Origin of the sequence: Streptomyces sp. NPDC058457 (genome assembly GCF_042720695.1) — a bacterium.
Classification (GTDB): domain Bacteria; phylum Actinomycetota; class Actinomycetes; order Streptomycetales; family Streptomycetaceae; genus Streptomyces.
In genome coordinates this window covers 77,332-135,002 of the sequence record NZ_JBHXLU010000014.1, presented here as the reverse complement: position 1 = coordinate 135,002, position 57,671 = coordinate 77,332, and the positions used below count along the sequence as shown (strand labels likewise).

At 71.1% G+C, this 57,671-nt stretch carries 43 protein-coding genes (2 of these 43 only partly in view); 17 read left to right on the top strand and 26 right to left on the bottom strand.

Annotation, left to right across the window (positions count from 1 at the left end; translation table 11 throughout):
• The 7 genes from ACFWPS_RS14705 to ACFWPS_RS14675 form a co-directional block, all read right to left on the bottom strand.
• Nucleotides 1-130, bottom strand: partial view of a (2Fe-2S)-binding protein gene (locus tag ACFWPS_RS14705; RefSeq protein ID WP_383704791.1) — the 5' portion only. The gene continues 461 nt to the left of window position 1, outside the view; only the first 130 of its 591 coding nucleotides appear in the window; it begins with the start codon at nucleotides 128-130; the stop codon falls past the left edge of the window.
• The gene (locus ACFWPS_RS14700) at nucleotides 127-618 is read right to left on the bottom strand and encodes a VOC family protein (protein WP_383704789.1); all 492 of its coding nucleotides are present in this window, start codon (nucleotides 616-618) and stop codon (nucleotides 127-129) included. Before ACFWPS_RS14700 ends, ACFWPS_RS14705 begins: the two co-directional genes overlap by 4 nt.
• The gene (locus tag ACFWPS_RS14695) at nucleotides 615-2,219 is read right to left on the bottom strand and encodes an acetolactate synthase large subunit (protein ID WP_383704787.1); all 1,605 of its coding nucleotides are present in this window, start codon (nucleotides 2,217-2,219) and stop codon (nucleotides 615-617) included. The genes ACFWPS_RS14700 and ACFWPS_RS14695 overlap by 4 nt, the downstream gene beginning before the upstream one ends.
• Before the next feature lie 97 nt (nucleotides 2,220-2,316).
• On the bottom strand, nucleotides 2,317-3,285 hold the full coding sequence (locus tag ACFWPS_RS14690) for a quinone oxidoreductase family protein (protein WP_383704785.1): 969 nt from the start codon (nucleotides 3,283-3,285) through the stop codon (nucleotides 2,317-2,319).
• Nucleotides 3,286-3,322: 37 nt separating this feature from the next.
• Entirely contained in the window at nucleotides 3,323-4,207 is an 885-nt protein-coding gene (locus ACFWPS_RS14685) for an LLM class flavin-dependent oxidoreductase (RefSeq protein ID WP_383704783.1), read from the bottom strand.
• A gap of 28 nt (nucleotides 4,208-4,235) precedes the next feature.
• Nucleotides 4,236-5,087 carry a hypothetical protein gene (locus ACFWPS_RS14680; protein ID WP_383704781.1) on the bottom strand — a complete coding sequence of 284 codons (852 nt, stop codon included), beginning with the start codon at nucleotides 5,085-5,087 and terminating at the stop codon, nucleotides 4,236-4,238.
• 128 nt (nucleotides 5,088-5,215) lie between these two features.
• The gene (locus tag ACFWPS_RS14675; protein ID WP_383704779.1) at nucleotides 5,216-5,683 is read right to left on the bottom strand and encodes a VOC family protein; all 468 of its coding nucleotides are present in this window, start codon (nucleotides 5,681-5,683) and stop codon (nucleotides 5,216-5,218) included.
• 314 nt (nucleotides 5,684-5,997) lie between these two features.
• Between ACFWPS_RS14675 and ACFWPS_RS14670 the strand changes: the two genes are divergently transcribed.
• Nucleotides 5,998-18,081 carry an amino acid adenylation domain-containing protein gene (locus ACFWPS_RS14670; protein WP_383704777.1) on the top strand — a complete coding sequence of 4,028 codons (12,084 nt, stop codon included), beginning with the start codon at nucleotides 5,998-6,000 and terminating at the stop codon, nucleotides 18,079-18,081.
• Entirely contained in the window at nucleotides 18,078-19,361 is a 1,284-nt protein-coding gene (locus ACFWPS_RS14665) for an MFS transporter (protein WP_383704775.1), read from the top strand. Before ACFWPS_RS14670 ends, ACFWPS_RS14665 begins: the two co-directional genes overlap by 4 nt.
• 41 nt (nucleotides 19,362-19,402) lie before the next feature.
• Here ACFWPS_RS14665 and pknB read toward each other — a convergent pair whose 3' ends face one another.
• The 3 genes from pknB to ACFWPS_RS14650 form a co-directional block, all read right to left on the bottom strand.
• Nucleotides 19,403-21,073 (bottom strand): Stk1 family PASTA domain-containing Ser/Thr kinase, encoded by a 1,671-nt coding sequence (gene pknB / locus ACFWPS_RS14660; RefSeq protein ID WP_383704773.1) that lies wholly within the window; start codon nucleotides 21,071-21,073, stop codon nucleotides 19,403-19,405.
• Between the two features lie 235 nt (nucleotides 21,074-21,308).
• Nucleotides 21,309-22,262 (bottom strand): DUF2993 domain-containing protein, encoded by a 954-nt coding sequence (locus ACFWPS_RS14655; protein ID WP_383704771.1) that lies wholly within the window; start codon nucleotides 22,260-22,262, stop codon nucleotides 21,309-21,311.
• A gap of 11 nt (nucleotides 22,263-22,273) precedes the next feature.
• Nucleotides 22,274-23,017 carry a TetR/AcrR family transcriptional regulator gene (locus ACFWPS_RS14650; RefSeq protein ID WP_383704769.1) on the bottom strand — a complete coding sequence of 248 codons (744 nt, stop codon included), beginning with the start codon at nucleotides 23,015-23,017 and terminating at the stop codon, nucleotides 22,274-22,276.
• Nucleotides 23,018-23,139: 122 nt separating this feature from the next.
• On the opposite strand from ACFWPS_RS14650, the gene ACFWPS_RS14645 reads away from it, so the two are divergent.
• The gene (locus ACFWPS_RS14645) at nucleotides 23,140-24,771 is read left to right on the top strand and encodes an MFS transporter (RefSeq protein ID WP_383704767.1); all 1,632 of its coding nucleotides are present in this window, start codon (nucleotides 23,140-23,142) and stop codon (nucleotides 24,769-24,771) included.
• A 233-nt stretch (nucleotides 24,772-25,004) separates the two neighbouring features.
• Here the strand turns inward: ACFWPS_RS14645 and ACFWPS_RS14640 are convergent, their stop codons facing one another.
• Entirely contained in the window at nucleotides 25,005-25,697 is a 693-nt protein-coding gene (locus ACFWPS_RS14640; RefSeq protein WP_383704765.1) for a TetR/AcrR family transcriptional regulator, read from the bottom strand.
• 191 nt (nucleotides 25,698-25,888) lie between these two features.
• Between ACFWPS_RS14640 and ACFWPS_RS14635 the strand changes: the two genes are divergently transcribed.
• Genes ACFWPS_RS14635 through ACFWPS_RS14625 form a run of 3 tightly spaced genes read left to right on the top strand, consistent with a single transcriptional unit; the run spans nucleotide 25,889 to nucleotide 29,378 of the window.
• Entirely contained in the window at nucleotides 25,889-27,493 is a 1,605-nt protein-coding gene (locus tag ACFWPS_RS14635) for a bifunctional 3-(3-hydroxy-phenyl)propionate/3-hydroxycinnamic acid hydroxylase (protein ID WP_383704763.1), read from the top strand.
• A gap of 8 nt (nucleotides 27,494-27,501) precedes the next feature.
• Nucleotides 27,502-28,374 carry an alpha/beta fold hydrolase gene (locus ACFWPS_RS14630; protein WP_383704761.1) on the top strand — a complete coding sequence of 291 codons (873 nt, stop codon included), beginning with the start codon at nucleotides 27,502-27,504 and terminating at the stop codon, nucleotides 28,372-28,374.
• A complete protein-coding gene (locus tag ACFWPS_RS14625) occupies nucleotides 28,371-29,378 on the top strand; it encodes a VOC family protein (protein ID WP_383704759.1) in 1,008 nt (335 codons plus the stop codon). The genes ACFWPS_RS14630 and ACFWPS_RS14625 overlap by 4 nt, the downstream gene beginning before the upstream one ends.
• A 74-nt stretch (nucleotides 29,379-29,452) precedes the next feature.
• Here the strand turns inward: ACFWPS_RS14625 and ACFWPS_RS14620 are convergent, their stop codons facing one another.
• The 3 genes from ACFWPS_RS14620 to ACFWPS_RS14610 form a co-directional block, all read right to left on the bottom strand.
• Nucleotides 29,453-31,462 (bottom strand): PASTA domain-containing protein, encoded by a 2,010-nt coding sequence (locus ACFWPS_RS14620; protein ID WP_383704851.1) that lies wholly within the window; start codon nucleotides 31,460-31,462, stop codon nucleotides 29,453-29,455.
• Between the two features lie 166 nt (nucleotides 31,463-31,628).
• Nucleotides 31,629-33,212: an IclR family transcriptional regulator C-terminal domain-containing protein gene (locus ACFWPS_RS14615; RefSeq protein ID WP_383704757.1), complete on the bottom strand. Its 1,584-nt coding sequence runs from the start codon at nucleotides 33,210-33,212 to the stop codon at nucleotides 31,629-31,631.
• A gap of 169 nt (nucleotides 33,213-33,381) precedes the next feature.
• Nucleotides 33,382-34,800, bottom strand: a complete 1,419-nt coding sequence (locus tag ACFWPS_RS14610; RefSeq protein WP_383704755.1) for a M6 family metalloprotease domain-containing protein — start codon at nucleotides 34,798-34,800, stop codon at nucleotides 33,382-33,384.
• 280 nt (nucleotides 34,801-35,080) lie between these two features.
• Between ACFWPS_RS14610 and ACFWPS_RS14605 the strand changes: the two genes are divergently transcribed.
• Nucleotides 35,081-35,731 (top strand): TetR/AcrR family transcriptional regulator, encoded by a 651-nt coding sequence (locus tag ACFWPS_RS14605; protein ID WP_383704753.1) that lies wholly within the window; start codon nucleotides 35,081-35,083, stop codon nucleotides 35,729-35,731.
• A gap of 145 nt (nucleotides 35,732-35,876) precedes the next feature.
• A complete protein-coding gene (locus ACFWPS_RS14600; protein WP_383704751.1) occupies nucleotides 35,877-37,415 on the top strand; it encodes an MFS transporter in 1,539 nt (512 codons plus the stop codon).
• Nucleotides 37,416-37,472: 57 nt separating this feature from the next.
• Here the strand turns inward: ACFWPS_RS14600 and ACFWPS_RS14595 are convergent, their stop codons facing one another.
• Nucleotides 37,473-37,985, bottom strand: a complete 513-nt coding sequence (locus tag ACFWPS_RS14595; RefSeq protein ID WP_383704749.1) for a MarR family winged helix-turn-helix transcriptional regulator — start codon at nucleotides 37,983-37,985, stop codon at nucleotides 37,473-37,475.
• A gap of 148 nt (nucleotides 37,986-38,133) precedes the next feature.
• Here ACFWPS_RS14595 and ACFWPS_RS14590 point away from each other — a divergent pair, with 148 nt between their 5' ends.
• Nucleotides 38,134-38,925 (top strand): dioxygenase, encoded by a 792-nt coding sequence (locus ACFWPS_RS14590; protein ID WP_383704849.1) that lies wholly within the window; start codon nucleotides 38,134-38,136, stop codon nucleotides 38,923-38,925.
• Nucleotides 38,926-38,935: 10 nt separating this feature from the next.
• On the opposite strand, the gene ACFWPS_RS14585 is transcribed toward ACFWPS_RS14590, so the two are convergent.
• Nucleotides 38,936-39,454 (bottom strand): GNAT family N-acetyltransferase, encoded by a 519-nt coding sequence (locus tag ACFWPS_RS14585; RefSeq protein ID WP_383704747.1) that lies wholly within the window; start codon nucleotides 39,452-39,454, stop codon nucleotides 38,936-38,938.
• Between the two features lie 238 nt (nucleotides 39,455-39,692).
• Here ACFWPS_RS14585 and ACFWPS_RS14580 point away from each other — a divergent pair, with 238 nt between their 5' ends.
• Together ACFWPS_RS14580 and ACFWPS_RS14575 are read left to right on the top strand one after the other, a co-directional pair.
• A complete protein-coding gene (locus tag ACFWPS_RS14580) occupies nucleotides 39,693-40,709 on the top strand; it encodes an RNA polymerase sigma factor RpoD/SigA (protein ID WP_383704745.1) in 1,017 nt (338 codons plus the stop codon).
• A 609-nt stretch (nucleotides 40,710-41,318) separates the two neighbouring features.
• Entirely contained in the window at nucleotides 41,319-41,912 is a 594-nt protein-coding gene (locus ACFWPS_RS14575) for a TetR/AcrR family transcriptional regulator (protein ID WP_383704847.1), read from the top strand.
• Between the two features lie 194 nt (nucleotides 41,913-42,106).
• Here ACFWPS_RS14575 and ACFWPS_RS14570 read toward each other — a convergent pair whose 3' ends face one another.
• Nucleotides 42,107-43,081 (bottom strand): helix-turn-helix transcriptional regulator, encoded by a 975-nt coding sequence (locus ACFWPS_RS14570; RefSeq protein ID WP_383704743.1) that lies wholly within the window; start codon nucleotides 43,079-43,081, stop codon nucleotides 42,107-42,109.
• A gap of 62 nt (nucleotides 43,082-43,143) precedes the next feature.
• On the opposite strand from ACFWPS_RS14570, the gene ACFWPS_RS14565 reads away from it, so the two are divergent.
• The 5 genes from ACFWPS_RS14565 to ACFWPS_RS14545 all read left to right on the top strand — a co-directional run bounded on the left by ACFWPS_RS14565 (nucleotide 43,144) and on the right by ACFWPS_RS14545 (nucleotide 49,499).
• Nucleotides 43,144-44,763, top strand: a complete 1,620-nt coding sequence (locus ACFWPS_RS14565; RefSeq protein WP_383704740.1) for an MFS transporter — start codon at nucleotides 43,144-43,146, stop codon at nucleotides 44,761-44,763.
• A gap of 249 nt (nucleotides 44,764-45,012) precedes the next feature.
• Entirely contained in the window at nucleotides 45,013-45,774 is a 762-nt protein-coding gene (locus ACFWPS_RS14560) for a DeoR/GlpR family DNA-binding transcription regulator (RefSeq protein WP_383704737.1), read from the top strand.
• A 29-nt stretch (nucleotides 45,775-45,803) separates the two neighbouring features.
• Nucleotides 45,804-46,751 (top strand): 1-phosphofructokinase, encoded by a 948-nt coding sequence (gene pfkB / locus ACFWPS_RS14555; RefSeq protein ID WP_383704845.1) that lies wholly within the window; start codon nucleotides 45,804-45,806, stop codon nucleotides 46,749-46,751.
• A 250-nt stretch (nucleotides 46,752-47,001) separates the two neighbouring features.
• Nucleotides 47,002-49,119 carry a fructose-specific PTS transporter subunit EIIC gene (locus ACFWPS_RS14550; protein WP_383704734.1) on the top strand — a complete coding sequence of 706 codons (2,118 nt, stop codon included), beginning with the start codon at nucleotides 47,002-47,004 and terminating at the stop codon, nucleotides 49,117-49,119.
• Between the two features lie 110 nt (nucleotides 49,120-49,229).
• A complete protein-coding gene (locus ACFWPS_RS14545; protein WP_383704731.1) occupies nucleotides 49,230-49,499 on the top strand; it encodes a hypothetical protein in 270 nt (89 codons plus the stop codon).
• Nucleotides 49,500-49,525: 26 nt separating this feature from the next.
• Here ACFWPS_RS14545 and ACFWPS_RS14540 read toward each other — a convergent pair whose 3' ends face one another.
• From ACFWPS_RS14540 to ACFWPS_RS14525, 4 genes are all read right to left on the bottom strand, one after another.
• Nucleotides 49,526-50,272, bottom strand: a complete 747-nt coding sequence (locus tag ACFWPS_RS14540) for a DUF6227 family protein (RefSeq protein WP_383704728.1) — start codon at nucleotides 50,270-50,272, stop codon at nucleotides 49,526-49,528.
• Nucleotides 50,273-50,429: 157 nt separating this feature from the next.
• Nucleotides 50,430-51,656 (bottom strand): Ig-like domain-containing protein, encoded by a 1,227-nt coding sequence (locus ACFWPS_RS14535; RefSeq protein ID WP_383704725.1) that lies wholly within the window; start codon nucleotides 51,654-51,656, stop codon nucleotides 50,430-50,432.
• Nucleotides 51,657-51,839: 183 nt separating this feature from the next.
• On the bottom strand, nucleotides 51,840-52,865 hold the full coding sequence (locus tag ACFWPS_RS14530; protein WP_383704722.1) for a P1 family peptidase: 1,026 nt from the start codon (nucleotides 52,863-52,865) through the stop codon (nucleotides 51,840-51,842).
• A gap of 40 nt (nucleotides 52,866-52,905) precedes the next feature.
• A complete protein-coding gene (locus tag ACFWPS_RS14525; RefSeq protein WP_383704719.1) occupies nucleotides 52,906-54,144 on the bottom strand; it encodes a low temperature requirement protein A in 1,239 nt (412 codons plus the stop codon).
• A gap of 113 nt (nucleotides 54,145-54,257) precedes the next feature.
• On the opposite strand from ACFWPS_RS14525, the gene ACFWPS_RS14520 reads away from it, so the two are divergent.
• Nucleotides 54,258-54,434: a hypothetical protein gene (locus tag ACFWPS_RS14520; RefSeq protein WP_217550953.1), complete on the top strand. Its 177-nt coding sequence runs from the start codon at nucleotides 54,258-54,260 to the stop codon at nucleotides 54,432-54,434.
• A gap of 28 nt (nucleotides 54,435-54,462) precedes the next feature.
• Here the strand turns inward: ACFWPS_RS14520 and mscL are convergent, their stop codons facing one another.
• The 5 genes from mscL to ACFWPS_RS14495 form a co-directional block, all read right to left on the bottom strand.
• Nucleotides 54,463-54,939, bottom strand: a complete 477-nt coding sequence (mscL, locus tag ACFWPS_RS14515) for a large conductance mechanosensitive channel protein MscL (RefSeq protein ID WP_383704716.1) — start codon at nucleotides 54,937-54,939, stop codon at nucleotides 54,463-54,465.
• 138 nt (nucleotides 54,940-55,077) lie between these two features.
• Nucleotides 55,078-55,653, bottom strand: coding sequence for an RcpC/CpaB family pilus assembly protein (locus ACFWPS_RS14510; protein WP_383704713.1), 576 nt, complete (start codon nucleotides 55,651-55,653; stop codon nucleotides 55,078-55,080).
• Nucleotides 55,654-55,812: 159 nt separating this feature from the next.
• A complete protein-coding gene (locus ACFWPS_RS14505; RefSeq protein ID WP_383704710.1) occupies nucleotides 55,813-56,646 on the bottom strand; it encodes an S-methyl-5'-thioadenosine phosphorylase in 834 nt (277 codons plus the stop codon).
• A 100-nt stretch (nucleotides 56,647-56,746) separates the two neighbouring features.
• The gene (locus tag ACFWPS_RS14500; RefSeq protein ID WP_383704708.1) at nucleotides 56,747-57,088 is read right to left on the bottom strand and encodes an FmdB family zinc ribbon protein; all 342 of its coding nucleotides are present in this window, start codon (nucleotides 57,086-57,088) and stop codon (nucleotides 56,747-56,749) included.
• Nucleotides 57,089-57,155: 67 nt separating this feature from the next.
• Nucleotides 57,156-57,671 carry the final stretch of an MFS transporter gene (locus ACFWPS_RS14495; RefSeq protein ID WP_383704706.1) on the bottom strand. The gene runs 777 nt beyond the window's last position, so 516 of the gene's 1,293 nt are visible here — the last part of the coding sequence; the start codon falls outside the window, past its right edge — the gene reads right to left on this strand; the stop codon is at nucleotides 57,156-57,158.

Sequence of the window (57,671 nt, the reverse complement as noted above, 5' to 3'; positions counted from 1 at the left end):
GCAGCGTGTCGAGCAGCGACATGCGGTTGTCGACCTCAAGCGTGTGGTCCCGGCCATTGACGCGAAGGGTGACCGGCGTGGCCGGCACCGTCGGCGTGGCGCCGGTCGGCAGGGTGTCGGTGCCGGTCATGAAGGTGACGATCCCTCCGACCGGTCCGCCGAAGGCGTCGTGCCGCCGGGGGGTGACGAGCGGACCATCAGGGTGGTTCCGGCATCGTCGTGAGTGTCGAAGTACGTGAATCCCGTGCCGTCCGCCCGGCGGCCGCTCATCAGCACCTTCAGCCCCAGCTCCGTCCCGGCCCGCTCACTGCGGTCGATGTCCCCGGCCAGGAAGCCGAGCTGGAAGACACCTTCGCCGTGCGTGTCGAGGAACCTGCGCTGCGGGCAGTCGAGTTCAGGGGGCTGGCACAGCTGCAGCTCGATGCCTCCCAGCTGCGCCGACCTGTATTTCATCGCGAACAACGCCTCGCGGTTCGGCACGGTCAGTCTGGTCAGCACGGCCGGGTTCGCGAAGTCACGCCACGGCCCGACGCCCAGCCGGCTGTAGTACTCGACGGCCTTGTCGATGTCATGGACGACGATGCACAGATGGTGCATCGTCCGGAACGGTGAACTCACGCCTGTGACCCCTTCGTCGGTACGCCGGCAGCGGCCGGATGTGAGAAGGACCTCGCCGGAGGGACGACGGCCTCGATGAGGTGGGGCCCCGGTTCGGCGATCGCCTTGCGCAGCTGGTCGGCGAGTTCCTCCGCGGTCGTGGCACGCGTGGCGGGGACGTCCAGACCGTTCGCGAGCGCGACGAAGTCGAGGCCGGCCAGATCGAAAAGGGCCTTGCTGCCCCCGTTGCCGGGCGCGGTACCGAGACGGTCGTACTCCATGCCCAGAATCGCGTAGGAGGCGTTGTTGAAGACGATGGTGGTGATGTCGAGGCCCTCACGGGCCTGCGTCCACAGCGCCTGAAGCGTGTACATCGCGCTGCCGTCCGCCTGCAGATTGATCACCGGCCGGTCCGGGCAGGCGATCGCCGCCCCTACGGCCAGCGGTATCCCCTGGCCGATTGCTCCGCCGGTGACAGTGAGCCAGTCGTGCGGCGGGCAGCCGGCCGTGGCCGAGGGCAGCCACCAACCGGAGGTGATGGCCTCGTCGGAGACGATGGCACCCTCCGGCAGCAGCGCGCCGACCACCGCCGCCGCCTTCTGCGCGGTCAGTTCACCGCTCGGCATCCCAGGGCGCGCCAGGGGCGCAGGCGTCGGCCGTACGTCCGGTGCGACCAGGTCGGCCAGGTGCTGCAGCGCAGCGGCTGTTCCGCCGAGGTCCACGACGGTGCAGCCCTCGGGCACCAGGCTGCTGGGCCTGCCCGGGTAGGCGAAGAACGTGACGGGCGGCTGCGCACCGGCGAGGACGAGGTGCCGCGCGCCGGCGAGTTGGGCCGCGCCCTTCTCGCCGAGGAAGGCGATGCGTTCCGTGCCCGGGATGCCGGCTCCGCGCTCCTGCCGGGCCGGGGAGTTCTCGGCCAGCACCCGCGCACCGGTCGCCAGAGCGATCCGGCTCACCGCTTCCAGCCCCGGCCGCCGCATCACGGCGCCGCCGATGAACAGGACGGCGTGCTCGCCTCCGTGGCGCAGCAGGTCGGCGACCTCCGCCACGTCTGCGTCCGGCACGGGGGCCGGCGCGGGCGGCACGGGTGCGGCTGCCGCAGCACCTTCGGACCAGCAGATGTCGGCGGGCAGGACGAGGGTGGCGACGCCCCCGTCGGCGTGTGCCGACGTGCCCGCCGCCGCAACGGCCGCGGCGGCGTCCGGTCCGGCGTCGCGCACGTCCTCGGTGCGGCGGACCCACTGCGACACCGCTCCGGCGATGGCGTCGATGTCGGATTCCAGGGGAGCGTCGAGGGCCTTGTGGTAAGTGGCGTGGTCCCCCACGAGATTGACGACCGGAGTGCCGGCCCGCCGGGCGTTGTGCAGATTCGCGAGCCCGTTGCCCAGCCCCGGTCCGAGATGCAGCAGGGTGGAGGCCGGCGTGCCGGCCATGCGCCCGTAGCCGTCGGCCGCGCCGGTCGCACCGCCCTCGAACAGGCAGAGGACGCCGCGCATACCGGGGACGGAGTCCAGCTCGGCGACCAAGTGCATCTCGGATGTGCCGGGGTTGGTGAAGCAGACCTCCACGCCGCCCTGGGCGAGCGTGGCGAGAATCGCGTGCGCGCCGTTTACCCCGCCCATTGAGAACCACCGTCCATGAGGAAAGACCACCAGGTGTGAGGAACTGCGGTACGGATCGTCGGCCCGCTCCGGCCGGTCTGCTCCGGAGCGGCTCGGCTCAGGGGATGAGGAGCAGCTTCCCGGTGGAGCGACGGCCTTCCAGGTCCTCGTGCGCCCGGCGGGCGTCAGCGAGCGGATAGCGGTGCCCGATGTGAACGCGCAGCTCGCCCGATGCCACCCAGCGCAGCACGTCGCCCGCCCGCCAGAGGAACTCCTCGCGGGTCCTGAGGTAGGCGGGGATCAGCGTGGGCCGGGTCAGAAACAGCCCGCCGCCGTCCAGCAGCCGAATCGGATCGAACGGCGCAACGGGGCCGCTCGCTCCGCCGTACAGCACCATCAGACCGCGGGTCCGCAGACTCGCGAGACTCCTGTCGAAGGTCGCCCGGCCGACACCGTCGTAGACGACCGGCACTCCCTCGCCCCCGGTGAGGTCCCGTACCTTCTGGTCGAAACCCTCGTAGGCGATCACCTCGTCGGCCCCGGCCTGCCTGGCGAGCTTCTCCTTCTCAGGACTGGAGACCGTGCCGATCACCCGGCCCCCGAGCAGTTTGACCAGCTGGGTCAGCAGCAGCCCGGTCCCGCCGGCCGCGGCGTGCACGAGGACCGTGTCGCCGCGCTGCACCTCGTAGGTGGAGTGGGTCAGATAGTGCGCGGTCATGCCCTGCAGCATCGTCGCCGCGGCCGTTTCCGGATCCATGCCGTCCGGCACCGCGACGGCGCGCTCCGCCGGTATGACGGCCCGCGTGCTGTAGGAGCCGAGCACGCCACTGGCCCAGGCCACGCGCTGTCCGACCGTGAACCCGGTGACGCCTGCACCGAGCCGGGTCACGGTGCCCGCACCTTCCCGGCCCGGTACGAAGGGCAGGCCGGCCTGGTAGCGGCCTTCCCGCTGGTAGACGTCGATGAAGTTCACGCCGGCGGCCGCCACGTCGACCAGCAGCTCCCCGGACCCGGGAACGGGATCGGGGAGTTCGCGGTACCGCAGAACCTCAGGACCGCCTGTCTGGTCCACGGTTATCGAATGCATGAACTCTCCTTGTGTCCTTCGGGGACCGGCCGCGCGTTCATCGCGCTCCTTGCAGGGCGGTGGCGGCGAATTCCTCCAGCACCTCTTCGCGGCCCTGGTAGGGGAATTCCGGCCGCGGCCAGGGAACGACGAGGTCGGTGAAGCCGATCTCCTCGAACAGGCCGGCCGCGTCCCGGTAGGTCTCGGCGGACTCCAGGACTCCGCCCGCCGAAACGCCCGCGATCAGCAGCCTCCTCAGGGAGCGGGGATCGCGTCCTGCCGCCGCACACGCGTCGTCCAGGACCGCCAGATGGTCCTTGAGGAGCGGCACCGCCCGGTCGTACCGCTCTCCGTCGTTGTCGGGCGCACCCGTGGTCACCCAGATGTCCGCGTGCTGCGCGGCGAGTCCCATGCCTTTGGGGCCCGCGCCGGCGACCGCCAGCGTGATACGTGGCGACTGGACGAAACCGGGCTCCAGGCACACCCCGTCAGCCGTGTACCAGTCTCCGTGATACGTGGTCACCCTGTTCCGCAGCAGCTGGTCGGTCAGCTCCACGAACTCGGCGAAGCGGGCCGCGCGTTCGCCCGGCAGCAGGAGCCGGTCGCCGCGGATGCGGGTGTCGAACCCGTCCGCGCCCGAGCCCACCCCGCAGATGACCCGGCCGCCGGAGATGTCGTCCAGCGCCATCAGCTCCTTGCTGAAGTCCACCGGGTGACGGAAGTTGGGGCTGGCGATCAGGGTGCCCAGACGGATCCGCGAGGTGACGGTGGCGGCGGCGGTCAGGGTCGGTACGGCAGGGAACCACGGTTTGTCGCTCAGCCAGCGCCACATGAGGTGGTCGTACGTCCAGGCGTGTCGGTAGCCCAGTGCCTCCGCCTTCGCCCACACCTCGCGCGCCCGGCTCCAGCGGTGTTCCGGCAGGATCAGAACTCCGTGGCGCATTCGCGGATCCCTTTCTCGCGCTTATCGGTCACGCACGCAGACGGCTCTCGTAGGCGTGGCCCGCCGCGGCCTCGCCGACCTGGTGGAGAAGATGCCCGATCCGGCTCTCGCACCGGAGGACCTCTTCGCGGAGCAACTCCTCGGGCCGGGCCTCGGAATCGTCTCCGAGGGGGTGGAGTCCGTTCGCGGCGAGGTCCGTCGCCACCGCTCTGAGCCGGCGCAACAGCTGGGCCGTGACGGCCTCGTCGCTCACCGGGGCCCTCAGCGTCAGGAAGAAGTTGTCGTAGATGACCGCCGTGCGCTCCGACGGCCGGACCGGCACCTCGGTCATGGACTGCTGGAGCAGGGACCGTCCGCTGGGCACCAGCCGGGCCGCGATGCCCTCGTGCACCGCCCGGTTGACCTCGACGGCACGTGACAGCTCCGCCGCCTCCCGCCCCTGGGCCCCGAGCAGGTCGCGGCCCCGGAACAGACCGCGGACCGGGGCGAAGTCGGGGGCCCAGGTGCCGCTGAAGGCCCGGTGCTGAAGGAACATACGGGGTCTGATCAGGCTGTCGTAGAGATCGCGCGGGCACGAACCGCAGTACAGCAGCATGGCGCAGTAGCCGTATACATAGGCCTCCAGCTTCGCCAGGGACGCGCTGCTCGGGACGTCCCCTTCCGGGCCGGCCGAGAGCAGACGCTCCATCAGGTGCCAGATCAGGAAGGTCACTTGGTGGCCGGTGATCCACCGGAACCAGAAGAGCTGGTCGAACGAGGACGTGCGCGCGGACTCCAGAGCGCCGGAGACACGGTCAGCGGGGAGAAGGCCGCCGGCCAACTCCCCCAGCTCGCGGAGGACGAGAGCGGTGTCGCAGCGTTCGACCGATGCTTCCGGCATGCCCAGGAAGGCTCTCGCATGACCGGTCGGCGGCATGGTGAGCGGCTCCAGCGCATAGGGGAAATCGCCGTAATCCCATGCGTCGGCCCGGGGGCCGATGCGTATGCGAGTACCGCCGCTCGCAGGCTTCATCGATCGCCTTCCGGTACATAGCTGAATTCATATTCGAGCCCGTTTACGTCGTAGAGATAGAGGCTCATCACTCCGTCGCTGTCCACGACGATATCGGTCGGCCCGTCCGGCCGGGCGAAGGTGTATCGACCCGAGTCGTACAGATCGATCCAGTGGCGGCGAATTTCGGCGATCTCTTCCGGTGTACTCACCGCAATGCACGCGTGCTGGAACTGGTAAGAATTCTCGTCGGGGATCCGGCCGTTGTGGTCCGCGCGGTCGAAAATGTGGAACCGGATGTCACCGGCGGCGACTTCGATCAGACGTCGAATGCCCGGCAGTCTGCTCAGGGTCAGCTCGGAGAACTGGTCGAGTTCCCATTTCTGGGTGGCGTGAAAGAAATCCAGGTACCAGCTCAGACAGTTTTCGATGTCCGACGTCTGGACTCCCAGGTGATGAAGCCTCACTTTGATCGGCTGATTCATCGGAGGTTCTCCCTCTCCCTGAGCTGGGTGGCCGGGCCGCTCCGAGTCGAATGCTATGCCACGTCGGAGGGCCCCTCGGTGTGACTGGCAACAAATTGCCGCAGCGCTCTCCGTCGCACGTGACAGGGCTACGGTGGTCTGCACGGCCGGGCGTGGGTCGTTCGGGACTCCGCCGTTAAATCGAAACCCTCCTGAGGCTGGATTGCCGTCGCATTCGGCATCCCTTAATACCGGCACGTTCCGCCGGCCATGGCTCTCTTCGACGTTTTGGTGCGTCCCGCATCGATGGCAACGATTTCTAGGAGCGAGTGACGATGATCGTGGGTCCGGTGCAGGAGTCCTTCCGGACGCAGGCGACGCACAACCCCGACGCCATCGCGGTGCGGTCCGCCGGGCGCAGCCTCACTTACCGGGAGCTGGACGAGCGGGCGAACCGGCTGGCCCATCGGCTGATCGACGAGGGCGCCGGTCCGGAGCGTCCGGTGCTGGTCCTGATGGACCGTACGGTCGACCTGGTCGTGGCGCTGCTGGCCGTCCTGAAGTCGGGCTCCTTCTACCTGCCGCTGCACACCGCCTTCCCGCAGGAACGGATGCAGTGGATCGCCGAGGAGAGCAAGGCGTCCGTCCTGCTCACCGACGCCGTGATGAAGGACCGCGGACTGCCGCAGGTGTCCGTCACCGTCGTGCTCGGCGAGCCAGGCGAGCCCGGCGAGGACGCGGGGTTCCCGTGCACCGACCCGGAGGCCCCGGGGCGGCCCGATCAGCTCGCCTACGTCATGTACACATCGGGGTCGACCGGAACACCCAAGGGCGTGGCCGTTTCCCACCAGAACATCGTCGACCTCGTCAACGACTCCATGTTCACCGTCCCCGGCGCCCACGACCGGGTCCTGCTCGTCACCTCGTACGCCTTCGACCCCTCCACCTACACGTTCTGGTACCCGCTGCTGCACGGCGGCACCGTCGTCATCGCCCCCGAGGCCGACCTCACGGTGGAGCGGATGGCCCGGCTCATGCGGGAAGAGCGCATCACCGCGGTCGATGTCACCGCCGGCCTGTTCCGGGTGATGGCCGAAGAGAACCCGGAGTGCTTCCACGGCGTCCGCGAGGTCGTCTCCGGCGGCGATGTCGCGTCACCGGCCGCGATCCGCCGGGTTCTGGAGCACTGCCCGGGCACCGTGGTGCGCAGTACCTACGGTCCGACGGAGACCACGCTGTTCGCGACAACGGTCCTGTGGACGCGGGCCGAGGACGTGCCTTCCCCGGTACCGATCGGCCGTCCCCTCGACGGCATGGGCGCGTACATCCTGGACGCCGCACTGAATCCGGTCGGCACCGGTGACGAGGGCGAGCTCTACCTGGCCGGAGCCGGCCTGGCGCGCGGCTACCTCAACCGTCCGGACCTCTCCGCCGAACGCTTCGTCGCGGACCCTTACGGCCCGCCGGGGTCCCGCATGTACCGGACCGGCGATGTGGTGCGCCGCAACGGCGACGGGCTGATCGAGTTCATCGGGCGGGAGGACGACCAGGTCAAGATCCGCGGCTTCCGCATCGAACCCGGCGAGATCGAGTCCGCGCTGGCCGGGTTTCCGGGCCTCAGCCAGGTCGTGGTAGTCGCACGTGACGACCAGCCCGGAGACAAGCGGCTCGTCGCCTACGTCGTTCCGGAGCGGTCGGTCCCCGTCGACACCGACGCGCTCCGCTCCCACCTCGAACGCTCGCTGCCCGAATACATGGTGCCGTCCGCGTTCGTCGCCCTTGAGCAGTTCCCGCTCACCCCCAACAACAAGATCGACCGGCGCGCCCTGCCGGCCCCGGCCCCGGCCCCGGGCGGCCGCGGCGGGCGGTCGCCGCGCGACCAGCGGGAAGAGACACTGTGCGGGCTGCTCGAGGACGTCCTCGGAACGGCCGGGATCGGCATCGACGACAATTTCTTCGAACTCGGCGGCGACTCGCTGCACGCGACCCGGCTGATCAGCAGAATCCGAACGTCGTTCGGGGTGGATCTGGGCGTGCCGGCGGTCTTCGACCACCCCACGGTGGCGGGTCTGGCCGAGTTGGTGGACGAAGCGCCGGTGGCGCGGCTCGCTCTGCGCCCGGCGGCCCGTCCCGAGCCGCTCCCCCTGTCGCCCGCGCAGTACCGGCTGTGGTTCCACAGCCGGCTGGAGGGCCAGTCGTCGACCTACACCGTGTCGGTCGCGGTCACGCTGCGCGGTGAACTGGACGCGGAGGCCATCGAAGCCGCGCTGGGTGACGTGTTCGCCCGGCACGAGGCACTGCGCACCGTGTTCCCCGAACACGACGGTGAGCCCTGCCAGGTCGTCCTCTCTCCGGACCAGGCACGTCCGGTGCTGCCGGTGGAACAGGCCGAGGACCTCCCCGCCACCCTCCGGGCGGCCGGGCGGGAGCCGTTCGACCTGACCACGGACCCGCCACTGCGGGCGCGGCTGTTCTCGACCGGTCCCGAGGAACACGTCCTGCTGCTGACCATGAACCACATCGGCAGCGACGGCTGGTCGATGCTGCCGCTGACGCGTGACCTGCACGAGGCCTATGCGGCACGGCTGGCCGGGAGGGCACCCGGCTGGGCCCCGCTCCCGGTGCAGTACGCGGACTACACGCTCTGGCAGCGCGCTCTGCTGGGCTCCGAGCAGGACCCCGCAAGCCTCGCTTCCCGGCAGCTGGGATTCTGGCGGACCGCACTGGCCGGATCCCCCGAGGAACTGCAGCTCCCGGCCGACTTCCCACGCCCTCGGGTGGCCGGCTATCAGGGCGGCACCGTGCCCATGGTGATCGGTCCGGCCCTGCACGAAGCAATGGCCAAGCTCGCCCGGAGCACCGACACGACGGTGTTCATGGTGCTCCAGGCGGCCGTGGCCGTGCTGCTGACCAGGCTGGGTGCCGGCACCGACATCCCGATCGGCACGCCGGTGGCCGGGCGCACGGACGCGGACCTCGACGACCTGGTCGGCTTCTTCGTCAACACCCTTGTACTGCGGACGGACACCTCGGCCGACCCCACCTTCCAGCAGTTGCTCGAACGGGTCCGGGCGACCGACCTGGCGGCCTACGAACATCAGGACGTGCCCTTCGAGCGGGTCGTCGAGGCCGTCAACCCCGGTCGCTCGCCCGCCCGGCACCCGTTGTTCCAGGTCATGCTGGTGCTGGAGAACGCCGGCGGGTACCGCTTCGCGCTTCCCGGACTCACGGTCGAACAGGAGGAACTGCGCACCGACTCCGCCAAGTTCGACCTGCTGTTCAGCTTCACCGAACAGTACGGCCCGGACGGCGCGGCGGCCGGCGTCACCGGCCGGCTGCAGTTCGCCACCGAACTCTTCCACCCGGGTACAGCGGACGCTCTGACCCAGCGGCTGCTGAAACTGCTGGCGGGCGCCGTCGCCGTTCCGGACCGGCTGGTGTCCGAGCTGGACCTGCTCCTGGACGGCGAACGCCACGACGTCCTGACCCGGTGGAACGCCACGCGGGTGGACGTGCCCGGCACGCCGCTGCCCGAGCAGATCCAGCGGCAGGCCGCTCGCGTTCCCGGGGCACTGGCGGTCAGCGCCCCGGACGGCGAACTGACGTACGCGGAACTGAACGAGCGGGCGAACCGGCTGGCGCACCTGCTGCTGTCCCGCGGCATCGGCCCCGGCGACTACGTAGGTGTCGTACTGCCGCGCGGCACACAGCTGATCGTCACGTTTCTCGCGATCCTCAAGGCGGGAGCGGCGTATCTGCCCATCGATCCCGAATACCCGCAGGACCGGATCAGCTTCGTCCTGGCCGACACCCGCCCGGCGGCCGTTCTCACCACCGGGTCGGTCACGCGCTCGCTCGCCGGAAACGTGCTGCTCCTCGATGATCCCGCCACCCTTGCCGAACTGGCACTGCTCCCCGGGCACGACCCCGGCGACGCCGATCGCCGCGCGCCGCTGACCCTCGAGACCCCGAACTACGTGATCTACACCTCGGGATCCACCGGGCGTCCCAAGGGAGTTGTGCTTCCCGCCCGCACCCTGACCAACATGCTGGCGTGGAGCTCGTCCCACGTTCCCTACCAGCCCGGCTCACGGGTCTCGCAGTTCAGCGCGGTCAGCTTCGACGTGTCCGAGCACGAGATCCTCACCGCCCTGCTCAACGGCAAGGCGCTCTGCGTGCCGGACGAGGACACGCGCCGTGACCCGGGCAGGCTCGCCGAGTGGCTCGACCGGGAGCGGATCACCGAGTTCCGCGCCCCGCACCTGGTGGTCGCCGCGGTCTACGAGGCCGCCGTCGAACGGGGCCTGCGACTGGACTCCCTCCGGCACGTCCTGCAGGGCGGCGAGGCGCTGCAACTCACCGAAGCAGTCCGCACGTTCCACAAGGACCGCCCGGGGCTGCTGCTCCACAACGTCTACGGCCCCTCGGAAACCCACGCGGTCACCTGTGCGACCCTGCCCCTCGACGTGGCGGACTGGCCCGCGTCCGCGTCACTGGGCGGGCCGATCTGGAACACCCGGACCTATGTCCTGGACAGCCGGCTGCAACCCGTCCCGGTCGGCGTGACCGGCGAGCTGTACCTGGCCGGAGCCGGCCAGGCCCAGGGTTACCTCAACCGCGCCGGCCTGACCGCTCAGCGCTTCGTCGCCCACCCCTTCGGCGCACCCGGCGAGCGCATGTACCGCACCGGCGACCTCGCCCGCTGGCGGCCCGACGGACGCCTGGAGTATCTCGGGCGCGCGGACGACCAGGTCAAGATCCGCGGCATCCGGGTCGAACTCGGCGAACTCGGCTCCGTGATCACCCGCCATCCCGGTGTCGCACAGGCCGCGGCGGTGCTGCGCGAGGACCGGCCGGGGGACAAACGCCTGGTCGCGTACGTGGTACCAGCACCCGGTGGCACCGCCCCGCCTGCCGACGAACTGCGCCGCCACGTGGCGGCCACCATGCCCGAGGCAGCGGTCCCCTCGGCTTTCGTCACCCTGGACAGGCTTCCGCTGACCTCCAACGGCAAACTCGACCGCCGTGCGCTGCCGGCACCCGTCTACGCGGGCTCCTCGGACAGGGAGCCGCGTACGGCCAAGGAGCACGTGCTGTGCGGGCTGTTCGCGGAGATCCTGGGCGCGCGGGCCGTCGGCGTCGACGACAGCTTCTTCGACCTGGGCGGCCACTCGATGCTCGTCACCCGCCTGGTGAGCCGGGTCCGCTCCACGCTGGGCCTGGAGTTGGCGGTCCGCGCGGTGTTCGAGGCGCCGACGCCGGGCGAGCTGGCGCGGCGGCTCGACGACGCCGGCCAGGCGCGCCCGGCCCTGGCGGCGATGCGGCGACCGGACCTGGTGCCGATGTCGTACGCCCAGCAACGGCTCTGGTTCCTCGGCCAGTTCGGGGGCCCCAGTCACACCTACAACCTGCCGGTGAGCTACCGCATCACCGGCCCGGTAGACGCGGAGGCCCTGGAGCGCGCGCTGGGCGACCTGGTCGAGCGCCACGAAACCCTGCGCACGGTGCTCAGGGAGGTCGACGGCCGGCCGGTGCAGGTGGTCCTGCCGCCCGAACCGGTCACCCTGCACCGGCTCGGCTGCGCGGAGCAGGACCTCGCCGACGTCCTTCAGCGCACCGGCAGCCACGTGTTCGACCTGACAGCCGAACCGCCCCTGCGCGTCAGCCTGATCTCCCTGGGCCCTGACGACAGCGTGCTCAGCGTGCTTCTGCACCACATCGCCGGCGACGCCGCCTCCATGGGACCGCTGGGGCGTGACCTGAGCGCCGCCTACCGGGCCCGCATCGCCGGCGAACCGCCGAAGTGGGCGCCGTTGCGCGTGCAGTACGCGGACTACACGCTTTGGCAGCAGCAGGTGCTGGGAGCGGAGGACGACCCGCAATCCGCTCTGAGCCTGCAGACGGCCTTCTGGAAGGACAGCCTGGAGGGCATTCCGGTCGAGCTCGGCCACCCGGCCGACCGCCCGAGGCCGGCGGTCTCCTCTCAGCGCGGCGAGGCGTTCGACGTCGAGTTGGACGCCGGGTTGCACGCCGGGTTGGCCGAACTCGCCAGGAGCACCGGCACGACCCTGTCGATGGTCGTGCATGCGGCCCTGGCCGCCGTACTCACCCGGCTGGGCGCGGGTACAGACATCCCGATCGGCACACCGGTGGCAGGCCGCACCGACGAGGCACTCGACGACCTCGTCGGATTCTTCGTCAACACCCTGGTGATACGCACCGACACGTCGGGGGATCCGACCTTCCTCGACCTGCTGTCCCGAGTCAGGGACACCAGCCTCGCCGCCTACGGGCACCAGGACATCCCGTTCGAACGCGTCGTCGAGGCCCTCAACCCGCCCCGCTCGGCGGGCCGGCATCCCCTGTTCCAGATCATGCTGGAGGTCAGCACCGGTACCGCCACGGAACTGGAGCTGCCCCGCACCCGCATCGAGCGGCTGACCGCGCCCATGGACGTGGCGAAGTTCGACCTGTCCCTGAACCTGCGCGCAGACCTCGCCGACGAAGGACGACCCGGTCCGCTCCGGGCACATGTCGGCTTCACCGTGGACCTGTTCGACGCTCCGACGGTCAGGCGGCTGTTCGACCGGCTCGTCCGGGTACTCGAGTCCGCGGCGGCGGCACCCGCACAGCGGATCAGCGCGATCGATGTCCTCAGCAACCAGGAACGCGCGCAGCTGGTCCTTCAGGGAACCGGACCCCAGCCGGTCACCGACGCCTTCCCCGAGAGCTCGCTCCAGGAGGCACTCCGGCGACAGGCCGGCCGCACGCCCTCGGCGGTGGCCGTACGGTGCGCCGGACGCAGCCTGACGTACCGGGAGCTGGACCTGCGGGCCAACCGGCTGGCCCACCGGCTGATCGCCGCGGGCGCCGGTCCGGAACGCCCGGTGTCCGTGCTGATGAGCCGCACGGTCGACCTCGTGGTGGGCCTCACCGCCATCCTCAAGGCCGGCTCCTTCTACGTCCCTCTGCACAACGCCTCTCCGCTGGACCGGATGCAGTGGGTCGTGGAGGAGTGCGGCGCCCGGATCCTGCTCACCGACCGTGTGATGCGGGACCGCGGCCTGCCCGAGACGTCCGTGGTGGTCCTGGCCGACGAGGAGGACACCGGCGGATTCCCCTCGACCGATCCGTCCGTCGCCGGGCACCGCGGGCAACTCGCCTACGTGATGTACACCTCGGGCTCGACCGGAAGGCCGAAGGGGGTGGCGGTGACCCACCAGAACGTCTTCGAGCTCATCAGCGACTCGATCTTCAGCCCCGGTGACCACGACCGGGTCCTGCTGCTCACGCCGTACGAGTTCGATCCCTCCACCTATTCGTTCTGGTATCCGTTGCTGCACGGCGGAACGAGCGTCATCGCCCCGGAGTCCGATCTCACGGTGGAGCGGCTGGCCCGGCTCATCCAGGCGGAGCGGATCACCGGTGTCGACATCACCGCCGGCCTGTTCCGGGTGATGGCCGAGGAGTACCCGGAGTGCTTTGCCGGCGTCCGTGTTGTGATCACCGGCGGAGACGTGGTGTCGCCGGTGGCGGTCCGCAAGGTCCTCGACTGCTGCCCGGACCTGGTGGTGCGCAGCAACTACGGTCCGACGGAGACCACACTGTTCGCGACCTCGGCTCCCTGGCGGAAAGCGGCGGACGTTCCCGCCCCGGTGCCCATCGGCCGCCCGCTGGACGGCATGTTCGCGTACGTCCTCGACGACGCGCTCACCCTGGTGCCCGGCGGAGTGACCGGGGAGCTCTACCTCGCCGGCACCGGTCTGGCCCGCGGCTACCTGAACCGGCCCGACCTCACCTCCGAACGCTTCGTCGCCGACCCGTACGGGCCGCCCGGTTCACGGATGTACCGCACCGGCGACCTGGCGCGCTGGACGGCGGGCGGCCTGATCGACTTCGTCGGACGGGCGGACAGCCAGGTCAAGATCCGCGGGTTCCGCATCGAACCGGCCGAGATCGAGGCCGTGTTCGCCGCCTGCCCCGGCGTTCGCCAGGTCGCGGTCGTCGTCCGCGAGGACCGGCCCGACGACAAACGGCTCGTCGCCTACGTCGTCACGGACGGCACGACCGATTTCGCCGCCCTGGACCAGCACGTCCGGCTGGTTCTGCCGCCGTACATGATCCCAAGTGCGGTGGTCGGCCTGGAGAGTCTGCCGCTCACCGCGAACAACAAGCTCGACCACCGTGCGCTGCCGGTCCCGGACCTGGCACCCGTGGCGGGACGCGCACCGCGCAACGCGGCGGAAGCCACGCTGTGCGACCTGTTCGTCGATGTCCTGGGGACGGAAGGCGTCGGCATCGACGACGACTTCTTCGACCTCGGCGGCCACTCCCTGCTGGCCACCCGGCTGATCAGCCGCATTCGCACCGCGTTCGGCAGCGAACTGTCGGTCCGCGCGGTGTTCGAGGCGCCGACGCCGGGCGAGCTGGCGCGGCGGCTCGACGACGCCGGCCAGGCGCGTCCGGCGCTGACGGCGATGCGGCGACCGGACCTGGTACCGATGTCGTACGCCCAGCAACGGCTCTGGTTCCTCAGCCAGTTGGAGGGCCCCAGTCACACCTACAACCTGCCGGTGAGCCATCGCATCACCGGCCCGGTCGACGCGGAGGCCCTGGAGCGCGCGCTGGGCGACCTGGTCGAACGCCACGAAAGCCTGCGCACGGTATTCCGTGACGTCGACGCCAGCCCGGTTCAGGTGGTTCTGCCGCCCGAACCGGTCACCCTGCACCGGCTCGGCTGCACGGAGCAGGAACTCGCCGACGTGCTGCGGCGCAGCGCCGGCCATGTGTTCGACCTGTCGGCCGAACTGCCGATACGGGTCACCCTGATCTCCCTGGGCGCGGACGAACACGTGCTGCTCGTGCTCTTCCACCACATCGCCGGCGACGGCGAGTCCATGGGCCCGTTCAACGCGGATCTCGGCGTGGCGTACCGGGCCCGACTGGCCGGCGAATCGCCCCGATGGGCCCCGCTGCCGGTCCAGTACGCGGACTATGCCCTCTGGCAGCGGCACCTTCTCGGCACGGAGGACGACCCCGATTCCAGGCTGAGCACCCAGCTCGCCTTCTGGCGGGAAACTCTCGCGGACCTGCCGGCCGAACTCGACTACCCGACCGACCGGCCGCGGCCGACGGTGGCCTCCCAGCGCGGCGAGCTGTTCGAGACGGAGCTGGGTGCCGAACTGCACGCGGGCCTGGCCGAGCTCGCCCGGAGCACCGGCGCGACCCTGTCGATGGTCGTCCACGCGGCGCTGGCCACGGTGCTGACGCGGCTGGGCGCGGGCACGGACATACCGGTCGGCACGCCGGTGGCAGGGCGCACCGACGAGGCGCTCGACGGCCTGGTCGGCTTCTTCATCAACACCCTTGTGCTCCGCACGGACACCTCGGGCGATCCGACCTTCCACGAGCTCCTCTCTCGCGTACGGGACACCCACCTGGCCGCCTATGGGCACCAGGACATCCCGTTCGAACGCGTCGTCGAGGCTCTCAACCCGCCGCGCTCGGCGGGCAGGAATCCGCTGTTCCAGATCATGCTTCAGGTCACCAGCAGTCGCAGGGAGACTCTGGAGTTGGTCGATGCCAGGGCCGAAAGAGTCACCGCCCTCCTGGATGCGGCGAAGTTCGACCTCAACCTGAGCTTCCAGACCACCATGGAAGGTGATGGCCGACCGGGCCCGATACGGGCGAGCATCGCCTTCGCGGTGGACCTGTTCGACGGGCCGACGATCCGGCGGTTGTTCGGCCGCCTGGTGCGGGTACTGGAGTCCGCAGTGGCCGACCCCGCCCAGCCGACAGGCTCCATCGACGTGCTGGAGCCGACCGAGCGGCAGCGCCTCCTCGAGGACTGGAGCAGCCGTCCTGTCGTCTTCCCCGCAGACCGCGGCGTGGTGGAACTCGTGGCGGAACGGGCCGCGCAACGGCCCGACGCGGCAGCGCTGATCTTTGGCTCACAGGTGCTGACGTACCGCGAACTCGACACCCGCGCCAACCGGCTCGCCCACCACCTCAACGCTCTTGGCGTGACGCGCGACGTTCCCGTCGGCGTGTGCATGGACCGCGGCACGGACTTGGTCACAGCGCTGCTCGCAGTGTTGAAGGCGGGCGGCGCCTACGTTCCGCTGGACCCCGAACACCCTGCCGAGCGCCTGGAGTTCGTACTGCGGGACACCGCCGCGCCGGTGGTGATCACTCAGGAGCGGCTGCGCGGCAGGCTGCAGGGCGAGGGTCGGGTACTCGTTGCGCTCGACACCGACGGCGCGACGATCGCGGCCGCGCCCGGGCATCCTCCGGCGCCCGTCGGCAGCCCGGACGATCTCGCGTACATCCTCTACACCTCCGGCTCGACCGGCACTCCCAAAGGCGTTGCGGTCACCGTCGCCTCGCTGGTCAATCTGCTCTTCGCGATGCGGGAGACCTGCCCGCTCGCCGAGGGCGACCCGGTCCTGTTCACCACGTCGGCCACCTTCGACATCGCGGTTGTCGAACTGTGGTTGCCGCTGATCTCGGGTGGTCGTGTCGTTGTGGCCGGCAGGGACGAGGTGCACACGCCGACCGCCCTGGCCGCTCTGATCGAGGAACACGGCGTTGTGCTCGTCCAGGCGACACCGTCGGCCTGGCGGCCCCTCGTCGAAGCGCTCGACAGCAGGGCACAGCCACCGCGCGGGCTGCGGATTCTCGCCGGGGGCGAGGTACTGCCACCCGAACTGGCCGCGAAAATGCTGCGCGTGGCAGACCGGGTCGTCAACGGATACGGCCCTACGGAGACCACCGTCTACGCTACGGTCGCCGAGATTCGGGACCCGGATGCCGGTGTGCCGATCGGCAGGCCCATCGCCAACGCCGAGGTGTACGTGGTAGACGCGGCCGGTCGTCCGGTTCCCGTCGGAGTACCCGGTGAACTGCTCATCGGCGGCAAGGGAGTCGCCCGCGGCTATCTGGGGCGCCCGGAACTGACGGCCGAGCGCTTCACCGCCCATCCCTTCTCCGCTGATCCTCAGGCGCGGGTGTACCGTACCGGCGACCTGGTGCGCTGGCTGCCCGACGAAAACCTGGAGTTTCTGGGGCGCCTCGATCAGCAGGTCAAGGTGCGCGGTTTCCGCATCGAACTCGGCGAGATCGAGTCGGTGCTCGCCGCCCACGAGGACGTGGCGTCCTGTGTGGTGAACGTCCGCGAGGACATCCCCGGCGACAGGACACTCGTGGCGTACTGCGTGCCGGCCACGGATCGGACACCCGACGCCGGCGCGCTGCGCGATTGGTGCGGGCGCACCCTGCCCGGCTACATGGTGCCGTCTGCCTTCATCGTCCTGGACACGCTGCCGCTGACGTCGAACGGAAAGCTGGACCGCGCGGCACTGCCTGCCCCGGTGTACGAGAGCGGAACCGACGGGCGCGCCCCACGCACCGCGAAGGAAGCCGAGCTGTGCGACCTGTTCGCCGAAGTGCTCGCCCTGGACGCCGTCGGGATCGATGACAACTTCTTCGAACTCGGCGGTCACTCCCTGCTGGCGACATGGCTGGTCAGCCGGATCCGCGCCGCACTCGGAATCGAGTTGTCGGTGCGCACCATGTTCGAGGCCCCGACCGTGGCTCTGCTGGCCGGGCAGATGGAGCGCGGCCCGGAAAGGGATTCCCTCGCGGTACTGCTTCCGCTGCGGGCGAAGGGCACCCGCCGTCCGCTCTTCTGTGTGCACCCTGCGATCGGGCTCAGCTGGTGTTACGGAGGCCTGCTGGCCCATCTGGACCGCGACCAGCCGGTCCATGGGCTGCAGGCGCGTGCGTTCAGCGATCCGGCTGCTGTCCCGCGGGACTTGGAGGAGCTGGTCACCGACTACCTCGCGGAGATCCGGGCGGTCCAGCCGCAGGGGCCGTACTCGCTGCTCGGCTGGTCTTTCGGCGGCACCGTGGCGCATGCCATGGCCGTGCGGTTCCAGCAGGAGGGCGAGCAGGTCGACTTCCTCGGGATTCTCGACGGCTACCCCTCGACCGCCGGCCCGCGCCGCGAGCAGGTGGCCCATGACGACCCGGGGGTGTGGTCCGCGATCACCGCGTCGATCGGGCACGATCCCACCGCACCCGACAGCCCGTTGGCCGGGCTCGGCGCGGACGGCCTTGCCACGCTGGCGAAGGTCTTCGTCGCTTCTTCCGGCCTCCGCAGCCGATTCTCTTCAGGTGTCTTCGACGGCGACATGGTGTTTTTCGCAGCCGCCGCCGGTCGGGCAGACCATTCTCCGGAGGAGATCTGGGCACCCCATGTCTCGGGAGGAATCGACGTTCACCACATTGACTCCACTCATGGCCGGATGACCGAGCCCGGCCCGCTCGCCTCAATCGGACGCACGGTCGCCGAGCGTTTGGCCGAGTTGCCTCAGGAGTCCTGCCGATCCCACGAACTGCGTGACAGGCCACTGGATTGAGAACATCCCTGACTCAGAGGACTCCGCTGTCGGGAGCGTTCCGGCGCGTGTGGGTTGCATCGGGCGTGTCGACGTTCGGTGACGGCGTTTATCTGTCAGCGCTGCCGTTGCTGTCCGCGAGCATAAGCCGCGACCCTGTTGTCCTTTCCCTGGTCACCGCGGCCGGCCTGTTTCCGTGGTTGCTCTTCGGTCTGATCGGCGGTGCGCTCGTAGACCGCTGGGACCGCCGACGCACCATGTGGATCGCCGACGCGGCTCGCGCGACGCTGCTGATCGCAGCGGTGGCCGGTGCCGAAGCCGGTCTCGTCGGCGTTCCGCTGCTGATCGGTGTCGCGTTTCTGCTCTGCATCGGTCAGATCCTGTTCGACACCGCGTCGTCCGCCTTCCTTCCCGAACTCCTCGACCGCGACCCCACCCGACTGCAACGTGCCAACGCGCTGTTGAACGGCACCCGAACTGCCGCCGACGGCTTTCTCGGCCCGTCGGCCGGAGCCGCCCTGTTCACCCTGGGCCGCACCATTCCGTTGCTCACGGATGCGCTGTCGTTTCTCTTCAGCTCCCTGATGATCCGCTCGCTGTCGGCGACCCCGCCGAGGCCACGGGTTGCCAAGCGTTCGCTGCTGGCCGACGCGCGCGCCGGTGCGTCCTATCTGCTGCGCGAACCTCTGCTGCTGGGCCTGTCGTTGCGCCCCGCGCTCGGCAACTTCGCCTTCAGCGCCGGCAATTCGGTATTCATTCTGTTCGCCGAGGAGAAACTGCATCTGAATCCGGTGGGATACGGATTCCTGCTCAGTGTTCAGGCTGTCGGAGGCCTGGTGGGCACCACGGCGGCCGGGTGGATCGGCAACCGGCTCGGCATCGGAGGAGCGATGATGCTGGCGTCCGTCCTGCTGACCGGTGCGCAACTCGCAATCGGATCCGCCGACGGCCCGGTGCCCGCGGGAGCCGCGATGATCGTCCGTGCCGCCGCGTTGGGCGCCATCATGGTGCTGGGGCCGTCGGTCCGCCAGGCCATCGTCCCGGACGAACTCATGGGACGGGTCGCCGCCGCCGCTCGGCTGATGGCGCTGGGCGCCGCCCCGTTGGGCGCGCTGCTCGGCGGTTACCTGGCGACGGCGGCCGGCCTGCGGGCGCCCTACCTGATGGGTGCGGCGTTCCTGGCCGTCACCACCTTGGTCAGCGCGACCATGACCACGAATCGCAAGATCTCGGCGGCTCTGGACAAAGCCACTCGTTCCAGGTCGGTGACCGCGGACGAAGGCATGGTGCCGACGGATTGAACGGGGCAGGCAGGGCTTTGGCATCGCGGTGACTCGGGGGGTCACGGGAGCAGGAACGTGGGTGGTGGTGGCAGGGTGGGGGTGCTGTTCGGGGTTGTGCGGTGTCGTGGGGTGACGCGCTCGGGTGCCTTGGCCACCGTGAGCGTGATCTCCGTTGACCTGGCCGCCTGTTGCCCGGCCTGCGGGTTCTGGTCCAGGACGGTTCCGGGAGTCCGTGTCGAGTCGACGCGTCGGGTGCGTACTTCGAAGCCCTTGTCCTCCAGGGTCCGGGCCGCGTCGGCCTGGTCCTTGTCCGTGACGTCCGGTACCTCGATCTTCGGTGCGCCCGTGGAGACGACGACCGTGACCGGCCGGCCCTTCGCGAGCTGTCCGCCGGCCGGGGTCTGGTGGCAGACGAGGCCCTCGGCCTGGTCGGCGCAGGGCTCCCGCTTGTCGACAGTGACGGTCAGGCCGACGTTGCCGGCCTCCTGGCGGGCGGTTTCGACGGTCTGGCCGACCAGATCCGGGACGTTCGCCCCGGCCGCCCTGGTGGCGACCGCCGTCCCGTTCCCGAGGACAAACCATCCGAGGGCCGCTGCTGCGACGGTGACCGCGAGGGCGGCGGCGATGAGCAGGGCCATGGGCAGGGCCATCGGCAGTCGGCCTCCAGCGCTGTCGCCTTCGCCATCGCCTTCGCCTTCGCCATTGCCGTCTTCGTCGCCGTCGCCGCTTCCGTGTTCGCTTCGGTGGTGTGTGGGCAGGGTGTCTGGCAGCGGGTGGGGGATGGTCGGTGTGGTGCGGAGGGCCAGGCAGGTCTCCATCTCGGCGAGCATGTCCTCGGCGGACTGGTGGCGTCGGCCGGGGTCCTTCTCCAGGGCGCGCAGGACCAGGGCGTCCAGTCGCGGGCCGATCATCGGGTTGTGCAGGCTCGGGGCCTGCGGAGTGTCCTGGACGTGCCGGCAGATCACGCCTATCGGCGTCTCGTCGTCGAAGGGCGGCCGGTGCGTGAGCAGTTCGTACAGCAGGCAGCCGACCGAGTAGAGGTCGGAACGGCCGTCGGCCTCCCGCCCCAGGGCCTGTTCGGGCGACAGGTACCGGGCCGTGCCGGTCACCGCGGAGGTCTGGGTCAGGCCGGCGTCCGCCATGCTGCGGGCGATGCCGAAGTCCATGACCTTGATCCGGCCGGTGCCGGTCAGCATCACGTTGGCCGGTTTGATGTCCCGGTGCACGATGCCGTGGCGGTGCGAGTACGCGAGGGCCTTGAGGACGTCGGCCGTGAACTCCAGCGCCCGGCCGGGCTCCAGGAGCGGCTCCGAGTCCAGTACCTCGCGCAGGGTTGCCCCCTCGACGTACTCCATCACCAGGTACGGACGGTCCATGTCGTCGCCGGTGTCGTACACCGCGACGATGGCCGGGTGGTTCAGTGACGCGGTGGACCGGGCCTCGCGGCGGAACCTCGCCTGGAAGACCTGGTCCCGGGCCAGCTCCGCCCGCAGCGTCTTCACGGCGACGGGACGGTCCAGCCGGGTGTCGTGGGCGAGGTGTACCTCCGCCATGCCGCCGCGGCCCAGCAGCCGCCGCAACACGTACCGGTCCGCCGGTGCGGCCGATGCGGCCGGTGCCGCCGTCTCGGCGAAACGGTCGGATGCCCTGCTGTCGGATTCGGCGGGCCGCAGGAGCGCGGCGGGGGAGGAGAACAGGGTCGGATGGTCGTCTGGTCCGTAGTGGTTCACGGTGTCTCTCCGCGGGGTCGGAGGTCCGGGCAGCATCGGAGCGCCGGATTTGTTTGTCCGCTGGTGTCGGGTTCCGCCCCCCTGGCCCCCCCGCACGCGCAGATGGCCGATGGCCGACTTCCACACGTGGCCGAGATGCGTGAGATGTCGCATCTCGGGTGATGAGTTCAGGGAATAGTTACACGTAGGCGGGTAATAATCATCCCCTGCGGGTGATGTGGGAGTGAGAGGCTTCTCACGGCGTCGCTCGGGCCGTCATGAACCTCTTCGTCGTGGCCAGGGCGGTCAGGTACGACGAGTTGTCCTGCGTCGTCGTGCCCTGCGCGGCGCTGTCGGCGTGGAACGTGACGGACGTGCCCGAGAAGCGGGCGGTGAGGCCGCTCTCCGTGGCGGTCACCGAGCGCAGGTGCAGTCCGTCGGGGATGTTCCGGAGCTGGATGGGCTGCTCGAAGGCCTTGTCGAGCACCACCTCCGCCGCCCCGGACATCAGACCGCCCGTGACCTTGAAGTCCTTGAACGCGATGCGGTTGCCGGCGACCGCCGAGACGGTGGTCGCCGCGGTCACGCTGTTGCCGAGGGGGAGGGCGACGGTCGCCTTGAGCTGGTCGGGGCGGCTGCCCCGGGAGACCTCCAGGCCGAGGGTGTCGGACACGTCCGCGTACGTCAGCAGGGCGGTCGCTTCCGCCGACCGGGCCCGCGCCTCCTGGTCGTCGTCCGACTTCGTCAGCCCCGCCAGGTGCAGGGAGAGTTCGCTCACCGGCAGGGGGCCGGTCGAGTCGGCGGCGGGTATGTCGTGGGCGGTGATGTCCACGTCCCGCAGGCTGCCGGAGGCGATCTGGGTCAGGACCGGGAAACCGTGCACGTGGACCCTGGGCGGCAGAGGGGTGTGCATGCCCTGCTGGAACGCCTTCGCCGTGCGCGCCTCCACCTGTACGGCCATGAACCGGTCGACGGCCACCGGGACTAGGACCAGCAGAAGCAGGACGGTGGCGGCGGCGACGACCGGCCGCCGGCTCCTTCCGGGTGCGGGCGGCTGTGGCTCGTAGATGCCGTGCGGGTCGTAAGCGGCGTACGGGTCATAGGCGTTGTGGGTGTTGTGGGTGTCGAAAGTCGCGTACGGCTGGTACGGCTCGTGCGTGGCTTCGTCGTCGCCGTATTCGTGTGGGGGCTGCGGCTGGGACTGGTGCATGGGGGGCTCCTTTACCGGGTGGAGTGGGTCGGCCCGAGGTCGTCGCGCAGGCGGCGGACCGTGGTGGCGGCGAGGTTCCTGTCGACGCCGGCGACGATCAGGGCGGTGGTGGCGGCGGTGGTGCCGTCGTCCGTCCAGGCGCCCGCGTTGACGGTGTCCAGGAGGGACAGCAGATAGGCCTCCAGCGCCCGGCTCAGCGGGCGGGGCGGGAGGGTGGTGTGGAAGAGGCCCTGCCGCTGGCCCTGGGCGAGGATCCCGGCGACCGCGGTGCGGGCCGGTGCGAGCACCTCGTCCACGCGGTGGGTGCCCAGGTCCTGGCGGGCGAGGTTCACGAGCACGCGGTAGCGGTCGGCCGCCGGCCACAGCGTGAGGACGAAGCGGGCCAGGGCGGTCGCCGCGTCCGGGGCCGGGATGTGGGCGACCTCGCTCGCGAGCCGGACCGCCTCGGCGGCCTCCGCGGCGAGCCCCCTGACGAGAGCGGCCCGGCCCGCGAAGTGGACGTAGACGGTTCGCCGTGCGACCCCGGCGGCTTCGGCGATGTCGGCGAGGGCGCAGTCGGGATTGCGGCCGAGTTCGCGCCGGGCCGCTTCCAGGATGCGAGCGCGGGTGCGGTCGCGGGTGCGGTCCCTGGTGTGGTCGTGGGTGCGGTCGCGATCGCGGTCACTGGTGCGCTCGCCGGCGTGAGCACGGGGGCGGGTGCCGGTGGTGTGCGGATCGTGGCCGGGGGGCGGGAGTCGGGCGGGTCGGCTGGTCACGTCGGTACCTCGGAGCCGGGGGCGGGAACCCGATAGTTGCACATCGATGAGTAATAAACTAGCGTGCACATCGATGGGCAATTAAGTGGCCCCTCGAACCCGCGTCCCCCTGGGAGACTCCCGTGCCGTTTCTTGCCAACACCCCCGTCGAGAAGATGAGCGAGCCGTACCCACGGCGCTGGTGGGCCCTGATCGTGCTGTGCCTGAGCCTGCTGATCGTCGTCATGGCGAACACGTCGCTGATCGTGGCGGCGCCGGACATGACGACGGACCTGGGCCTGTCCAGCAGCGACCTGCAGTGGGTGATCGACGGCTACACCGTCCCCTACGCCGCGCTGATGCTCGTGCTCGGCTCGATCGGCGACAAGTACAGCCGCCGTGGCGCCCTGGTCCTGGGCCTGCTGGTCTTCGCCGGCGGCTCGGTCATGGGCAGCCAGGTCCACCACACCGACCTGGTCATCACCGCCCGCGCGATCATGGGCGTGGGCGCGGCCGTGGTGATGCCGGCCACGCTGTCACTCCTCGTCGCGATCTTCCCGAGGAACGAGCGCGCCAAGGCCATCACCGCCTGGACCGCCACGTCCGGCCTGGCCATCGCGGTCGGCCCGCTGGTCGCCGGCTGGCTCCTTGAGGACCACGCCTGGGGCTCCACCTTCCTCATCAACGTCCCGATCGCCGTCGTCGCCGTCTTCGGCGCCCTCACGCTCGTGCCGCCGTCCAGGGCGGAGAAGCTCGGCCGGATCGACTACGTCGGCGGACTGCTGTCGATCGTCTCCGTGGGCAGCCTGGTCTACGCGACCATCGAGGGCCCGCACTTCGGCTGGGGCAGGGGCCCGGTCACCGCGGCCGTCGTCGCCGGCGTGGGCCTGCTGGCGTTCGTGGCCTGGGAGCTGCGGCACCCGCACCCCATGCTGAACGTCCGGAAGTTCGCCCACCGCCCGTTCTCCGGGTCGATGCTCGCGGTGCTGTTCTTCTTCTTCGGCACGTTCGGCGCGATCTACTACGCCACCCAGTTCCTGCAGTTCGTTCTCGACTACAGCGCCCTGGAGACCGGCGTACGGCTGCTGCCGCTGGCCGGGGCCGTCTTCGCCGGCGCCGCGATCACCGGGCGGCTGACCCCGAAGCTGGGCATGAAGCCGATGGTGGTGACCGGCATGGCGATCGGTACCGCGGCCGTCTTCCTGCTCACCCGGATCGACAAGGGCTCGGCCTACACCGACTTCCTGCCGACGATGATGATGCTCGGCTTCGCGATCGGCCTCAGCGTCTCCCCGGCGACCGACACCATCATGAGCTCCTTCCCCGAGTCTGAGCTGGGCGTCGGCGGCGGCGCCAACGACACCGCCCTGGAACTCGGCGGCTCCCTGGGCATCGCGATCCTCGGTTCGCTGCTCGGCACCGCCTACCGCGACAAGCTGACCGGCCTGGTCGGCAGCCACCTTCCGGCCGCCGCGCTGGACACCGCCAAGGACTCGGTGGGCGGCGGAATCGCCGTCGCCGAGCAGGTCGCGAAGAACCCGACCGCCGGAGGGCCGCAGCAGGCCCAGGCGCTGCTCGACGCCGTGCACGAGTCCTTCGCCCACGGCGTCGCCCGGACCAGCCTGATCGGCGGGATCATCATGGCCGCCGGGACGATGATCGTCCTCGCGGTGCTGCCCGGCCTCCGCGGCGAGACCAGGTCCGAGGAGGAAGCCGAGCAGCCGCAGCAGGAAGAAGAGGAAGAAGAGAAGGACGAGCAGGCGAGCATCGCCTGAGCGGCACTCGCGACAACGGCTGCAACTACAGCCGCGACCGCAGCCACAGCCGTGGCCACAACCACCGCCGCGCCCGCGATCACAACCGCGTACGGGAAGCCGGACTCCGCTCCAGCGCTTCGGCTTCCCGCGCCCCGAGACGGACCGTGCCTGAGCGGCGCACGGTCCTGGACGGTGCCGGGAGGGACGCCCGGCACCGTCCCTCTTTCGCTTTAAGGGGGAACCGGACGGGATCAGCCGGAGCCGGAGCCGGAGCCGGAGGCAGAGGCAGAGGCGGCGACAGGTGCGTTGAGGCGCCCCGCGGCCCGCGCCGCCAGGTGCGTGGCCGCGTCGTGGACGAACCGTGCGTGCAGTTCGAACATCGCCACCAGATCGAAGCCGGGGCCGGTGATCTCCCGGTGAACGAACAGACCGTCGCCTCCGGCGACGGCGTAGGTCGCCAGGGTGTCCACGGCGTCCTCGTCCAGGTCCGGGACCAGGGCGGAGATCACTTCGGCGAGCCGCCGCCGGGCGATGTCCCGGACCTGGAGGAACACCGTGCGGCCCCGGGGCTCGGTGGGGCGTCGCTCCAGGGCCAGCATCAGACCCAGGCGCAGGAAGTCCGGCGTGTCCACCAGTGACCCGGCCACGTTCGCCGCCATCCGCGTGACGCGCTCCAGCGGTGTGCCGGTCTCCTCCCCGGGCAGCTCCATGGTGGCCAGCCAGGTCTCGAAGCTGCGCTCGATGACCGCGGCGATCAGGTCGTCCTTGTCCTGGAAGTGCCAGTAGATCGAGCTGGCGGGCAGCCCGCACTTGGCGCTGACGGCCGCGATGGAGGTGCCGTCGTAGCCGCGCTCGCCGGCGATCTCCACGGTGGCGTCGAGGATGCGCTGCCGCGACTCCAGGCCGTTCGCACGCTTCTTGCGCTGCGTCGGCTGCCTGGTCATCGGATGGGCCCCCTTGCTTTCCGTCCCGAGTGCTTGACCCCTGTTGACGCCCGCCTTACCGTAGCACCTGCTCCAATTGGAGTAAGCGCTACAGCAAGGGCCGCCAAGAGCCGGCAAGAGCCGCAAGGGCGGACGCTGCAGCAAGAGCCGTAAGAGCCGCAGGCAAACAGGGACGACAGTGAGGTGGCCTGGTGAGCGAAGTCAGTGCCAGGGGTGGAGCCGACGACAGCGCCTACGACGTGGCGGTGATCGGCTACGGGCCCACGGGGGCGACCGCGGCGAACCTGCTGGGCGGCATGGGCCTCAGGGTCGTCGTGCTGGAGCGGGACGCGGAGATCTACTCCCGTGCGCGGGCGATCTCCACGGACGAGGAGGTCATCCGGATCTGGCAGCGCATCGGCCTGGCCGAGCGGCTGAAGCTGGACATGCTCGCCGAGCGGCCGCTCGACTTCGTCGACGCACAGGGCCGTACCTTCCTCAGCGCCTGCCCCGCCCCGCGCGGCCACGGCCATCCACCGCAGATGTTCATCTACCAGCCCGCGCTGGAGCAGGTCCTGCGCGACGGCCTCGACCGCTACCCGAACGTGGAGGTGCTGCTGCGCCACGAGTGCCTGCGGCTGCGTCAGTCCGCGGACGGTGACGGCGTGGAGCTGACGGTCGTAGGTGCCGACGACTCGGTACGACGGCTGCGCGCGCGGTACGTGATCGCGGCCGATGGCGGTTCCAGCCTCACCCGTGCCCAGCTCAACGTGGGGTACGAGGGGCGGACGTACGAGGACCGCTGGGTCGTCATCGACACGGAGATGCTGAAGCCGTGGCCGGACCACGACCGGCTGCGGTTCCGCTGCGACCCGGCCCGCCCGGCCGTGGACTGCCCGACGCCGCTGGGGCACCACCGCTGGGAATTCCCGATCCTGCCCGGCGACGACGAGAAGCACCTGACCACCGACGACGCGATTTACGCGATGGTGTCCCGCTACGGCATCGGCCGCGACCGGATCAGGATCCTGCGGGCGACGGTGTACAGCCACCACGTCCGCTTCGCCGACCGCTTCCGGGTCGGCAGGGTCTTCCTCGCCGGTGACGCGGCGCATGCGATGCCGCCGTGGATCGGGCAGGGCATGGCGGCGGGGGTGCGGGACGCGGCCAACCTGTGCTGGAAGCTCGCCGCCGTGCTGCGCGGCGAACTCCCCGAACCGCTCCTGGACTCCTACGAGGCCGAACGCAAGCCGCACGTGAAGGAGGTCACCCGGCGGGCGGTGCTCGTCGGCCGCCTCATCACCGAACGCAGACTTCCGGTGGCCCGCGTCCGGAACACCGCGCTGCGCGCGATCCGCCCGCTGTCGGGCCTCACCTCCCGGCTGGTCGACGCCAACTGGATACCGGTCGCGTCCTACGCGAAAGGCTTCCAGGCCCGCCCGCGCACCCAGGCCTCCGGGCGCCAGCTCCCGCAGCCCTGGGTCACCGGCCCCGACGGGGAGCGGGTCCGGCTGGACGACGTGCTCGCCGGCCGCTGGCTGCTGCTGCACCTCGGCCCGCCCCGCCCGCAGCCTGCCTGGGAGCGGACCGGTGTGCCCGCCCTTGCCGTCCTGCCGGCGGGATCGCGTCCGGCCGGGAACGCGGTCGTGGACAGCGACGGCGTGCTGCTGCCCTGGCTCGCGGAGCGCGACGTGACCACGCTCGCCCTGCGCCCCGACGCCTACGTCTACGCCGCCGCGCGCGCCGGCGCCCAACTCCCGCCACCGCCGCCCGGGTTCGCGCCCGCATCGCGACCGGCTGCCGTCTCCGCCCAGTGAGGACACCCATGACCACGCAGATTCAGCCGTCGTCGATGCACGAGTCCCTGCTCGACATCGCGGGCAAGAAGATCTTCGTCGCGGAGACCGGTGACGGCCCCCCGGTCCTGCTGCTGCACGGCGGTGGTCCGGGTGCCTCGGGCGTCTCCAACTACAGCCGCAACATCGCCGAGTTGGCCAAGGAGTACCGGGTCATCGTGCCCGACCTGCCCGGCTACGGCCGCAGCACCAAGGGCGTCGACGGGAGCGACCCGTTCGGCTACCTGGCCGACCACATCCGGGGCCTGCTGGACCGACTCGGCCTGGACAAGGCCCACCTGGTCGGCAACTCCTACGGCGGCGCCTGCGCGCTGCGGCTCGCCCTGGACACCCCCGACCGGGTCGGCCGGATGGTCCTGATGGGCCCCGGCGGCATCGGCACCACCCGCGCCCTGCCCACCCCCGGCCTCAACAGCCTCCTCGGCTACTACACGGGGGACGGCCCTTCGCGGCTGAAGCTGGAGAAGTTCATCCGCACCTATCTCGTCTTCAACGCGGCGCAGGTGCCCGCGTCGGTCATCGACTCCCGCTACCGGGACAGCATCGACCCCGAGGTCGTCGCGAACCCGCCGCTGACGCGCCCGTCCGGCCCGAACGCCCTGCGCACCGTGTGGAGGACGGACTTCACCCGCGACCGGCGCCTGGCGCGGCTGCCGGTGCCGACCCTGGTGCTGTGGGGTGCCGCGGACAAGGTCAACCGGCCCTCCGGCGGCCGGATGCTGGCCGACCGGATGCCCAACTGCGACCTCTACATGGTCGCCAACACCGGGCACTGGGTGCAGTGGGAGCGCGCCGAACTCTTCAACAGCCTGTGCGCGGACTTCCTGGCCGGCCGGCGATGAACGCGCATCCCGACGTCTTCGGTTCCGTCCACCTCGGTTACCTGGTCATCGAGACGAACCGGTTCGCGGACTGGCGCCGCTTCGGCACCGACGCCATCGGCATGCACCACGACGACCTCGGCACCGGTCTGATGCGCTTCCGCCTCGACGACCACGAGTGCCGCTTCCTGCTGCGCCGCGGCCCCGCCGAGGACGTGGTCGCCGTCGGCTGGCACCTCGACGACCACACCGCCTTCGAGCGGATCGAGGCCCGGGTCCGCGCCCACGGCGTCCCCGCCGTCCAGGGCACCGCCGAGGAGGCGAAGCTGCGCGGCGTCGAACGCCTGCTCCGCTTCCCCGGCCCCAAGGGCATCGCACAGGAGATCTACACCACCCCGGCCATCTCTTCGGAACCCCTGAAGATGCTCGCGTCCGGCTGGGTCACCGGCGACTCCGGGATGGGCCATGTCGCCCTCACCTCGGCCAGGCCCACCCTGCTGCGGGGCTACTTCAGCACCGTCTTCGACGCCCGCCTCACCGACTACATCGACGAGACCATCAGCGGCGTCAGGCTGAAGATCCGCTTCCTGCGGGTCAACGAACGGCACCACTCCATCGCGATCGCCGCCGTCCGCGGGCTGCCCGTCGACCCGGTCCGTACCCGCGTCCAGCACCTCAACATCCAGGCGGCCTCCCTGGACGACCTGGCCCGCAGCTACGAACGCGTCCACGAGCTCGGCTTCGACATGGCCCTGTCCGTCGGGCAGCACACCAACGACAAGGAACTCTCCTACTACGCCCGCACCCCCTCGGGCTTCGAGTGGGAGGTCGGCTGGAACCCCCTCGTCGTCGACGAGACGACCTGGGAACCCGCCACCCACCAGGGCATCAGCATCTGGGGCCACACCCCGGTCGGCCAGACCATCGTCGACAGACTCGGCCAGTTCCGGCACGGCACCCGCTCCCTGCTCCACCCGGAGAAGACCGTCCCCGCGCTGAGCGGAGCCGGCATCCCGGACGACTGACGACGGCCCTGCCCGGACCGGCCTTAGGGGTCCTGAGTCCGGGCCGGCCTCGGGACCCCTCGACCGGCCCGGGCTCAGGACCCGTCGGTCGCCGTCGGGGACGCGCTCGCCGTCGTTCCGTCCGTCGTGCCGTCGCCCGAGGAGTCGTCGGCGGACTCGGTGACCAGGACCACGGTGCTGCCGGTCACCACCTCGCTCCCCGCCTGCGGGGTGCTGGAGGTGACCACGGCGTCGGACGTCTGCGGGTACCCGGAGGCGACGGTGACCCGGAGGCCGAGTCCGGTCAGTTCGCCGCGGGCCTCGCCGAGGGTCTCGCCGACGATGCCGGCGGGGATCAGGACGGTCTGCTCCGCCTTGGCGACCCGGACGTCGACGGCGGTGCCGGGCGCGACCTCCGTGCCGCCCTGGACGCTCTGCCCCACCACGGGTCCCGCCGCGGCACTGCTGTCGGCCTCGGTCGTGTCGCCCAGCTTCAGGTCCTGGGCGGCCAGCAGCTTGCGAGCCTCCGCGAGCGTGCTCCCGGTGAGGTCCGGGACCTGCGACTTCGCGGCCTCCTTGGCCACCGTGAGGGTGATCTCGGTGCCCTTCTCCGCCTTGCCGCCGCCCTCCGGGTCCTGCCTGAGCACGGTTCCGGGGTCCTGCGAGGACTCGACGTGCGTGGTCTTCACCTTGAAGCCCCTGTCCGTCAGGATCCGGGAGGCGTCGTCCTCGTCCTTGGCGGTGACGTCCGGCACCTCGACCTTCGGCGCCCCGGTGGAGACGGTGACCGACACGGCCTCGCCCTCGGCGATCCTGCCGTCCGCCGGACTCTGGGTGCAGACGCGGCCCTTCGGCTGGTCGGCACAGGGCTTGCGGGCCGAGACCGTGAGCGTGAGGCCGACGTTGTCCGCGCTGCCGCGCGCGTCGTCCAGGGTCATGCCGACCAGATCCGGTACCTCGGACTTCCCGTCGTCGGCAGGGCCGCGGCCGAAGAGCAGCCAGCCGCACAGCACCGCGGCGACGGCCACGACGACCCCGGCCGCGACCAGCGTGGTCGTGCTCCTGCGTCCGCCGCCTTTCCGCTCCTCCTCGTCGGGAATCGGCTCGGCCCCCGCCGGCGCTCCCGTGCCGAGGCACGCCTCGATGCCGGCGAGCATCTCCGTGGCGGACCGGTAGCGGTGGGCGCGGTCCTTCTCCAGCGCGCGCAGGACGACCGCGTCCACCCGCGCGTCCACCTCGGGGTTGTACCGGCTCGGCGGCTGCGGCGGCTCCTGCAGGTGCTGGTACATCACCGCCATCGGGGAGTCGCCGTAGAACGGCGGCCGGCGGGTGAGCAGTTCGTACAGCAGGCACCCCACCGAGTACAGATCGGAGCGGGCGTCGATCTCCTCGCCCAGCGCCTGCTCCGGCGAGAGGTACTGCGCGGTGCCGAGCACGGCGTCCGGCTGGGTCAGGCCGACGTCGTCGGTGTCGCGCGCGATCCCGAAGTCCATGACCTTGACCTGGCCGGAGGAGGTCGTCATGACGTTCGCCGGCTTGATGTCGCGGTGGACGATGCCGTGGTGGTGGGAGTGGGCGAGGGCCCGCAGCACACCGGCGGTCGCCTGCAGGGCGTGTTCGACGGTCAGCTGCGTCCCGGAGGAGTACAGGGCGTCGCGCAGGGTCATCCCGTCGACGTACTCCATCACCAGGTAGGGCAGCGCGAGGCCGGTGCCGTAGGAGAGGTACCGGTCCTCGCCCGTGTCGTACACCGCGACGATGGACGGGTGGTTGAGGGACGCCGTGGACCGGGCCTCCTTGCGGAACCGCGCCTGGAAGCCGGGGTCGTGGGCGAGATCGGCGCGGAGGGTCTTCAGGGCGACGTCGCGGCCCAGCCGGACGTCGTGGGCGAGATGCACCTCGGCCATGCCGCCGGAACCGAGCAGCAGGCGCAGTTCGTACCGGCCGCCGACCAGGGGCGCGGGACCCGGCTGGGCCGCGGGCGCCGGCTCCCAGAACGGGGCACCGTGACCGCCGTAGCCGCTGTGGCCGTACCCGGCTTCGTACTGGTCGGGTGTGTGGCCCGGGTGGGAGTAGGACGGGTGGTCCGGTCCGCCGAGGTTCACTGTGCTCACTCCACAAACAGTCGGAAGTCTGAGGCGATGCGACGTGCCACCTCACGGGCCAGGAGCTCCGGAAAGATAATTGCACATCGGCGGGTAAATTTCTTGGGCGCAGGCCGGACCGGCCCATGAGAGCCTGCTCACGCCCCCGCGCTGGGCAGCGGAGGCGTCAGGACAGCGGGACGCGGGTGAAGCGGGACGCGATGTGGAGGTCGTCCTGGACCTGGGCCGCCGTGGCGTGCAGGGCGGGCAGCACCTCGCTCACGCATTCCGCCAGGGTGCGGCGGGCCGCGTGGGTGGCCACGTTCAGGGCGGCGACCGGGCGGCCCGCCCGGTCCCGGACCGGTACCGCGATCGAGCGCAGGCCCGACTCCAGCTCCTGGTCCGCCAGGGCGTAGCCGCCCGGTTCGGCGAGGCCGAGCAGGGCCCGGCCGAGCGCGGTACGGCTCGCCGGCAGGCGGGTGCCCACCGTGATGTCCACCGTCAGGACCCGGCTCGCGGCCGCCACCGCGACGTACTGGATCTCCGCCGGATCGGCCCCCGGCACCCGTACCGCCAGCGCCGTCGGCTCGTGCAGCCGGTCCGCGAGGGCACGCAGCCGGGGGGCCGCGAGGCGGGCGAGGGTGGTGCGGGACAGCGGCGGGTAGCCCAGGGACAGCACCCGGGGGGTGAGGGTGAAATCGCGTCCGTCCGCGGCCACCAGACCCAGGTGCTCGTACGTGATCAGGGCCCGCCGGGCCGTCGCCCGGGCCAGGCCCGTCGCCTTCGCCACGTCCGTCAGGGTCAGCGCCGAGCGGCCCTCGCCGAAGGCCGTCAGGACCGTCAGGCCCCGGGCCAGCGACTCCACGAAGTCGCGGCCGAGTTCGTGCTTCGAGGCCGTGGTCCACACGGCGAGGCCCGAGGGGGGCGGGCCCGGCTCCGCGGGCCGGGCCGCCGCCTCGCGCAGCTCCCTCTCCATCGCCGTCACCGCCGTCCGCAGCCGGGGGAGCAGGGTCTTGCGCAGGTCCGCCGCCGTGTGGCGGCTGGTGTGGCTGACGACGCTCGCCACGCACGCGACCCGTCCGGTGCCCGGGTCGCGCACCGGGACGGACACCGCCACCAGGCCGGGTTCGATCAGCTGGTCGTCCAGGGCCCAGCCGCTGCGCCGGGTCTCCTCGGTCCACGCCTCGAAGTCGTCGGCGGCGGCCGGACTCCGGGGCGGTACGGCCGGGAAGCCCGCGTCCGTCGGGTCCGCCGCGCGCCTCGCCCGCCAGACCGCCCACTCCCGCTCCGTCCACTCGGCCGCGAACAGCGGGCCGGGGGCGGTGCGTTCGGCCGGCAGCAGGTCGCCGATGCGGAAGCTGACGGACATCGCGCGGCGCCGGGTCGCCTGGTGGATGAACCGGATGCCGTCCCGGTCGGCGACGGCCAGCGACACCGACTCGTCCAGTTCGTCGGCGAGCGCGTCGGCGTGCGCGTCCAGCAACGCGGGCAGCCGGAGCGCGGCCAGGTAGGCGTTGCCCAGCTCCATGACCCCGGGGGTGAGCACCGCCTCCCGGCCGTCCGGGCGGACATAGCCCATGCGGGAGAGGGTCGCGGTGATCCGGTCCACCGTGGAACGGGCGAGGCCGGTACGCCGTTCCAGCGCGCTCGCGCTCAGCGTCCCGCCCGCCTCGGTCAGCGCCTCCAGCACCGCCACGCCCCGGATCAGCGGCGTCACCGCCTCGGCAGGCGGCTCGTGCGCCACGGGGGAGGAGGGCAAGGGGGCGGTCATCGACTCTCCGGCTCGGGTGCGACGGTTTCCGTGATCTCCCGTACGACGGTTTCCGTGATCTCCGGTACGGCACGGCCTTCGCTACGGCGATCAGCGCACGCCTACCGTAAACCGTGGCCCACCCGGCCGGCGCCGGGTCCGGCAACCCGGGCCTGCCCGGCGGCGCCCGCTACCCCCGCGTCACCCGCACCCGGTAGTTCCCCTCCCCGTCCACCCCCTCCACCAGCACCTCGATCCCGTGCCGGGGATCCTTGAAGCTCTCGCCCGGTCCGAACGGGGCGTCGGAGAGCTCCGCCTGGACGTTGGGGCTGCGGGTGCAGCCGCCGCTGTCGCCGTGGGCGTCGTACACCTTGATCGGTCCCCGGCCGGTGTCGACGTTCGCGTCGACCTTGTAGACGAGGACGCCCGGGCGGCAGATCTCCTCGTCGTTGCCGCCCTTGGCGCGCACCTCCAGGGCGTAGCCGGTGCGGGCGTCGACGGGGACGAAGACGAGTTTGCGCCCGCCGGCCCGGGCGAGCGGGGTCAGCGTGTACGCGGTGCTGCCGCGGCCCGCCGCACAGCTGACCTGGTCGGCGTCCAGCCAGCCCAGCTTCCACTTGTGCCAGGCGAGGAGGTCGTTGTCGGAGCCCCAGTCCTCGCTCATGATGTCCCAGTGCCCGACCGTGCCCCCGCCCTCCTGGGTGTAGAGGTCGGGCAGGCCGAAGACATGGCCGTTCTCATGGGGGAGGACCCGGTAGCCGGTGCTGGCGTAGGAGCCGGAGCCGTCGTCCTGGCGGGAGTAGACGAAGGAGGCGTTGGCGACCGGCGTGCCGTCGGCGACCGGGGCGTCGCCGTTGCCGGCGAAGGTCACCGACAGCACGGTGTCCAGGGCGGAGGGGCCGGCGTTCGGGGTGACCAGCACGTTCAGGAGGTCGTACGACCGGAAGTCCACGTCCGGGTCGGCGGCGGCCACGATGTCCTGGACCAGCTGCCGGTAACCGGGGTCGAAGGGCGCGCCGCGCTCTATGCCGTAGGCGCTGAACGGCTTGGGCATCCGCAGCCAGTGGTCGATCGGGGCGGCGGGCCGGTAGTCGAGCTTGCCGTAGGAGGAGGTGCGGAACCAGTCCTGGGTCTGCGGGAAGAACTCGTGGTACCGGTCGAGCGCGCTGCCCTGGCCGGGCGCGTCGGGGAAGTCGACCATCAGGGTGAGGGCGTGCACGGTGCCGGTGGAGCGGGAGTAGCCGCCCGGGGTGGGGACGCCCTCGGTCATCTGGATGTCGTGACCGCCGCTGATCAGGCAGGGGCCGTAGACGGAGGAGCGGGCCAGCGCGATCGGTCCTGCGCCGGCCGGTGCGGGAGCCGCCGTGAGGTGCCCGGTGCCCGCCGAGGTGCCGACCGCGAGGATCAGCGCGGCGACGGCGGCCAGGCAGACCGCACGGCGGGGGCGTATGCGGCGGCCCGGCCGTATCCCGCGTCCCGGTGCCGTACGACGGGCCGACGGGGTACGGCGGCGCGGTGCGGTACGGCGGTTCCTGAGGCGCGTGAGGCGTATGAGGCGTATGAGGCGCGTGAGGCTCGCGGGTGTGCGGCGGCTGGGCTGCGGCTGCATGCATGGACCTTTCGCTCCACGGCAGCCGCCGGTCTCCGGCTGCACCCTTTCGATCACCCTGTGTCGAGGGGGCGTTGGGCGCGCGCTGGAGAGGCCGATCGTGGGACGCCCCGGCCCGGCCGGGCGTCACCCGGGGCGCCCGCGATGGAGTGACTCAGGTCACATGGAATTGGGGGATGGTGCGGAAATAACCGGGGAGCCCCTCCCCGTTTAGACCTGTGTCCGCGCGAAACGGGGAACGCCTCCCCGGATCGCGGAAACCCGAGACCAGGAGTGCGCCGTGCAGACCGCGACCGCCATCCCCACCCTGCGCAAGGCACCCCGGCCCCGCGCCGATGCCCTGCGCAACCGGGAGCGGATCGTCACCGCCGCCCGGGAGATGTTCACCGAGTACGGCCCCGACGTGCCGCTCGACGACATCGCCCGCCGGGCAGGCGTCGGCAACGCCACGGTGTACCGAAACTTCCCCGACCGCGACGCGCTCGTCCGTGAGGTCGTCTGCTCCGTGATGGACCGGACGTCGGAAGCGGCCGAGCTGGCGCTCGCGGAGACCGGGGACGCCTTCGAGGCGCTGGAGCGCTTCGTGCACATCTCCGCCGACGAGCGGGTCAGCGCGCTGTGCCCGATGGTCTCCAGCACCTTCGACCAGAACCACCCCGACCTGGAAGCGGCGCGTGAACGCTGCGAGCAGCTCATCGAGCAGCTCATGGACCGTGCCAAGGCGGCCGGACAGCTCCGTCCGGACGTGGGCGTCGGCGATGTGATGATCGCCGTGGCCCAGCTCAGCAGGCCCCCCTTCGGTACCGACTGCCTGGTCGGCGACCGCTTCGTCCACCGTCATCTGCAGCTGTTCCTGGACGGGCTGCGGGCCCCGGCCCGCTCCGCCCTGCCGGGCACGGCCGTGACCATGGAGGACCTGCGCCAGGCCTGAACCAGCCGACCCAGCCGCGAATCGCCGATTAGTTCGGGACCGTCCGCCGGTCCCTCACCTCAAGCATCCGTTCCGCATCGCACGCATCACTTCTGTACCGCACGCATCACTTTTTCCGTCACGAAGTCACGAAGTGGGTACCCCCATGTCAGAAACAGCCGCCAAGGCTCCCGGCGCACCGGCACAGTCCGGTGATGCCAACCGCTGGAAAGCGCTCGTCTTCATCGCGCTCGCCCAGCTGATGGTCGTCCTCGACGCCACCATCGTGAACATCGCGCTGCCCTCCGCCCAGACCGACCTGGGCATCTCCGACGGCAACCGGCAGTGGGTCGTCACGGCCTACGCCCTCGCCTTCGGCGGTCTCCTTCTCTTCGGCGGCCGGATCGCCGACCTGTGGGGTCGCAAGCGGGCCTTCGTCATAGGCCTGACCGGCTTCGCCGCCGCCTCCGCGCTCGGCGGTGCGGCGACCAGCGGCGCGATGATGTTCGGCGCCCGTGCCCTGCAGGGCGTCTTCGGCGCCATGCTCGCCCCGGCCGCGCTCTCCCTGCTCGCCGTGATGTTCACGGACGCCAAGGAGCGCGCCAAGGCGTTCGGCATCTACGGCGCGATCGCCGGTGGCGGCGGCGCCGTCGGCTTCATCCTCGGCGGTGTGCTCACCGAGTACCTCGACTGGCGCTGGACGTTCTTCGTGAACATCCCGTTCGCCATCGTCGCCGCGCTCGGCGCGTACTTCGTCATCCGCGAGCCGGAGGGCGGCCGCAACCGCAACCCGCTCGACATCCCCGGCGTGCTCCTGTCCACCCTCGGCCTGGTCTCGCTGGTGTACGGCTTCACCCGCGCCGAGTCCGACGGCTGGGGCGACGTCAGCACCATCGGCCTGTTCGTCGCCTCCGCGGTGCTGCTGATCGCGTTCGTCGTCACCGAGATGCGGGTCAAGGCCCCGCTGCTGCCGCTGCGCGTGGTCCTCGACCGCAACCGCGGCGGTATCTACCTCTCCCTCGGCATCGCGATCATCGCGATGTTCGGCACCTTCCTCTTCCTGACCTACTACCTCCAGGTCATCAAGGGCTTCTCGCCGATCAAGACCGGCTTCGCCTTCCTGCCGATGATCGCGGGCATGATGATCGGCTCGACCCAGATCGGCGCCCGGCTGATGACCCGGGTTCCGGCCCGGACCCTGATGGGTCCCGGCTTCCTGGTGGCCGCGGCCGGCATGCTGGTCATGACCCAGATGGAGATCGGCTCGTCGTACGCCTCGACGATCCTGCCGGCGATGCTGCTGCTCGGTCTCGGCATGGGTACGGCGTTCATGCCGGCCATGTCCCTGGCCACGCTCGGCGTCGAGCCCCGGGACGCCGGTGTCGCCTCCGCGATGGTCAACACCTCGCAGCAGGTGGGCGGCGCCATCGGTACGGCCCTGCTGAACACGATCGCCGCGTCCGCGACGACGTCGTACATCAAGGACCACATCGCGACCGCGACCTCCAAGTCGCAGCAGCAGCTGGTCCAGATGGAGGGCGCGGTGCACGGCTACGCCAACGCGATCTGGGTCGCCGTCGGCATGCTGGTGCTGGCCGCGGTCATCGTGGTGACCTTCGTCAACGCCGGCAAGCCGGACACCACGACGGTGGCCTCCGGTGAGGGCGCGGAGGACGAGGTGGCGATCCCGGTGGTCGCCCACTGAGCCTCTGAGCGACCACCCGGGTACCCGCAGAAAAACGCGGACCTGTTCCTGCGCTCCTCAGCGGAGCCAGGGCAGGTCCGCGCCCGCTTCGTTGGGCTGCAGGCCCTCGGCGACGATCTGCATGATCTCGCCGAGGGCCTGCTGCTGTTCCGGGCTCAGCCGCTCGAACAACGCCTGCCGTACGGCGGCCACATGGCCCGGCGCGGTGCGCCGCAGCACCTCGGCGCCCTGGTCGGTCAGGACGGCGAACTGGCCCCGCTTGTCGGAGGGACAGTCCTCCCGCCGTACCCAGCCGTTCTTCTCCAGGCGGGCGACGGCGTGCGAGAGCCGGGACCGGGTGATCTTCGCGTTCATGGCCAGCTCGGTCATCCGCAGCCGCCGCCCGGGCGCCTCGGCGAGCCCGACGAGCAGACCGTAGTAGATGTGCGGCATCCCCGCGTCCCGCTGGAGCTGACGGTCCAGATGGTCCTCCAGCAGGGTCGTTGCGTTCAGATACGCGCGCCAGACGCGCTGTTCGTCATCGGTGAGCCAGCGGCTCTGCACGGGGGCGGAAGCGGATGCCGTAGTCATGTATCCCACTGTACGAGGCCTCTCCTTGAAGATTAAACAAGTGGGGCGTAGGGTGGTGAAAGGAAAGCTTGAGAGTTAAAACAGTCAGGCCATGGAGAGCTGGAACATGGGGGCCGGGGAGGTCCGGTACCCGGAGGGAGCCACCGCGATGTCCGCCGCCGCACAGGAGCGCATGCCCGCCCTCTATCTGAGCCACGGCGCGCCGCCGCTCGCCGACGACCCGGTCTGGCCCGGCGAACTCGCCGCCTGGAGCGCCGGCCTTCCCCGTCCCAGGGCGATCCTGATGGTCTCCGCCCACTGGGAGGAGGCCCCCCTCGCCCTCGGTGCCGTCCAGACCGTCCCCCTCGTCTACGACTTCTGGGGCTTCCCGGAGCACTACTACCAGGTGCAGTACGCGGCCCCCGGCGCGCCCGAGCTGGCCGAGTCGGTGCGCAAGCTGCTGCGCGCCCCCGGCACCCCCGTGCAGGACATCCCGGACCGCGGCCTCGACCACGGCGCCTACGTGCCCCTGGTGGAGATGTTCCCGGCCGCGGACATCCCTGTCCTCCAGATCTCCATGCCCACCCTCGACCCGGTCCGGCTGATGGAGATCGGCCGCCGGCTCGCCCCGCTGCGCGACGAGGGCGTGCTGATCGTCGGCTCCGGCTTCTTCACCCACAACCTGGCCGCCCTGCGCTACGTGGGCAACGGCGTGCCGTCCTGGTCCTCGGAGTTCGACGACTGGGGACACCGGGCCCTGGAGAACCGCGACTGGGACGCCCTCCTCGACTTCCTCGACAAGGCCCCGGCCGGCCGCTACGCCCACCCGCGCACCGAGCACTTCGCCCCGCTCTTCGTCACCATGGGCGCGGCCGAGGCGGGCGGCGAGCTGGACGCCCAGCAGTCGGTGATCGACGGGTTCTGGATGGGGATGGCGAAGCGGTCGGTGCAGTTCGGGTGATCCGCCCCGGTCAGAGGTTCTTCTCGTACCAGGCCACGTCCCAGTAGCGGCCGAACTTGCGGCCCACCTCGCGGTACGTCCCGACGTACCGGAAGCCGAAGCGCTCGTGCAGCCGGGTGGACGCCTCGTTCGGCTGCGCGATGCCCGCGTAGGCGCGGTGCAGGTCCTCGTCCGCGAGCGCCTCGAAGAGGGCCTCGTAGAGGAGCGTGCCGACTCCGCGCCGACCGGCGGCAGGGGCGACGTACACCGTGGCCTCCACGGAGGTCGCGTAGGCCGGTTTCGCGCGGTAGGGGCTGGATGTGGCGTACCCGAGAATCTCCTGTGAGTCCGCTGACGTGGCAACCATCAGGCGGTATGGGCCGTCTTCCGGGTGGGAGAGCAGCCACGGACGACGCTCTTCCGGAGTGAAGACCACCGTGTCGAATGTGATGGACGTCTCACGAACGTAGTGATTGTAGATCTCCGTGAGGGCTTCGAGGTCCCCCTCGGCTCCCGGTCTGACCTGCACCTCTGTACGTTCCGACGGCACCGCGCCTCCTCACGTGGTCGCACAGGGTACTGCATGATCAGAAAATCCGGGGGGCAGCATGGGAATTCTGTCCGGATTCCAGTCGTTGTTTCCTTCGGATGCCGGGCACTGGACGAGAGTCCCAGGAGTTCCAGGAGTGGAGTTCCGGAGCGCTGAGGCCGAGTGCCGAGCATTCACCGAAGGACCGAGAAGAACCGACAGGACCACCCCGCCCGCCCACCATCGCAAGGGAGCACGCATGGCAACCCGTGCCGTCGCCCGTCGTCAGTCCGCCGCCACCGGCGAGACGGCCGACTCGGCAAGCAGTGTTCGCGCCCGTGGCGTTCGCAGCCATGGCGGCGAGATCGCCGACCGCGATCTGGTCGGCATGTACCTCGACGAGATCGCACGCACGCCGCTGCTCGACGCCGCCAAGGAAGTCGAGCTGTCCCAGGCCGTAGAGGCGGGTGTGTTCGCGCGACAGGTCCTCGACGGCGAGGAGGAGTCCGCGTCCGACGCCACCCGTGAGGAGCTGGAGGCGCTCGTCGCCGCCGGCGAGCGGGCGAAGGACGTCTTCATCCGCTCCAACCTCCGCCTGGTCGTGGCCGTCGCCCGACGCTACCCGCGCAGCGGCCTGCCCCTCCTCGACCTGATCCAGGAGGGCAATGCCGGTCTGGTGCGCGCCGTCGAGAAGTTCGACTACCGCAAGGGCTTCAAGTTCTCCACGTACGCCACCTGGTGGATCCGCCAGGCGATCACCCGCTCCATCGCCGACCAGTCCCGGACCATCCGGCTCCCCGTCCACCTGGTGGAGGAGCTCGGCCGGATCCGCCGCGTCCAGCGCGAGTTCAACCGGGAGAACGGCCGCGAACCGGAGCCCGCCGAGATCGCCGCCGAGCTCGGCTCCACGCCCGAGCGCGTCATCGACGTCCTCGACTGGGCCCGTGACCCGGTCTCGCTGAACATGTCGGTGGACGACGACGGCGACACCCAGTTCGGCGACCTGCTGGAGGACACGTCGGCGGTCAGCCCCGAGCAGTCCGTCCTGACCCTCCTGCGCAGCGAGGAACTCGACGACCTGATCGGCCGCCTGGACCAGCGCACGGCCTCCATCATCAAGATGCGGTACGGCATCGAGGACGGCCGCGAGCGCACGCTGACCGAGGTCGGCAAGGAGCACGGCCTGACCCGTGAGCGCATCCGCCAGATCGAGAAGCACGCGCTGCTGGAGCTGAAGAAGCTGGCCCGCTCCACAGGGTTCGAGCCGGCGGCGTAAGGGGGCTGCGGGTTGTGCGGGGGCAGGGGGTTCGCACGAGTGGGGCTCGCGTGACCAGCGCGCGCGAGACCCCGCTCACGCCGGGCGCGTGCGCCGGGTGGCGGAAGACGGCGCAAACATGGCGCGGTACCGCCGCTTCAAGGCTCCGCGTGTAGGGAACAACCATCCAGGGCCGGGGAGTCGAGGTCCACGGCCAAGCCGCCGCACCCAACCTCCTTGCACACCCGACACCCTGACGACCTGTCGACAAGCCACGTCCCGACGCACCATCCCCCCGGCGCCGGGACTCTCCCAGAGCCGGACTTCGGCGCCCATCCCCCCCGGGTGCCGGAGTCCGGCTCCACACTCTGTCTGTCCAGGTGTCTGTCCGGCTGTCTGTCCGGCTGTCTGTCCGGGGAAGCAGGCGGCGTTTGCCGTGGTCCCGCGCCCCCGGGCATGCTGAAACGGTGGTCCACCCCGTACCTGAACCACGGGGTGAACCACCGGATGGCAGATTCTGCCACAGAGGCATAGCCTGCCGAGGTGAGCACCCCCAGCACCACCGGCAGCACCCCCACGCAGGACCCCGCCCCCCTCTCCCTCACGGAACGGCGCAAGGCGGAGACGCGCATGGAGATAGCCCGGGCGGCCGCGGGCCTCTTCGTACGGCACGGCCTGCGGGCCACGCGCGCCGAGGACATCGCACAGGCCGCGGGCATCGCCCCCCGTACGTTCTACCGCTACTTCGCCACGAAGGAAGAGGCGGTCGCCCCGCTCTACGCGGCGGGCGCCCGGCGCTGGGCGGAGGCGGTACGGGCGGCCCCCGCGGCCCTCTCCGTCCCCGAGGCCCTGGAACACGCCGTCCGCCACACCCTGACCCCCGGCGCGGGGGTCTCCGCCGCCTCCTGGGAATGGGTCCGCACCCTGATCCACCTGGCCGACACGAGCCCGGCCCTGCGCAAGGTGTGGGCGGAGGTCTGCCAGTCCTCGGACCGCCTCCTGACGTCGATCCTGGCGGAACGCACAGCCACCGCCATCGACAACGTTGCCCCGCCCGCCCCGCTCCGCTTCACCGCGGCGGTGGCCGGCGCTGCGGTGCGAGTGGCCGTCGAGTCATGGGCGGCAGGCACGGCCACCCCCACGGGTCCGGAAGGCCCGGCGGCCCTGGCCCTGCAGAACCTGGCGGCGCTGCGGGGGTTCGCGTGGGAGGGCCCCAGCGCGTAATCGCCCGGCTGCGGGCCGGTGGGGGCTGGTCGCGCAGTTCCCCGCGCCCCTTCAGGGCGCGTAGCTGCGGGCAGGCGTGCCGCAGGGCGGCACGGGTGGGCGCTGGGGGTCCCCCCGGCCGAAGGCTGGGGGAGGCACCCTGCCAGCGTCGGTAAGCGTCCCCACCCTCCTCAGCCCCCACCCACCCGCACCCCTCACGCACCCCCGGCCCGACTCAACCGGCCCCCCAACTCCCGTACACACGCCACCAGTTCCGCAGGCTCCCGGACCACGAACTCGTGCCCCGCCATCGCCAACCGCACCGCCAGCCACTCCACCGGATCCCCGGTCTCCCCCCGGACAACACACCACCCGCCCCCACCCCCTTCCTCTTCCACCGGCGTCCCCAACCACCCCGGCAGCCGAGCCCCCACCTCCTCCGCCGTCCCGGCGAACGCGACAGTGAACCCGTACGTCTCGTGCCGGCGCTGGATGGACCGCCGCAAGTACTCCGCCGCACTCCCCGTCGGCATCTCCCGCGGAGCGAACCGCGCACCGGTGGCGAACGGCTCGCTCACCCGGTCGACCCGGAACGTCCGCCAGTCGTCGCGATCGAGGTCGTACGCCACGAGGTACCACCGCCGCCCCGTCGACACCAGCCGGTACGGCTCCGCCTGCCGCCGCGTCTCACTCCCGTCCGCCGCCCGGTACGCGAACCGCAACCGCTCCCGCCCCGCGACCGCCGACGCCATCACGGTCAGTGTCTCGGGCGCGATACTCGCCCCGTCCCCACTGGTCAGCGCCGTGGTCGCGGCCTGCAACGTGGTCACCCGGTGCCGCAGCCGGGCCGGCAGCACCTGCTCCAGCTTCGCCAGCGCCCGCACCGACGCCTCCTCCACCCCCTCCACGGCATGCCCGGCCCCGGCCCGCAGCCCGACCGCGATGGCGACGGCCTCCTCGTCGTCGAGCAGCAGCGGCGGCATGGCCTTCCCGGCGACCAGCCGGTACCCCCCGTCGGCCCCCTTGCTGGCCTCGACGGGATACCCCAGCTCCCGCAGCCGGTCGATGTCCCGCCGCACGGTACGCCGGGACACCCGGAGCCGCTCGGCGAGTTCCCCACCGGGCCACTCACGGGGCGTCTGGAGAAGAGACAGGAGCTGCAGCAGCCGAGCCGGGGTGTCTGTCGTCATGCGTCCGAGGATGCCGTACCAGTAGGACGGGATCTGGCCTAATGCGCATCTACGGTGCCGATATGACTTCCACGGACACAGGCGCCCTGAAGGGGCGCGGGGAACTGCGCGACCAGCCACAACGGACCGTCACGGACAACACCACACTGACCCCGACGGCGCTCGAACCGTCGGCTTCCCCCGGTGCACCGCACCGCTGGCTGGCCCTGGCCATCGTCATGACCGCGGCTTTCATGGACCTCGTCGATGTCACGATCGTCAACATCGCCATCCCCTCCATCCAGCGGGACGCCGGCGCCTCCTTCGGCCAGATCCAGTGGATAACCGCCGGCTACGCCCTGGCCTTCGCCGCCGGCCTGATCACCGGCGGCCGCCTCGGTGATATTCACGGTCGTAAACGTCTGTTTCTGATCGGCGTCGCGGGCTTCACCCTCGCCTCCGCCCTGTGCGGCTTCGCCGCCAACCCGGAGATGCTGGTGGCCTCCCGCATCCTGCAGGGCGGCATGGCCGCGATGATGGTCCCGCAGGTCCTGTCGATCGTGCACGCCACCTTCCCGGCACGTGAACGCGGCAAGGTCTTCGGCCTGTTCGGTGCGATCGTCGGACTCGGCGCGGTCTCCGGCCCGCTGCTCGGCGCCCTCCTTACCGAGTGGAACCTCTTCGGCCTCGAATGGCGCCCGATCTTCCTGATCAACCTCCCGGTCGGCATCGCCGCCCTCCTCCTCGGCCGCCGTTACATCAGCGAATCCAAGGCCCCGCACGCGCTGCGGCTCGACCTCGCCGGCGTCGCCCTGGTCACCCTCGGCCTGCTGATGCTGCTCTACCCGCTGACCCGCGGCCGCGAGCTGGGCTGGCCGCTGTGGGGGTACGCGTCGATGGCCGGCTCGCTCGTCGTCTTCGGCGCGCTGGTGGTGTACGAACGCCGCAAGGCCGCCCGCGACGGCTCCCCCCTCATCGAGCCCTCCCTCTTCACGGTGAAGAGCTTCGCCGCCGGTATCGCCGTGCAGACCGTCTTCGGTGTGGCGCTCGGCATCTTCTTCCTGGTCTGGACGCTGTACATGCAGGTCGGCCTCGGCTGGACCCCGCTGCACGCCGGCCTGACCGGGGTGCCGTTCTCGATCTCCGTCTCCGTCGCGGCCGGCGTGTCCGTGCAGAAACTGGTCCCGCGCTTCGGCCGCAAGGTGCTCCAGGCCGGTGCTCTGCTGATGGGTCTCGGTGTCCTGCTCTACATCTGGGAGTCGGACCGCTACGGCCTCGCCATCGCCTCCTGGCAGATGGCCCTGCCGCTGGTCGTGATGGGCGCGGGCATGGGCCTGATCGTCGCCCCGCTGACGGACGCGGTGCTGTCGGAAGTCCCGCGCGAGCACGCCGGTTCCGCCTCCGGTCTGATCAACACCGTGCAGCAGATGGGCAACGCGCTGGGCCTCGGCCTGGTCTCGGTGGTCTTCTACGGCGTCGTCGACGACAGCCTGACCGCGTCCCGGATCAGCCCGACCGCGTCCCGCATCGGCCCGGCCTTCGTGAACGGCTTCCAGCACGCCCTGCTCTGGGTGGCCGCGGTCATGGCCGTGATCTTCCTCCTGATGTCCGCTCTGCCGAAGCGCCCTGCGCAGCACCTGGAGGCCGGCGGTACGGAGGTGCTGCTCCCCGCGCCGGAGGAGGAGCCCGCACTCGTCCACTGACCGCCACCGGTCGAAGGGCCCGGCGCCGGAAGGCGCCGGGCCCTTCCGTATGGGCGCCTCGGAGGTGCCCTGAACAGGTCGAAAGCCCGATCGTGTCCGTTTGCCGCCCGAACCTGTTTACTTTCCGGAAATCCCGGCGTAGCCTCCTCGCGAAACCACAAGTTCGGGCATGAGTCAGACACGGTCGGACATGAGTCGGACCTGAACCGGACGTCGGTGGGACGTATCTTGGAGCGGAGGCACAGGGGCATGTACGCACCGGAGCGGCAGCAGGAGATCCTCCGGCTCGCCCGTGACGGCGGCCGGGTGGACGTCGTGTCGCTCGCCGAGGAGTTCCAGGTCACGCAGGAGACGATCCGCCGCGACCTGAAGGCCCTCGACCGCGCCGGTCTCGTCCGCCGGGTGCACGGCGGTGCCATCCCGGCCGGGCGCCTCGACTTCGAGCCGGACCTCGCCGAGCGCGAGTCCACCTCGGCCGACGAGAAGGACCGCATCGCCAAGGCCGCCGTCCCCGAACTGCCGACCGAGGGCACCCTGATCCTCGACGCCGGTTCCACGGTCGCCCGCCTCGCCGCGGCCATCCCGCTGGATGCGTCCCTCACCGTCGTCACGCACAGCCTCCCCATCGCGGCCCGCCTCGCCGACCACCCGGGCATCCAGCTCCACCTGGTCGGCGGGCGCGTGCGGCACAACACGCGTGCCGCCGTGGACGCCTGGGCGCTGCGCGCGTACAGCGAGATCCGTGCCGACGTCCTCTTCGTCGCCGCCAACGGCTTCTCCGCCGACCAGGGCCTGACCACCCCCGACCTCGCCGAGGCCGCGGTCAAGCGGGCGGCCGTCGCCGCGGCCCGCCGGGTGGTCCTGCTCGCCGACTCCGCCAAGCACGGCCAGGAGCACTTCGCCCGCTTCGGCGACATGGGCGACGTGGACCTGCTGATCACCGACAGCGGGCTCAGCCCCGAGGACGCCGCCGCCATCGAGCGCGGCGGCACGGAAGTAGTACGAGCATGAGCACCACGAGCGCCACGATCGGTACGGGCATGATCCTCACCGTCACCCCCAACCCCTCCCTCGACCGGACCTACGAGGTCCCCGCCCTGGAGCGCGGCGAGGTCATCCGCGCCTCCGGCGAGCGCATGGACCCCGGCGGCAAGGGCGTCAACGTCTCGCGTGCCGTAGCGGCCGCCGGCCGGCGCACCGTCGCCGTACTGCCCCTGGGCGGAGCGCCGGGCGCGCTCGTCGCCGACCTGCTCGACGCCCAGGGCATCGAGGTCGCGCCGGTCCCGGTCGCCGGAGCCACCCGCTCCAACATCGCGCTCGCGGAGTCCGACGGAGTGCTCACCAAGATCAACGCGCCCGGTCCGGAACTCTCGGCGGAGGAGCAGGAGCTCCTCCTGGAGACCGTGCGCGAGCAGTCGCACGACGCCGACTGGATCGCCTGCTGCGGCAGCCTGCCGCGCGGGCTCGCCCCCTCCTGGTACGCCGAGGTCGTCGCCCGGGCGCACGCCGGCGGCGCGCGCATCGCACTGGACACCTCGGGGCGCGCGCTGCTCGAAGCGCTGCGCGAGCAGCCCGACGTGGTGAAGCCGAACGCCGAGGAGCTCGCGGAAGCCGTCGGGCGCCCCCTGGCGACCGTGGGCGACGCGCTCAAGGCGGCCGAGGAACTGCGCGGCATGGGCGCCCATGCCGTCCTCGCCAGCCTGGGCGCCGACGGGCAGCTGCTCGTGGAGGACGCGGGCGCCTGGTTCGCGAGCGCCCGCGTGGACACCGTCCGCAGCAACGTCGGCGCCGGCGACTCCTCCCTCGCCGGTTTCCTCATCGCCGGCGGCCGCGGCCCGAAGGCCCTCGCCTCCGCCGTCGCCCACGGCGCCGCCGCCGTCCAGCTGCCCGGCAGCGTGATGCCCACCCCGGCCGACCTGGACCCGTCGGCGGTCACCGTCACCGACCGCGTCCCCGTCGACCGCGAACTGACGGAGCCGGTGTCATGAACGCTCGTACGACCGCTCACCCGGCCGCGCTGTTCCCCGGCGCCGTCGGCCGACAACCGGCCCAGGAGCGGCGAGGCGTCTCGTTACTCGCCGCGCCGACGGGCCGTCGGGGCACCCTGAGCCGCCCCGCCGTGCCCGGGAGGCGGGGCTTCCCCGGCCCCGCCTCCCACCCCGCCCCCCACGGCACCCCCGTCCCCGAAGAACCCGCCCACCCCACACCCCGGGCGATACGCGTGCATAGGAGCCCGCGATGAGCGACATGATCACCGCGGACCTGGTCGATCTCGACCTGTCCGCCGATACCAAAGAAGCGGCGGCGCGCGCCCTCGCCGAGCGCATGGTGACCCTGGGCCGGGTGACCGACCTGGAGGGCTTCCTCGCAGACGTGGCCGCCCGCGAGGCCCAGATGCCCACCGGCCTCGACGGCGGCATCGGCATCCCGCACTGCCGCAGCGCCCACGTCACCGAGCCGACGCTCGCCTTCGGGCGCAGCGCCGCCGGCATCGACTTCGGCGCCGCCGACGGCCCCGCCGACCTGATCTTCCTGATCGCGGCCCCCGCCGGCGCCGACGACGCCCACCTCACCATCCTCTCCTCGCTGGCCCGCCAGCTGATGAACAGCGAGTTCACGGACGCGCTGCGGTCGGCGGGCGACGCGGAGACCGCTGCGGCCCTGATCCGCGGCGACGAGACGCCCGCGAAGGACACGAAGGCCGCGGCGAGCGTCCCTGCGGGCGGGCCCCAGAACACCGCTGCGGCGCCGGCGGCGGCCTCCGCCGGCACCGCAGCGGCCAGCACAGGCACGGGTGCAGGTACCGGCACGGGCACAGGCACGGGCACGGGCACGGCTTCGGACGCGGGTGAGCGTCCCTTCCGTATCGTCGCCGTCACCTCCTGCCCCACCGGCATCGCCCACACCTACATGGCGGCCGAGTCCCTGGAGAACGCGGGCCGCGACGCGGGCGTCGAACTCGTCGTCGAGACGCAGGGCTCGGCCGGCTTCACCCGGCTCGACCCCGAGGTCATCGCGGCGGCGGACGGCGTGATCTTCGCCCACGACGTACCCGTCCGCGAGAAGGACCGCTTCGCCGGCAAGCCGACCGTCGACGTCGGCGTGAAGGCGGGCATCAACCGCCCCGCCGAGCTGATCGGCGAGGTCCGCGCTAAGGCGGCCCGCGGCGAGGTCACGTCCGGCTCCGCGCCGTCCACACCGGTCGAACGCGCCGGGGAGGCGGGCGAGGGCTACGGCACCAAGCTGCGCAAGTGGCTGATGTCCGGCGTGAGCTACATGGTCCCGTTCGTCGCGGCCGGCGGTCTGCTGATCGCCCTCGGCTTCGCGATCGGCGGCTACACGATCAACAAGGCGCCGTCGGTCATGGACCACTTCGTGTGGACCCAGGGCGACAGCTGGGCCGCGCTGCTCTTCCAGATCGGTGTCGTCTCCTTCGGCTTCCTCGTCCCCGTCCTGGCCGGCTACATCGCCTACGGCATGGCGGACCGGCCGGGCCTGGTCCCCGGCTTCGTCGGCGGCATGATCGCCTCCACCATCAACGCCGGCTTCCTCGGCGGTCTGGCCGCCGGTCTGATCGCCGGTGGCGTGGTGATGGCGATCCAGAAGGTGAAGATCCCCGCGGCGGTGCGCGGCATCATGCCGGTCGTGGTGATCCCGCTGATCTCCTCGGCGATCGTCGGCTTCCTGATGTTCGTCGTGATCGGCAAGCCCATCGCCTCCGCCCAGAAGGGCATGACCGACTGGCTGAACGGCCTCTCCGGCTCCAACGCCATCCTGCTCGGCGCCCTGCTCGGCCTGATGATGTGCTTCGACCTCGGCGGCCCCGTCAACAAGGTCGCGTACACCTTCGCCACCGCCGGTATCGCCGTCTCCAACCCCAGTGACTCCGCGATGAAGATCATGGCGGCGGTCATGGCGGCCGGCATGGTCCCGCCGCTGGCGATGGCCCTGGCGACCACCGTCCGCGGCAAGCTCTTCACCGAGACCGAACGCGAGAACGGCAAGGCCGCCTGGGTCCTGGGCGCCTCCTTCATCTCCGAGGGCGCGATCCCGTTCGCGGCCGCCGACCCGCTGCGCGTCATCCCGTCCTCGATGGTCGGCGGCGCCATCACCGGCGCCCTGTCGATGGCCTTCGGCGCCACCCTGCGCGCCCCGCACGGCGGCATCTTCGTGGTCCCGCTGATCGGCAACCCGTTCCTCTACCTGATCGCCATCGCCGCCGGTGTCTGTGTCACCACGGCCCTGGTCGTCCTCCTGAAGGGCCTGCGCAAGCCGGCCAAGGAGACCCCCGCGGGCGGCTCCGCCGCCGGCCCGGCCGCCACCGCGAAGGAGGACAGGCAGCCGGTCGCGGCCTGAGCGCCCGCGCCCTTCTTGTCCCTTTGATTCGCTGTGAGTTGTTCACGGCACCTGCGAGATACGTCACGGTCCGGGACCAAAGTCCCGGACCGTGGTGTGTACTGGGGCGTATGCCCGCGCACGCCTCGACCCTCCAGCTGATCGGCATGGCCGCGCTCACCCTGGCGACCGTCGGCTGGGCGGTCGTCGTGACGCGCCTGCTGCGCCGCAACCGCCGCGAAGCCATCGCCTGGCACGCCGCGCGTGCCCTCCCCGCCTTCCCGCACCAGCTCAAGGCCGCCCCGCCCCGCGAGACCGTCGAGCTGACCCCCGCCGAACAGGACGCCTTCGCCGGCCTGGTCCGCAGACTCGGCGGCCGCTCGGGCCGCCGCGGCCACTGAGGACGGCTGCACCGCGGGCCCAGTGGTCAGCCCTGGCGCGCCGCCCGCCGCTCCATCGCGTCCCTGGCCGCGTCCTCCGACGGGTACACCTCGCACATGTGCCGGCCGTCCGGCGTCGCCGTGTGCTCGACCTCCCACAGGGACAGCTCCTGGCCGTCGCGCAGCAGGAACGCGTGCTCGTAGAGCGAGAAGCCCAGACCCGACCTGCCCGCGCGTCCCGGCCGCCCGAACGCCTGGGTGATCTGGTGCGCGAACGCCGTCGACAGCACCTGGGCCGTCTCCGCGTCCGGCCGGTCGGGGTTCTCCGCCCGGCGCAGCAGCCGACGCGCGTGGTCCGCCGAGTCGTCCGGCACATACACGTGCCGGGGCTCCGGGACCGGCGCCAGCGTCACCAGCACCGGCAGCTCGAAGTCCGGGGTGTCCGGCGGTAACGGGAGCCGCGCGGTCGCGGCCCGCAGCTCCTCCTCGTCGACGTACACCTCGTGCTGCGGGTCGCTGCCCGGCACCGTGTTGTGCACGAGCTCCCACAGTGTGACCGCCGAGCCGTCGGCCAGCAGCCAGGTGTGCCGGTACGTCTCCCGGTGCAGTCCCGCGCTGTGGTGCGCGGAGTGCAGCGAACTGTCGTGCGCCAGCGCGCAGTCCAGCTGCCTTATGGCCTCGTCGGGCAACTCGAAGGAGTTCAGGGCGCGGCCGAGGAGCCGCGCGAGGTGCTCCTCCGGAGACTCGGGCGACTCGGCTGGTTCGTACGCTGCCGTCTCGTACGGAACGCTCAAGGTTTCTCCCGGCGTTGCTGCATGTCACCTTGTGGGTGCATACCGTAGCCCCTCGGTCGGACATCATGTCCGGGAACCGAGAAAACGTACGCCGGGAAAACTCGCGGGCCGCGCGAAAAGTTCCCGCGCGACCCGACGATCCGTCAAAAGGTGCCGGTCAGACGGAGCTTCCGGCGGTCCAGTCGCTCCACGACAGGTTCCACCCATTGAGCCCGTTGTCCGGCTGCACGGTCTTGTCGGGGGAGTTCTTCACGATCACGACGTCCCCGACGAGCGAGTTGTCGTAGAACCACTTGGCCATGGTGTCACCCTGCGCGCCCTGCACGTCCGCGAGCCCCACGCAGCCGTGGCTGGTGCCCTCGCGCCCGAACGGCGGATTGCCCCTGTTGTACCAGTAGTTGCCGTGGATGAACGTCCCCGACGTCGTCAGCCGCATCGCGTGCGGCACGTCCGGGATGTCGTACTCCCCGCCCAGGCCGACCGTCTGGCTGTTCATCCGGGTCTGGACGAACTTCTCGGAGATCACCATCTGCCCGTTGTACGTCGTGTGCTCCGGGCTGCCCGTCGACACCGGCACCGTCTTGAGGACCTTGCCGTCCCGCACCACCGTCATGGTCTGCGTGTTCGCGTCCACCGTGGAGACCTGCGAACGTCCGACGGTGAAGGTCACCGTCTTCTTCTGCACCCCGTAGACGCCGTTGGCGCCCTCGACCCCGTCCAGGTCGATCTTCATCGTGACCTCGGAGCCGGCCTTCCAGTAGTCCTGCGGCCGGAAGTCCAGCCGCTGCGACCCGAACCAGTGCCCCACCACCTGCTGGCCGCTGCTGGACGTGACCGTGATGTGCGACTGCACGGCCTTCCTGTCGGTGATGACCTTGTCGAAGTCGAACGACACCGGCATCCCCACACCGACCGTCGTCCCGTTGTCCGGCGTGTACGTGCCGATGTAGCTGTTCGACGAGTTGACGGTGGTGAAGATGGAGTTGGCCGCCGCCGTGAGCCCCTTCGAGTCCTTCGCGGTCGCCGATATCTCGTACTTCGTGCCCCGCTCCAGCTGCTCCTCGGGCTTCCAGGTGCCGCCGTCCGCCGAGAGGGTGCCGTCCACGGCCTGCCCCGACCCCGCCACGGTCATCTTGACGTCGGTCAGTCTGCCGCCGCTGACCTGTACGCCGGTCGTGTTGATGGACGCTCCGGTCGAACCGTCCTTCGCCGAGATCACGATCTTCGCCGTGGACGTCCTGGCGGCGCTGTCCTGCTGCCCGCCCTTGCTGTCGTCGCTCTTGGCGCTGGCGTTGCCGCCGCAGGCGGTGAGGGCGAGGGCGCCGACCATCAGGGCGGCACAGGCCCCCAGTGCGCGCCGCGCTGCAATGTCCGGCGTTGTCACGGGCTGCTCCAGGTTCTTGTGATGTGCGTGATCCGTTCCAGTGCGTGGAGAAAGAGGCCGGAGGCCCCTACCGGGGTTCCCTCCGACGCTCGCTGAACGCCATCACGTGACAGAACCAGGACAATCGACAGGAACGCGCAAGGTTCCGATCGGCTGTCGCAGAGAGCGCGCCGCTCACCGCCGTCAGCGCGCCCCGTACAGCTCCTCGTACGACGGCCACACCCCGCCAGGTCCGTCGACCGGCCCGGCGGCCCGCACGGCCCGCACGATCGCGCGGGTCACCAGGTCCGCGCCGGCCGCGAGGATCTCGTTGAGCGCGAGCGGGTGTTCGCCGAGCGGGCGCGCACCCGTCGCCAGCGCGAACACCGTGTCCCCGTCGTTGAGCAGGTGCACCGGCCGGACGGCGCGCGCGATCCCGTCGTGCGCAGTGCCGGCGAGCTTCTGTGCCTGCGCCTTGGACAGCACGGCATCGGTGGCGACCACCGCGAGCGTGGTGTTGAGCAGCGGGGGCGCGTTCTTCGCGGCGGCCTCCGCGAGCCGCAGGCGGGCGGCCTCGTGCACGTGCTCCTCGGGGTACCGCACCCGCCCCTGGAACAACTCCCCGTACAACGCACCGGTCTCGGGCTGAACCACCGCGCCCGCCGGGTTGGCGACCACGAGCGCGCCCACGGTGATCCCGGAGCCCAGCACGACGCTCGCGCTGCCGATCCCGCCCTTCAGCCCCCCGGCGACGGCGCCCGTACCGGCTCCCACACACCCCTCCCGCACCCGGGCCCCGGGCGGGCTCGCCGCGGCCGCCTCCACCGCCGCACGCCCCAACGCCGCGTCCGGCCGGGCCCGGAAGCTCCCGCCCCGTCCCAGATCGAAGACGCAGGCGGCGGGCACCACCGGCACCACATGCGCCGGATCCGCCCCCACCCGCACTCCGCGCCCCTGTTCCTCGAGCCAGGCCATCACCCCGGACGCCGCGTCGAGCCCGTACGCGCTGCCGCCCGTGAGGACGACCGCCTCCGCCCGCTGCACCACGGTGCGCGGATCGAGCGCGTCGGTCTCCTTCGTCCCCGGACCGCCACCGCGTACGTCCACGGCGGCGACCGCGCCGCCCTCGGGAGCGAGGACGACGGTGGTGCCGGTGAGCCAGCCGTCGCCGGTACGGGTGGCATGTCCCACCCGCAGCCCGGCCACGTCCGTCAATGCGTCAACTGTCATGACGGCCAGTCTGGCCCAGCCCGGCGCGGCTGCGGACCCGTCAGGAGGCGGCCGCGGTGGCTTCCGCGGGGCGCTCGCGACCGGCCGCGCGCGCCGTCAGGGCCGTCCCGGTCGCCACCGCCAGCGCCGACACGATGCCCGCCGCCGGCACCGCCCAGTCGCCCAGGAACGTGCAGCAGACCACCAGCAGCGCCGTCACCGGCAGCACCAGCTGCTGGGCGAGGCCCACCTTGAAGTGCCGCGAGTGCAGCGCCCACACGGTCAGCAGGTACAGCGCGGTCGGCACGGTCACGGCCGCCGACGCGGCCGTCGTGGAGATGCGCGCCTTGCCGACCGCCTCCTCGACGGCCACCTCGATGCCCGCGCCGATCGAGGCCGCCGACGCGAAGATCAGGTAGTGGCCGTAACCCCACAGGAACGACTCCTTGTTGGAACGCAGATGGCCGTGGATCGGCACCACGAAGTAGATCCACCAGGCCGAGAAGACGATCAGCAGGCCGCCCGCCGCGATCGGCAGCAGCTCGCTCAGCGCGTCGTGCTCGGCCAGGGCCGACTTCACGGCGACCGTCGCCGCCGAGATCGTCTCGCCGAGCACGATGATCGTGAACAGCCCGTACCGTTCGGCGATGTGGTGCGGGTGCCAGGAGGTCGTGTAGTCCTTCTCCGCGTACAGCGGCACGCACATCTCGGCGATCGCCATCACCAGGAACACCCAGGGGCGTGCGGGCACCGGCAGCACCACCAGCCCGAGCCAGCCGACCAGGCACAGCAGCACCCCGCCCGCGTACCGGAGCGCCATGGTCCGCTCCGCGCCCCGGGCCCAGCGCGCGGCTCTCAGCCACTGCGCGGCCATCGCCAGCCGCATGATCACGTAGCCCAGCCAGACCACCAGGTAGTCGTGGTCGGTGAAGGCCTGCGAGATACCGGCCGCCAGCACCAGGACGCCGGCGATCTGGACCAGGGTGACGATCCGGTAGAGCACGTCGTCGTTGTCGTACGCCGAGGAGAACCAGGTGAAGTTCATCCACGCCCACCAGATGGCGAAGAACTGCATCGCGTAGTTCAGGACGCCTTCGCCCGCGTGCCCCGCCGCGACGGCGTGCACCAGCTCCACGCCCGCCTGCGCGATGGCCACGACGAAACACAGGTCGAAGAAGAGCTCGAGCGGTGAGGCCACCCGATGGGCCTCGTCGCGCCCGCGCGCGGTGAGCCGGCGCAGTGGCCGCAGGGGCTGGGGTGGGTGCTGGGAGGCGGGAGCCGGAGGAGAACTCGACGTCATGCGTCCAGCACAGCAGAAAAGGCCACCGAAAGCCCGCGAACGGACCCGCAGGGGGGCCGGTGACACGGCAGGCGGCAGGGCCGGGGCCGCCGCGTGCGCCGTACGCTTGAGGCATGAGCACCGCCCCCGAGCCCGCGCCGCGCGACCCGAAGCCCGCGCTGATCTTCGACGACCCACTCGACCGGCAGTCCTCGGACGACACGGACCGCGGCTGGGGCGACCGCCCGGAGGGCGACTCGGCGGCCGACCTCAGGCGTTTCCTCGACGAGAAGCCGCCCCACCACCTCTGAGCCGCCCGCGCGACCGCCCGGAGCGCCGCTAACGCTGGTTGTGACCGTTTCCGCGCTGGGCGACCAGGGCGTCGCGGATCTCCTTCAGCACCTCCAGCTCGGTCACCTCGATGACCTCGTGCGTGCCCTCCTTCGCCTTCCTGCGGGCCTCCACGCGGGACAGGTACTTCGCCATCGGCAGGACCATCAGGAAGTACACGACCGCCGCGGTGATCACGAAGGAGAGCGTGGCGCCCAGGACCTCGCCCCACATGATCGGAATGCCGGTCTTCACCGTGCCGTCCGCGTTCAGCGTGCACGGGGCCTTCAGGCACGAGCTGTAGCTGTCGAGGTTCTTCGTGCCGATCGCGCCGACCAGCGGGTTGATGAGCCCCTTCACCACCGAGTTGACGATGTTCGTGAAGGCGGCGCCGATGACCACCGCGACTGCCAGATCGACGACGTTTCCGCGCATCAGGAAGGCCTTGAAGCCCTGCCAGATGCCCGGTTCCTTCTTCGCGCTCACCTCGGGGACTCTCCTCACATGCACAGGGTGTGGAACAAAGTGATCCGCAACCTACGTCACCGTGCGGCCATCGCGCCCAATCCGGTAGCTCGGACGAGCGACTTGACACAAAGAGTCCCGAAAATCGCCCCAGGTTGTTCAGCACAACGTCACCGCCAGCCGTGCCGTGGCGCTCGCGCCGACCAGCCGGGCCGCGGTGTCGCGCGGAACCGCGAGCACGACCAGCGCCCCGCTCTCCCCGGCCGCGTCGGCCGGCTCGGGCAGCTTCGTCACGCGCACCCCGCGAGCGATCACCCGGGCCTCCCCGCCCGCCGCGGGGTCCCCGGCCGCGATGACGTCCACCCGGTCACCGGGGCGCAGCAGCCGGACGGTGGCCGCGTCGGCGATGCGGACCGGTGCGGTCACCATGTCCACGGGCGGGGCATGCCGTCGTACCGGCTGAGAGGCAGGGTGTCCGCGGGTCCGCTCGGCGCGCAGGGGGTCGGTGGCGGCACGCGGTCCCGCCGCGACGAGCGCCGCCGCCGTGATCGCCAGGCCGGCCGCGAGAGCCCGCCTGCGGTGGCGCAGCAGCCGGTGCAGCTGATAGCGCCCGCCGCGTACCCGCACCGGCTCGAACTGCGGGACCTCGCAGGTTGCAGGGGCGTCCGTGCCCAGCGGGCGCGGGATGTGAAGGGGAGGGGGGAAGACAGGGGACAGAGACGGGGGAACGGACATGGAGATCACCACCGGCGACGAGGAATCGGCTTGCGAGACCACGATGAGGTCTCGCGCCGAAACGCGTCGGAGCCGGTGGGCTACCGACCGGTTGTGGACAACTCGGCCACTCGAACGAGGAGTTCCGCCCGTATCCCCCCTGTGGAAACCGCCCCTGCGTTACGGCAGCTGGAACCCCGGGTCCATGCCGCCGAGCGCGTTCGTGCACAGGCAGTCCCGTGCCGTGTTCTCCGGCAGGGCCGCCACCGCGTCGAACAGCACACCCCGCAGTCGGTCCACATTGGCCGCGAACACCTTCAGAACCTCGTCGTGCGAGACGCCCTCACCGGTCTCGGCGCCCGCGTCCAGGTCCGTGACCAGCGTCAACGACGAGTAGCAGAGCTCCAGTTCACGGGCGAGCGCGGCCTCGGGGTGGCCGGTCATGCCCACCACCGACCAGCCCTGCGCCTGGTGCCACAGCGATTCGGCGCGGGTCGAGAAGCGCGGCCCCTCGATCACCACCAGCGTGCCCCCGTCCACCGGCTCCCAGTCCCGGCCGCGGGCCGCCTTCAGCGCGGCCGCCCGCCCGGTGGGGCAGTAGGGGTCGGCCAGGGAGACGTGCACCACGTTCGGCACGGTGCCGTCGGGCAGCGGCAGCCCGTCGAAGTAGGACTGCGCCCGGGACTTCGTGCGGTCCACCAGCTGGTCCGGCACGAGCAGCGTGCCCGGACCGTACTCGGGGCGCAGGCCGCCCACCGCGCACGGGCCGAGCACCTGGCGCACGCCGACGGAGCGCAGCGCCCAGAGGTTGGCCCGGTAGTTGATGCGGTGCGGCGGCAGGTGGTGGCCGCGTCCGTGCCGGGGCAGGAAGGCCACCCGGCGGCCGGCGATCTCGCCGAGGAAGAGAGAGTCGCTGGGCGGCCCGTAGGGCGTCTCGACCTGGATCTCGGTCACGTCGTCGAGGAACGAGTAGAAGCCGGAACCGCCGATTACGCCGATCTCTGCGTTCACCATGCGCAGCACACTAGCTGGCCGACCGAGCGGGCAGGAGCCGGTGTCCGGGAACGCCTCGGACCCCGCCGTCGTCCGACGGCGGGGTCCGAGGGGTGAGGTCTCAGGCGGCGGAGCTGCTGGCCGAGCCCGACGAGGAAGACGTCGAGCCGGACGAGGAGGACGACGTCGAGGACGAGGACTTCGAGTCGGACGTCTTCGAGTCGGACGACGCGCTCGACGAGGTGGAGCCGGACGACTTCGACGCGGGGCTGCTGCTCGACGAGGAGCCGCGGCTGTCATTGCGGTAGAAGCCCGAGCCCTTGAAGACAATGCCGACCGCGGAGAACACCTTCTTCAGGCGGCCACCGCAGTTGGGGCACTCGGTCAGGGCGTCGTCGGTGAACTTCTGCACCGCCTCGAGGCCCTCGCCGCACTCGGTGCACTGGTACTGGTAGGTCGGCACTGTCTTCCTCCTGGCACTCTCACTCGATGAGTGCTAACGACGGTCCATAGTGACGTATTCCTGAGGATCAGTCCACCGTCACCGGCACGCGGTGACCGACGCCACGTGCGACGGTACGGTTCCGGGGCCGGGTGACCAGCCGTGAACGCAGGGCGAGAAGGGTCACCAGGGCCAGTACGGTGCCGGCCATCGGCACCAGGAACCCGGCACCGCCCCACAGGCGGTCCTCCAGTTGTCCGGCGACCGTGACAGCGGCCGCCTGGCCGAGCGCCACCGCGCCGGTCAGCCAGGTGAACGCCTCGGTGCGGGCGCCGGCCGGGACCAGACCGTCGACCAGCGTGTATCCGGTGATCAGGGCGGGTGCGATGCACATGCCGACCAGCAGGCCGAGACCGGCCAGGACGAGCACCGAGTGGGACGTCCACAGTGCCGACGCGGTCAGCGCGAGCGCCGTGTAGCCGACGACCAGGCGCCGGTGCGGGGCGGCCTTCCAGGCGAGTGCGCCGCAGACGATGCCGGAGAGCATGTTCCCCGCGGCGAAGGTGCCGTACAGGACGCCGTTCAGGCCGGGCTCGCCGATCGA

Bases quoted from the DNA above. Each gene is read 5' to 3' on its own strand.
- ACFWPS_RS14560 (WP_383704737.1), top strand. From the start codon at position 45,013: ATGTACGCACCGGAGCGGCAGCAGGAGATCCTCCGGCTCGCCCGTGAC.
- ACFWPS_RS14690 (WP_383704785.1), bottom strand. From the start codon at position 3,285: ATGCATTCGATAACCGTGGACCAGACAGGCGGTCCTGAGGTTCTGCGG.
- ACFWPS_RS14615 (WP_383704757.1), bottom strand. From the start codon at position 33,212: ATGACCGCCCCCTTGCCCTCCTCCCCCGTGGCGCACGAGCCGCCTGCC.
- ACFWPS_RS14610 (WP_383704755.1), bottom strand. From the start codon at position 34,800: ATGCAGCCGCAGCCCAGCCGCCGCACACCCGCGAGCCTCACGCGCCTC.
- ACFWPS_RS14655 (WP_383704771.1), bottom strand. From the start codon at position 22,262: ATGCACCAGTCCCAGCCGCAGCCCCCACACGAATACGGCGACGACGAA.
- ACFWPS_RS14595 (WP_383704749.1), bottom strand. From the start codon at position 37,985: ATGACTACGGCATCCGCTTCCGCCCCCGTGCAGAGCCGCTGGCTCACC.
- ACFWPS_RS14530 (WP_383704722.1), bottom strand. From the start codon at position 52,865: ATGACAGTTGACGCATTGACGGACGTGGCCGGGCTGCGGGTGGGACAT.
- ACFWPS_RS14675 (WP_383704779.1), bottom strand. From the start codon at position 5,683: ATGAATCAGCCGATCAAAGTGAGGCTTCATCACCTGGGAGTCCAGACG.
- ACFWPS_RS14505 (WP_383704710.1), bottom strand. From the start codon at position 56,646: ATGGTGAACGCAGAGATCGGCGTAATCGGCGGTTCCGGCTTCTACTCG.
- ACFWPS_RS14600 (WP_383704751.1), top strand. From the start codon at position 35,877: ATGTCAGAAACAGCCGCCAAGGCTCCCGGCGCACCGGCACAGTCCGGT.
- ACFWPS_RS14565 (WP_383704740.1), top strand. From the start codon at position 43,144: ATGACTTCCACGGACACAGGCGCCCTGAAGGGGCGCGGGGAACTGCGC.
- ACFWPS_RS14575 (WP_383704847.1), top strand. From the start codon at position 41,319: ATGGAGATAGCCCGGGCGGCCGCGGGCCTCTTCGTACGGCACGGCCTG.
- ACFWPS_RS14545 (WP_383704731.1), top strand. From the start codon at position 49,230: ATGCCCGCGCACGCCTCGACCCTCCAGCTGATCGGCATGGCCGCGCTC.
- ACFWPS_RS14580 (WP_383704745.1), top strand. From the start codon at position 39,693: ATGGCAACCCGTGCCGTCGCCCGTCGTCAGTCCGCCGCCACCGGCGAG.
- ACFWPS_RS14590 (WP_383704849.1), top strand. From the start codon at position 38,134: ATGTCCGCCGCCGCACAGGAGCGCATGCCCGCCCTCTATCTGAGCCAC.
- ACFWPS_RS14625 (WP_383704759.1), top strand. From the start codon at position 28,371: ATGAACGCGCATCCCGACGTCTTCGGTTCCGTCCACCTCGGTTACCTG.
- ACFWPS_RS14680 (WP_383704781.1), bottom strand. From the start codon at position 5,087: ATGCCGGAAGCATCGGTCGAACGCTGCGACACCGCTCTCGTCCTCCGC.
- ACFWPS_RS14670 (WP_383704777.1), top strand. From the start codon at position 5,998: ATGATCGTGGGTCCGGTGCAGGAGTCCTTCCGGACGCAGGCGACGCAC.
- ACFWPS_RS14695 (WP_383704787.1), bottom strand. From the start codon at position 2,219: ATGGGCGGGGTAAACGGCGCGCACGCGATTCTCGCCACGCTCGCCCAG.
- ACFWPS_RS14525 (WP_383704719.1), bottom strand. From the start codon at position 54,144: ATGACGTCGAGTTCTCCTCCGGCTCCCGCCTCCCAGCACCCACCCCAG.
- ACFWPS_RS14685 (WP_383704783.1), bottom strand. From the start codon at position 4,207: ATGCGCCACGGAGTTCTGATCCTGCCGGAACACCGCTGGAGCCGGGCG.
- ACFWPS_RS14570 (WP_383704743.1), bottom strand. From the start codon at position 43,081: ATGACGACAGACACCCCGGCTCGGCTGCTGCAGCTCCTGTCTCTTCTC.
- ACFWPS_RS14630 (WP_383704761.1), top strand. From the start codon at position 27,502: ATGACCACGCAGATTCAGCCGTCGTCGATGCACGAGTCCCTGCTCGAC.
- ACFWPS_RS14550 (WP_383704734.1), top strand. From the start codon at position 47,002: ATGAGCGACATGATCACCGCGGACCTGGTCGATCTCGACCTGTCCGCC.
- ACFWPS_RS14520 (WP_217550953.1), top strand. From the start codon at position 54,258: ATGAGCACCGCCCCCGAGCCCGCGCCGCGCGACCCGAAGCCCGCGCTG.
- pfkB (WP_383704845.1), top strand. From the start codon at position 45,804: ATGATCCTCACCGTCACCCCCAACCCCTCCCTCGACCGGACCTACGAG.
- ACFWPS_RS14510 (WP_383704713.1), bottom strand. From the start codon at position 55,653: ATGTCCGTTCCCCCGTCTCTGTCCCCTGTCTTCCCCCCTCCCCTTCAC.
- ACFWPS_RS14640 (WP_383704765.1), bottom strand. From the start codon at position 25,697: ATGACCAGGCAGCCGACGCAGCGCAAGAAGCGTGCGAACGGCCTGGAG.